Source organism: Streptomyces sp. BK208, from assembly GCF_004364245.1.
Classification (GTDB): Bacteria; Actinomycetota; Actinomycetes; order Streptomycetales; family Streptomycetaceae; genus Streptomyces.
This window is the reverse complement of record NZ_SOAV01000003.1, coordinates 285,946-343,616: the sequence shown is the minus strand read 5'-3', so window position 1 is coordinate 343,616 and position 57,671 is coordinate 285,946. Positions and strand designations below refer to the sequence as shown.

Annotated in this window: 48 protein-coding genes (2 of these 48 only partly in view); 25 read left to right on the top strand and 23 right to left on the bottom strand. The window is 72.9% G+C overall.

Annotated elements, in window-relative coordinates; all coding sequences use genetic code 11:
• Both dxs and EV562_RS09935 read left to right on the top strand, forming a co-directional pair.
• Nucleotides 1-436: the end of a 1-deoxy-D-xylulose-5-phosphate synthase gene (gene dxs / locus EV562_RS09940; RefSeq protein ID WP_133886347.1), read on the top strand. The gene continues 1,493 nt to the left of window position 1, outside the view; the window shows 436 of its 1,929 coding nt (coding positions 1,494-1,929); its start codon lies beyond the left edge, outside the window; the stop codon is at nucleotides 434-436.
• Between the two features lie 137 nt (nucleotides 437-573).
• The gene (locus tag EV562_RS09935; RefSeq protein WP_133886346.1) at nucleotides 574-2,088 is read left to right on the top strand and encodes an amino acid permease; all 1,515 of its coding nucleotides are present in this window, start codon (nucleotides 574-576) and stop codon (nucleotides 2,086-2,088) included.
• A 190-nt stretch (nucleotides 2,089-2,278) separates the two neighbouring features.
• Here the strand turns inward: EV562_RS09935 and EV562_RS09930 are convergent, their stop codons facing one another.
• Nucleotides 2,279-2,656, bottom strand: a complete 378-nt coding sequence (locus tag EV562_RS09930) for an NTP pyrophosphohydrolase (RefSeq protein ID WP_133886345.1) — start codon at nucleotides 2,654-2,656, stop codon at nucleotides 2,279-2,281.
• A 118-nt stretch (nucleotides 2,657-2,774) separates the two neighbouring features.
• Between EV562_RS09930 and EV562_RS09925 the strand changes: the two genes are divergently transcribed.
• A complete protein-coding gene (locus EV562_RS09925) occupies nucleotides 2,775-3,800 on the top strand; it encodes a hypothetical protein (RefSeq protein ID WP_133886344.1) in 1,026 nt (341 codons plus the stop codon).
• A gap of 62 nt (nucleotides 3,801-3,862) precedes the next feature.
• On the opposite strand, the gene EV562_RS09920 is transcribed toward EV562_RS09925, so the two are convergent.
• Nucleotides 3,863-4,939 (bottom strand): LCP family protein, encoded by a 1,077-nt coding sequence (locus EV562_RS09920; RefSeq protein ID WP_243860032.1) that lies wholly within the window; start codon nucleotides 4,937-4,939, stop codon nucleotides 3,863-3,865.
• Between the two features lie 366 nt (nucleotides 4,940-5,305).
• Between EV562_RS09920 and EV562_RS09915 the strand changes: the two genes are divergently transcribed.
• The 5 genes from EV562_RS09915 (at nucleotide 5,306) to EV562_RS09895 (ending at nucleotide 15,566) form a co-directional block, all read left to right on the top strand.
• Entirely contained in the window at nucleotides 5,306-6,436 is a 1,131-nt protein-coding gene (locus EV562_RS09915; protein WP_133886343.1) for a hypothetical protein, read from the top strand.
• A 390-nt stretch (nucleotides 6,437-6,826) separates the two neighbouring features.
• Nucleotides 6,827-8,527, top strand: a complete 1,701-nt coding sequence (locus tag EV562_RS09910; protein ID WP_243860015.1) for a stealth family protein — start codon at nucleotides 6,827-6,829, stop codon at nucleotides 8,525-8,527.
• Entirely contained in the window at nucleotides 8,524-11,277 is a 2,754-nt protein-coding gene (locus EV562_RS09905; RefSeq protein ID WP_133886341.1) for a glycosyltransferase, read from the top strand. Before EV562_RS09910 ends, EV562_RS09905 begins: the two co-directional genes overlap by 4 nt.
• 21 nt (nucleotides 11,278-11,298) lie before the next feature.
• Nucleotides 11,299-12,774, top strand: coding sequence for a glycosyltransferase family 2 protein (locus EV562_RS09900; protein ID WP_133886340.1), 1,476 nt, complete (start codon nucleotides 11,299-11,301; stop codon nucleotides 12,772-12,774).
• A 50-nt stretch (nucleotides 12,775-12,824) separates the two neighbouring features.
• Entirely contained in the window at nucleotides 12,825-15,566 is a 2,742-nt protein-coding gene (locus tag EV562_RS09895; protein ID WP_133886339.1) for a CDP-glycerol glycerophosphotransferase family protein, read from the top strand.
• A gap of 66 nt (nucleotides 15,567-15,632) precedes the next feature.
• Here EV562_RS09895 and EV562_RS09890 read toward each other — a convergent pair whose 3' ends face one another.
• The 5 genes from EV562_RS09890 to EV562_RS09870 form a co-directional block, all read right to left on the bottom strand.
• Nucleotides 15,633-17,762 carry a 3-hydroxyacyl-CoA dehydrogenase NAD-binding domain-containing protein gene (locus tag EV562_RS09890; RefSeq protein ID WP_133886338.1) on the bottom strand — a complete coding sequence of 710 codons (2,130 nt, stop codon included), beginning with the start codon at nucleotides 17,760-17,762 and terminating at the stop codon, nucleotides 15,633-15,635.
• Nucleotides 17,759-18,976, bottom strand: a complete 1,218-nt coding sequence (locus tag EV562_RS09885; RefSeq protein ID WP_133886337.1) for an acetyl-CoA C-acyltransferase — start codon at nucleotides 18,974-18,976, stop codon at nucleotides 17,759-17,761. The genes EV562_RS09890 and EV562_RS09885 overlap by 4 nt, the downstream gene beginning before the upstream one ends.
• A gap of 505 nt (nucleotides 18,977-19,481) precedes the next feature.
• Complete coding sequence (locus EV562_RS09880; protein WP_166661695.1) at nucleotides 19,482-20,768, bottom strand: ribonuclease D; 1,287 nt, start codon at nucleotides 20,766-20,768, stop codon at nucleotides 19,482-19,484.
• Nucleotides 20,769-21,004: 236 nt separating this feature from the next.
• Nucleotides 21,005-21,667, bottom strand: a complete 663-nt coding sequence (locus EV562_RS09875) for a response regulator transcription factor (RefSeq protein WP_003972894.1) — start codon at nucleotides 21,665-21,667, stop codon at nucleotides 21,005-21,007.
• Between the two features lie 290 nt (nucleotides 21,668-21,957).
• The gene (locus EV562_RS09870) at nucleotides 21,958-22,644 is read right to left on the bottom strand and encodes a DUF3000 domain-containing protein (RefSeq protein ID WP_133886335.1); all 687 of its coding nucleotides are present in this window, start codon (nucleotides 22,642-22,644) and stop codon (nucleotides 21,958-21,960) included.
• A gap of 195 nt (nucleotides 22,645-22,839) precedes the next feature.
• Here EV562_RS09870 and hemE point away from each other — a divergent pair, with 195 nt between their 5' ends.
• The gene (gene hemE / locus EV562_RS09865) at nucleotides 22,840-23,907 is read left to right on the top strand and encodes a uroporphyrinogen decarboxylase (protein ID WP_133886334.1); all 1,068 of its coding nucleotides are present in this window, start codon (nucleotides 22,840-22,842) and stop codon (nucleotides 23,905-23,907) included.
• A 49-nt stretch (nucleotides 23,908-23,956) separates the two neighbouring features.
• Here hemE and EV562_RS09860 read toward each other — a convergent pair whose 3' ends face one another.
• Nucleotides 23,957-25,486 carry a glycoside hydrolase family 3 N-terminal domain-containing protein gene (locus EV562_RS09860; RefSeq protein WP_133886333.1) on the bottom strand — a complete coding sequence of 510 codons (1,530 nt, stop codon included), beginning with the start codon at nucleotides 25,484-25,486 and terminating at the stop codon, nucleotides 23,957-23,959.
• A 506-nt stretch (nucleotides 25,487-25,992) separates the two neighbouring features.
• On the opposite strand from EV562_RS09860, the gene EV562_RS09855 reads away from it, so the two are divergent.
• From EV562_RS09855 to EV562_RS35060, 6 genes are all read left to right on the top strand, one after another.
• Nucleotides 25,993-27,075: a YbiU family protein gene (locus tag EV562_RS09855; RefSeq protein WP_133886332.1), complete on the top strand. Its 1,083-nt coding sequence runs from the start codon at nucleotides 25,993-25,995 to the stop codon at nucleotides 27,073-27,075.
• Nucleotides 27,057-28,382, top strand: coding sequence for a DUF6271 family protein (locus EV562_RS09850; RefSeq protein WP_133886331.1), 1,326 nt, complete (start codon nucleotides 27,057-27,059; stop codon nucleotides 28,380-28,382). Before EV562_RS09855 ends, EV562_RS09850 begins: the two co-directional genes overlap by 19 nt.
• A 68-nt stretch (nucleotides 28,383-28,450) precedes the next feature.
• Nucleotides 28,451-29,623 carry a type III PLP-dependent enzyme gene (locus EV562_RS09845; RefSeq protein ID WP_133886547.1) on the top strand — a complete coding sequence of 391 codons (1,173 nt, stop codon included), beginning with the start codon at nucleotides 28,451-28,453 and terminating at the stop codon, nucleotides 29,621-29,623.
• On the top strand, nucleotides 29,616-30,185 hold the full coding sequence (locus EV562_RS09840; RefSeq protein WP_133886330.1) for a GNAT family N-acetyltransferase: 570 nt from the start codon (nucleotides 29,616-29,618) through the stop codon (nucleotides 30,183-30,185). Before EV562_RS09845 ends, EV562_RS09840 begins: the two co-directional genes overlap by 8 nt.
• A 6-nt stretch (nucleotides 30,186-30,191) precedes the next feature.
• The gene (locus tag EV562_RS09835) at nucleotides 30,192-31,388 is read left to right on the top strand and encodes an MFS transporter (protein WP_133886329.1); all 1,197 of its coding nucleotides are present in this window, start codon (nucleotides 30,192-30,194) and stop codon (nucleotides 31,386-31,388) included.
• A 199-nt stretch (nucleotides 31,389-31,587) separates the two neighbouring features.
• Nucleotides 31,588-31,932: a hypothetical protein gene (locus EV562_RS35060; RefSeq protein ID WP_166661694.1), complete on the top strand. Its 345-nt coding sequence runs from the start codon at nucleotides 31,588-31,590 to the stop codon at nucleotides 31,930-31,932.
• 136 nt (nucleotides 31,933-32,068) lie between these two features.
• Here the strand turns inward: EV562_RS35060 and EV562_RS09825 are convergent, their stop codons facing one another.
• Together EV562_RS09825 and EV562_RS09820 are read right to left on the bottom strand one after the other, a co-directional pair.
• Nucleotides 32,069-33,466 carry an FAD-dependent oxidoreductase gene (locus EV562_RS09825; protein WP_133886328.1) on the bottom strand — a complete coding sequence of 466 codons (1,398 nt, stop codon included), beginning with the start codon at nucleotides 33,464-33,466 and terminating at the stop codon, nucleotides 32,069-32,071.
• A 27-nt stretch (nucleotides 33,467-33,493) separates the two neighbouring features.
• Entirely contained in the window at nucleotides 33,494-34,579 is a 1,086-nt protein-coding gene (locus EV562_RS09820; protein ID WP_133886327.1) for a DUF4349 domain-containing protein, read from the bottom strand.
• Nucleotides 34,580-34,775: 196 nt separating this feature from the next.
• Here EV562_RS09820 and hemG point away from each other — a divergent pair, with 196 nt between their 5' ends.
• Both hemG and hemQ read left to right on the top strand, forming a co-directional pair.
• Nucleotides 34,776-36,260, top strand: coding sequence for a protoporphyrinogen oxidase (gene hemG, locus EV562_RS09815; protein ID WP_133886326.1), 1,485 nt, complete (start codon nucleotides 34,776-34,778; stop codon nucleotides 36,258-36,260).
• A 4-nt stretch (nucleotides 36,261-36,264) separates the two neighbouring features.
• Nucleotides 36,265-36,996: a hydrogen peroxide-dependent heme synthase gene (hemQ, locus tag EV562_RS09810; RefSeq protein ID WP_133886325.1), complete on the top strand. Its 732-nt coding sequence runs from the start codon at nucleotides 36,265-36,267 to the stop codon at nucleotides 36,994-36,996.
• Here the strand turns inward: hemQ and EV562_RS09805 are convergent.
• Together EV562_RS09805 and EV562_RS09800 are read right to left on the bottom strand one after the other, a co-directional pair.
• Entirely contained in the window at nucleotides 36,993-38,597 is a 1,605-nt protein-coding gene (locus EV562_RS09805; protein WP_133886324.1) for an alpha/beta hydrolase, read from the bottom strand. The two genes, hemQ and EV562_RS09805, sit on opposite strands and share 4 nt — an antisense overlap.
• A gap of 117 nt (nucleotides 38,598-38,714) precedes the next feature.
• Complete coding sequence (locus EV562_RS09800) at nucleotides 38,715-39,512, bottom strand: TIGR04222 domain-containing membrane protein (protein ID WP_133886323.1); 798 nt, start codon at nucleotides 39,510-39,512, stop codon at nucleotides 38,715-38,717.
• Between the two features lie 176 nt (nucleotides 39,513-39,688).
• On the opposite strand from EV562_RS09800, the gene EV562_RS09795 reads away from it, so the two are divergent.
• The gene (locus EV562_RS09795; RefSeq protein WP_133886322.1) at nucleotides 39,689-40,105 is read left to right on the top strand and encodes a hypothetical protein; all 417 of its coding nucleotides are present in this window, start codon (nucleotides 39,689-39,691) and stop codon (nucleotides 40,103-40,105) included.
• 34 nt (nucleotides 40,106-40,139) lie between these two features.
• Here EV562_RS09795 and EV562_RS09790 read toward each other — a convergent pair whose 3' ends face one another.
• The 11 genes from EV562_RS09790 to zapE all read right to left on the bottom strand — a co-directional run bounded on the left by EV562_RS09790 (nucleotide 40,140) and on the right by zapE (nucleotide 51,638).
• A complete protein-coding gene (locus EV562_RS09790) occupies nucleotides 40,140-41,498 on the bottom strand; it encodes a DUF692 domain-containing protein (protein WP_133886546.1) in 1,359 nt (452 codons plus the stop codon).
• A gap of 125 nt (nucleotides 41,499-41,623) precedes the next feature.
• The gene (locus EV562_RS09785) at nucleotides 41,624-42,364 is read right to left on the bottom strand and encodes a peptidyl-tRNA hydrolase (protein WP_133886321.1); all 741 of its coding nucleotides are present in this window, start codon (nucleotides 42,362-42,364) and stop codon (nucleotides 41,624-41,626) included.
• A gap of 81 nt (nucleotides 42,365-42,445) precedes the next feature.
• Nucleotides 42,446-42,679, bottom strand: coding sequence for a hypothetical protein (locus EV562_RS09780; protein WP_133886320.1), 234 nt, complete (start codon nucleotides 42,677-42,679; stop codon nucleotides 42,446-42,448).
• Between the two features lie 18 nt (nucleotides 42,680-42,697).
• Nucleotides 42,698-43,579 (bottom strand): polysaccharide deacetylase family protein, encoded by an 882-nt coding sequence (locus EV562_RS09775; RefSeq protein ID WP_133886319.1) that lies wholly within the window; start codon nucleotides 43,577-43,579, stop codon nucleotides 42,698-42,700.
• Between the two features lie 93 nt (nucleotides 43,580-43,672).
• A complete protein-coding gene (locus tag EV562_RS09770; protein ID WP_133886318.1) occupies nucleotides 43,673-45,196 on the bottom strand; it encodes an FAD-dependent oxidoreductase in 1,524 nt (507 codons plus the stop codon).
• Nucleotides 45,197-45,262: 66 nt separating this feature from the next.
• Nucleotides 45,263-46,645, bottom strand: coding sequence for a PhoX family protein (locus EV562_RS09765; protein WP_133886317.1), 1,383 nt, complete (start codon nucleotides 46,643-46,645; stop codon nucleotides 45,263-45,265).
• A 91-nt stretch (nucleotides 46,646-46,736) separates the two neighbouring features.
• Nucleotides 46,737-47,513, bottom strand: a complete 777-nt coding sequence (locus EV562_RS09760; RefSeq protein ID WP_133886316.1) for a slipin family protein — start codon at nucleotides 47,511-47,513, stop codon at nucleotides 46,737-46,739.
• 208 nt (nucleotides 47,514-47,721) lie between these two features.
• Nucleotides 47,722-49,212, bottom strand: coding sequence for a SulP family inorganic anion transporter (locus tag EV562_RS09755; protein WP_133886315.1), 1,491 nt, complete (start codon nucleotides 49,210-49,212; stop codon nucleotides 47,722-47,724).
• A gap of 8 nt (nucleotides 49,213-49,220) precedes the next feature.
• Nucleotides 49,221-49,802, bottom strand: a complete 582-nt coding sequence (locus EV562_RS09750; protein WP_133886314.1) for a carbonic anhydrase — start codon at nucleotides 49,800-49,802, stop codon at nucleotides 49,221-49,223.
• Nucleotides 49,803-49,880: 78 nt separating this feature from the next.
• A complete protein-coding gene (locus tag EV562_RS09745; protein ID WP_243860014.1) occupies nucleotides 49,881-50,309 on the bottom strand; it encodes a hypothetical protein in 429 nt (142 codons plus the stop codon).
• A gap of 216 nt (nucleotides 50,310-50,525) precedes the next feature.
• Nucleotides 50,526-51,638: a cell division protein ZapE gene (gene zapE / locus EV562_RS09740; RefSeq protein WP_166661693.1), complete on the bottom strand. Its 1,113-nt coding sequence runs from the start codon at nucleotides 51,636-51,638 to the stop codon at nucleotides 50,526-50,528.
• Nucleotides 51,639-52,104: 466 nt separating this feature from the next.
• Here zapE and EV562_RS09735 point away from each other — a divergent pair, with 466 nt between their 5' ends.
• From EV562_RS09735 to EV562_RS09705, 7 genes are all read left to right on the top strand, one after another.
• Nucleotides 52,105-52,899, top strand: a complete 795-nt coding sequence (locus tag EV562_RS09735) for a pyrimidine reductase family protein (RefSeq protein WP_133886313.1) — start codon at nucleotides 52,105-52,107, stop codon at nucleotides 52,897-52,899.
• 217 nt (nucleotides 52,900-53,116) lie between these two features.
• Nucleotides 53,117-53,590 carry an indole-3-glycerol phosphate synthase gene (locus tag EV562_RS09730; protein WP_208298324.1) on the top strand — a complete coding sequence of 158 codons (474 nt, stop codon included), beginning with the start codon at nucleotides 53,117-53,119 and terminating at the stop codon, nucleotides 53,588-53,590.
• 87 nt (nucleotides 53,591-53,677) lie between these two features.
• Nucleotides 53,678-55,066: a UDP-N-acetylmuramate--L-alanine ligase gene (gene murC, locus EV562_RS09725; RefSeq protein WP_133886312.1), complete on the top strand. Its 1,389-nt coding sequence runs from the start codon at nucleotides 53,678-53,680 to the stop codon at nucleotides 55,064-55,066.
• Between the two features lie 23 nt (nucleotides 55,067-55,089).
• Complete coding sequence (gene msrB / locus EV562_RS09720) at nucleotides 55,090-55,497, top strand: peptide-methionine (R)-S-oxide reductase MsrB (RefSeq protein ID WP_133886311.1); 408 nt, start codon at nucleotides 55,090-55,092, stop codon at nucleotides 55,495-55,497.
• Nucleotides 55,498-55,767: 270 nt separating this feature from the next.
• The gene (locus EV562_RS09715) at nucleotides 55,768-56,925 is read left to right on the top strand and encodes an ABC transporter ATP-binding protein (RefSeq protein WP_166661692.1); all 1,158 of its coding nucleotides are present in this window, start codon (nucleotides 55,768-55,770) and stop codon (nucleotides 56,923-56,925) included.
• Nucleotides 56,922-57,623, top strand: coding sequence for an ABC transporter permease subunit (locus EV562_RS09710; protein ID WP_133886309.1), 702 nt, complete (start codon nucleotides 56,922-56,924; stop codon nucleotides 57,621-57,623). Before EV562_RS09715 ends, EV562_RS09710 begins: the two co-directional genes overlap by 4 nt.
• A protein-coding gene (locus EV562_RS09705; protein ID WP_133886308.1) for an ABC transporter permease crosses the window boundary here: on the top strand, nucleotides 57,620-57,671 show its start. It continues 614 nt past the right edge of the window; only the first 52 of its 666 coding nucleotides appear in the window; it begins with the start codon at nucleotides 57,620-57,622; its stop codon lies off the right edge, out of view. Before EV562_RS09710 ends, EV562_RS09705 begins: the two co-directional genes overlap by 4 nt.

The following is a 57,671-nucleotide window of genomic DNA, read 5'->3' as shown; positions in this document are numbered from 1 at the left end:
CGACACCCCGGACGTGCTCCTGGTCTCGGTCGGCGCCCTCGCGCCGATGTGCCTGGAGGTGGCCGACCTGCTGGACAAGCAGGGCATCTCCACCACCGTCGTCGACCCGCGCTGGGTCAAGCCCGTCGACGAGGCCATGGCCCCGCTCGCCGAGCGGCACCGCGTGGTCGTCACCGTCGAGGACAACTCCCGCGTCGGCGGGGTCGGCTCCGCCGTCGCCCAGGCCCTGCGCGACGCCGGCGTCGACGTGCCGCTGCGCGACTTCGGCATCCCGCCGCGCTTCCTCGACCACGCCTCCCGCGCCGAGGTCCTGGCCGAGATCGGGCTCACCGCACCCGACATCGCCCGCCAGGTCACCGGCCTGGTCGCCAAGCTCGACGGCCGGTACGACCGCGCCGGCGCCGGGGTGGACCAGGTGGAGGCCGCGCGCGACTGACGTACGACCGGACGGGCAGGTTCCCCCACTCGTCGGGGTGGTGAAACCTGCCCATCCGCGTGAATCCGCTCACGCCGGGGCATACGCAGTACGCCCCCCTCTCGATCATGTCGGGGACGACGCGTCGGAGGTAACCCGTGAGCAGCAGCAGCCTTTTCAGAACCAAGAAGATCGAACAGTCCATCCGTGACACGGAGGAACCGGAGCACGCGCTCAAGAAATCCCTGTCCGCGCTGGATCTGACCGTCTTCGGCGTCGGTGTCGTCATCGGCACCGGCATCTTCGTCCTGACCGGCACCGTCGCCAAGGACACCGCCGGCCCCTCCACGGCCCTGGCCTTCGTCGTCGCCGGTGTCGTCTGCGCGCTCGCCGCGCTCTGCTACGCCGAGTTCGCCTCCACGGTTCCGGTGGCGGGCTCCGCCTACACCTTCTCCTACGCCTCGCTCGGCGAACTGCCCGCCTGGATCATCGGCTGGGACCTGGTCCTGGAGTTCGCACTCGGCACGGCGGTGGTGGCCGTCGGCTGGTCGGGCTACATCCGTTCGTTCTTCGAGAACGCCGGCGTGACCTTCCCCGAGGCCCTGAGCGGCCGGGACGGGGCCGAGGGCTTCGGCTTCGACATCCTCGCCGCCGCCCTGGTCCTGGTGCTCACCGGCATCCTCGTCCTCGGCATGAAGCTGTCGGCGCGGATCACCTCGCTCGTCGTCGCCATCAAGGTGGCCGTCGTCCTCGTCGTGATCATCGCGGGCGCCTTCTTCGTCAAGGGCTCCAACTACGACCCCTTCGTCCCGAAGTCCCAGCCGGTGGAGGCGGGCGGAGGGCTGCACTCCCCCCTGGTCCAGCTGATGTTCGGGTGGGCCCCGTCCAACTTCGGCGTCATGGGCATCTTCACCGCCGCCTCGGTCGTCTTCTTCGCCTTCATCGGCTTCGACATCGTCGCCACCGCCGCCGAGGAGACCAGGAACCCGCAGCGCGACATGCCCCGCGGCATCCTCGGCTCCCTGTTCATCTGCACCGTGCTCTACGTGGCCGTTTCCATCGTGGTCACCGGCATGCAGCATTACAGCGAACTGTCCGTCGACGCCCCGCTCGCCGACGCCTTCAAGTCCACCGGGCACCCCTTCTTCGCGGGCGTGATCAGTTTCGGCGCCGCCGTCGGCCTCACCACGGTGTGCATGATCCTGCTGCTCGGCCAGACCCGGGTGTTCTTCGCGATGAGCCGCGACGGACTGCTGCCCCGCTTCTTCTCCCACGTCCACCCGAAGTTCCGCACCCCCTACCGGCCGACCATCCTGCTCGGCGTCGTCATCGCGATCGTCGCCGGCTTCACCAGCCTGAGCGAGCTGGCCGAGCTGGTGAACATCGGCACGCTCTTCGCCTTCGTCGTCGTCGCGATCAGCGTGATCATCCTGCGCAGGACCCGCCCCGACCTGCCCCGCGCCTTCCGCACGCCGCTGGTCCCGGTGCTGCCCATCGTGTCCGTGGCCGCCTCGCTGTGGCTGATGCTGAACCTGCCCGCCGAGACCTGGGTCCGGTTCGGCATCTGGATGGCGATCGGCTTCGTCGTGTACTTCCTCTACGGCCGCACCCACAGCCGCCTGGCCCGGGGCGAGGACACACCGGCCGAGCCCTCCGCCCCGAGCGGACCGTAGCCCGCCCCCCGACCCGTCGCGCCGGGGCCCCGCACGTACCGACGTGCGGGGCCCCGGCGTCGCGTTGTGTGTGCGGGGTCCCGGCGTCGCGTTCCGTGTGCGGGGTCCCGGCATCGCGTTGTGTGTGCGGGGCCCCCGCGCCGCGCGCGTACCCGCCCTGCGGGGCGTCGGCGTCGCGCGCGGCCGGCTCTCACCCGGGCCGCACCGTCCTGGGCCCCGCCACCCGGGCACCCAGCTCCGTCACCCGGCGGCGCAGCTCGCGGTCGGCCGTCACCACCAGGACGGGCCGGTCCTCCCCGGCCCGCTCGACCAGCCCGACCATGTGGTCGTCCCCGCTGCCCGGCGCGGACTCCACCCGTACGCCGGGCACGGACTCCACTCCGCGGGCCGCGCCCTCGACGACGAGCACGATCTCCACCGGCCCGTCCCGCCCCGGCACCCCGTCCGCCGCCAGCCGGTCCCGCAGTCGCTCGGCGGCTCCGCGCCGGTCCCGCCACCAGCCGTCGGGCACCGAACCGACGACGTTCGCGGCGTCGACGACCACGAGCAGCGGCGCGTTGTCTTCCATTCCGCCAGGGTCCCACGCCCGCCCGCCGTCCTCGCCGGTACGCCCACCCGCCGTCCCCGGTACGGCCAGGGCCGTACCCGATCGACACGGAGGGGGCGGCCCCGCTTAGAGTGATCCGGTGAACGGCGACTGGCTTCTCCTCGGCCGCGACGGCCGCCTCAGTGTGTACCTCCCGTCGAACGACGCAGCCCTGTGGCGGGCCGAACGCGTGCCCAGAGGCGCCTGGGAGGCGCCACGCCGCATCGGCGGCGACCGGGAAGTGCGCCCGGAGGGCCTCGCGGCCGGCCGCGGCCCCGACGGCTACACCCACCTGGTCGCCTGGCGCCGCACCGGCGCGGGCCGCTGCGACCTCGTGCACACCACGCACTTCCGGCCGCTGCTGGCGCCGCTGGACTGGCAGCCCGCCGGCCACCCCAACAAGCAGGGCGACCGCACCGGAACCCCGGCCGTCGCGGTCGACGCGCAGGGACGCGCCCACGTCTTCGTCCGCAACGGGGGCGGCGGCATGAGCATGGTGGCCCAGCAGGAGAAGGGCGGCTGGGAGCCGTGGCGGGACCTGAAGGGCCGCGGCGTCCAGGAGTCGCCCGCGGCCGTGACGGCCGACTCCGGCCTGGTCGAGCTGTACGCGCCCGTCGAGGGCGGCATCCTGCACTGGCGCCAGGACAAGCCGGGCGAGCGACCGGTACTGGGGGAGCGCCTCGACGCGGCGGTCCGACCCGGCACCCTGCGCGCCCTGGCGACCTCCGCGGAGCACACCACGGTCTTCTTCACCGACGACGACACGGGTGAACTGTGCGCCTGGCGCCCCGGCGGCAAGCCCGCGCCCCTGGTGCCCGCCGCCGGCCCCGGCCCCGTGTCCGCGGTCCGCACCGTCATAGACGGCCACGACTGCACGCTCGTCGCCCAGCGCTCGGCGGCCGGCGGCCGCGTCGCCTTCGCCGCGTACCCCTCGGAACTGGAGGAGATGGGCGCGTCCTGGACCGAGTCGGGCCCCGCCCTGCCCGCCGACGCCACCGTCTCCCTGGCCCTGGACGCCGACGGCCGCCTGGTCGCAGGGTCCCTGTCCCCGTCGAGCGGGCAACTGCTGCTGAGCCGACGCAAGGACGAGGCGGGGCTGGCGTTGGGGGCGTGGGAGGCGGTCTGAGGGGGGAGCGCCGAATCCCCTCGGGAGGAGAGAGCCCTTGGGAGGGCCGGGAGCCGGTCCGCTCAGGAAGCCTTGCCGCCCGCGGGGGACTTCTTCGCCGACTCCGGAATCTCCTGGTCGCTGCGGATCGCTTTCCACAGCGTGGACGCCTGCGGCTCCGCGGCCACCACCCGGTTCGGGTCGACCTTGTCGTACGCCACCGGCAGCATGATGGTCTCCATCGTGGACGGGTCGACACCGTTCAGGCTGCGTCCGAAGTCCGCGAGTGCGGTGAGCGAGGCGAGTTCGGAGTCGGTGGTGAGGGCCGCGGTGAGCGTGTCGGCGATCTTGTAGGTCTTGGTGGGGCTGCCCAGCAGGTCCTGATTCTTGATCTCGCTCAGCAGAGCGATCATGAACTCCTGCTGGAGGCCGATCCGCCCCAGGTCGCTGCCGTCGCCGATGCCGTGCCGGGTGCGCACGAAGGCCAGCGAGTCCGTGCCGTTCAACTTGTGCGTGCCGGCGGCCAGGTCGAGCCCGCTGGACTTGTCGTGGATGTCCTGGTCGACGGTGACGGTGACGCCGCCTATCGCGTCCACCAGGTCCTTGAACCCGGCGAAGTCGATCTCCACGTAGTGGTCCATGCGGACCCCGGACATCTTCTCCACCGTCTTGACCACGCAGGCCGGACCGACCTGCGAGTAGACCGAGTTGAACATCACACGCTCGGCGGAGGCCACCTCGGAGCCGTCCGGCTTGGTGCACGCGGGCCGGGTCACCAGGGTGTCACGCGGGATGCTGACCGCGACGGCCTCGGTACGGCCCTCGGGGATGTGCATCACCAGCGCCGTGTCCGAACGGGCCCCCGCGACCTTGCCGGTGTTGAGCTCGGCGTTGTCGCCCGCGCGCGAGTCGGAGCCGAGGATCAGGATGTTCTGCCCGGAGGTGGGAAGCTTCTCCGGCCGGTCCTTGCCGATCGCCTCGTCGATGTCGACGCCCTCGATGTTGCCGTTGAGGTCGCTGTAGAGCCAGTAGGCGGTGCCGGACGCGGCCACGACGAGAACACCCAGACCGATCAGGATGTTTCGGCCCGTGTGGCGCTTCTTCTTCTCGGCTCTGCGGCTCCCGCGCCCGCCGGGCGGGGAATGGCGGGCAGGCGGCACAGGGGTGCTCAGGTCGTGGCTCACGGCGGGGTCCTCGCAACTCGTGCCCAGAGGGCAAGGGCAGCGGCCGCTCCCGTGAGGGGCCGGGTCGGTGCTGCTCGGCTGACGCTTGGTTGGCATTGAACTATAGACACGTGATCGAGCACCCCTACGAGCGATGTGCCCGGTTGTGTGCCCCCACGCTCGCACCGAAGCGGCCGGCCTGATCGGGGCTCCACCCGTCCCGGCGGGCGTTGCCGCGGCTGTCGTACGAGGCCGATGGGCCGCCGCAGCAGCACTGGGACACCTGTTCGGGTGTGCGTATGATGTGGCGAATTCTGGAGTCATCTGTGGACACCAGGCATGGCGTAGGAAGGGGCGGCGCACATGCGCGGCAGAGGTGCGCAGGCGGTGGACCGGGGGTCCCGGTCCCGTGTCGCGGCCGAGGTGCAGCCCGCGCGCGCGTCCGTGACGGCGGCGGCCACGGGTGCCTGGCTGCTGCGCGGGCACGACGACCGCCTCAGTGTGTACGCGCTTGCCCCCGGCGGGGTCCGCCGCTGGACGGAGACCGCGGTCGGTACCGGCCGGTGGGGCGGGCCGGACTTCTTTCCCGCCGAAGGTCTGACCGATCTCGCCGTGGCCCAAGGGGCCAACCGCTACGCGCACTTCCTCGGGCGGCGGGAGAGGCGGACGGGCGGGGAGGGGCCGAAGGTCGATCTGCTCTACGCCGTGCAGTACCAGTCAGGGCGGACGCTGGGGGACTGGCGTTCACTCGGCAACCCGTACCGGGGTGCGGGTGAGGCGGTGACGCTCGGCGCGCCGACCGCCGCCATCGACGGCCAGGGCACGGTCCATGTCTTCGTCTCCGGAGGCCCCGGCGGCGTCATGCTGCGACGTGAGGCCAGGAGCGGGGCGTGGGAGGCGTGGAAGGACCTGCGCGGTGGTGCGGTCGCGGGCGGGCTGAGTGCCTCGGCGAACACCGCGGGCCTGGTCGAGCTCCTCGCGCCGGGACACCGCGCGGTCATGCGCTGGGTGCAGACGGAGCCCGGGGCCGACATGCGCCGGGCGCAGGACCTCACGCCCGCTCCCGTCCCCGGCTCAGCCGCCCTCCTGGAGACCGCGCCCGGGGTGTTCACCGCGTACTGGTCCGAGCAGAGCGGGACGGGCGTCTACGCGCAGCGTCCCGGTGAGTGGGCCTTCCCGGCGGGCGGAGCTCCGGGGGAGGGGTCTCACGCCACGCTCCGTGCCGCCGTCGACGGCTACGACTGCACGATCCTGGCCCACCGGGGGCGGACGGGGACAGCCGTGTTCGGGGTCTGCGGGACCGGCGCGGAGTCCGGTGGTCTGTGGTGGACCGACACCGGACTGACCTGCACCGGCACTCCTGCGCTGGCACTGGACGGGCACGGCCGGATCGTCATGGCGATCGTCGCGGCGGACGGCGCCGTCCTGGTGAACAGGCAGCGGCCGGAGCCCGGTCTCGCTCTGGCCGACTGGGACCGTCTTTCGAGCGATTGACGGCCCGTCCCTTACATCGGGCCGTGCCGAAAGTCCAGACACACAAATGGTTGTATCCGTTGCATGTGGTGATCGTCACGCGCCGGAAGCTGTCCGTCAGCTGTCTTGATCTGGACTTTTAAGAAACCATTATGTGAAAGTTTGATGGATTGCCGGTGTGCGGCGATCGCTGTGCAATCGGGGGTGATGGGCCCCCGTGTCTGGAAACGCATGCTTCTCACGGTTCAGGGCCCCCTCACAGCGAGGTGCGGGTGCCCTCGGACGGCGGAGCTGCCGGGTACGGATGGTGGATGCCGCGTGGGTGGCTCGGACAACCCTGAAGCCGGAGCGCTGATTTCGGCGTACCGGTCTGCGGTTCCGACCGGTGCGAGACGGCGCATCGTCCGGGGGGTGCCGACCCCGGTCCGCAAGGCGGTGAAGACCTCCCTCACCGCCGCCGACTCCATGCGCTCGGCCGCGGTGGTCTGGGCGATGGGAGGCAAGCGCAACGCCCCCCGGCACAGCCCTGCTCACAGCCGGCGAGTCGTCCGCGTCGGCCGCCGTCACATGCGTGCGCTGCTGGTCGAGGGGGCGACGGACTGGGCGGCCCGCGCCCGCAACCTCAACCTGGTGGTCTCCGTTCTGGAGTCGGCGGGCATCGACTACTTCTGCGTGCGGGGCACGAACAGCGGCCTGCCCGCCGTCGCCGTTCCCGCCGCGTCCCGCGCTCTTGCGGAGGAGATGCTCCAGCTGGCCTTCGCGCAGGCCCCGGGATACGTGGGTCCGGCCGGGGGCGACGAGGGTCGCATGGAGCCCGGTGACGAGGAGCGGTCCTGGCGCCAGCTGCGCAACCACAAGGTGCTGCGTGTCGCCTGGTACGTGTGCGACCCGACCCAGCAGATGGTCTTCGGCGCGGCCAGCGGCTGTGACATCGAGATGTGGACGGAGCGGGACGGGGAACTGCGCGCTCCGCGTCCCAACCGGGTCATCGACGCGGTGCCGGCGGGGGCCGCGCGCAAGTCGGCCCCGCAGAGTCTGTTCAGCCCCATACCTCCCGCCTACCGCACGGGGGAGGCGCGGACACTGGCCGAGTTCGCCGTACCGCTCCCCGAGGACCACCAGTTTCCCATCGACGTCGTCTACACGTGGGTGGACGACTCCGACCCGGCCTGGCGGGCGTCCCGCGACAGCGCACGACGGGGTCTCGCCGAGGACGGGCTGCACGAGCAGGCGGCGAACGACTCCCGGTTCACCAGCCGTGACGAACTGCGCTACTCACTGCGATCACTTCACCAGAACGCCCCCTGGGTGCGGAACATCTATCTGGTGACAGCGGGACAGGTGCCGTCCTGGCTGCAGCGGCGGCACGCCAACCTCCGAGTGGTGGACCACCGGGAGATATTCTCCGAGCCGGACGCGCTGCCCACATTCAATTCGCACGCCATCGAGAGCCAGCTGCACCACATCGAGGGGCTCTCGGAGTGCTTCCTCTACCTGAACGACGACGTGTTCTTCGGCCGGCCGGTCACGCCCGCGCACTTCTTCCACCCGAACGGCATCACCAAGTTCTTCACCTCGCCCGCGTTGATCCCGGGTGGTGCCGCGTCTCCGGACGACCTCCCGGTCAATGCCGCGGGCAAGAACAGCCGCTGGCTCATCGCGCAGAAATTCGGTACCGCCATTTCCCAGAAGATGAAGCACACTCCGCACGCGCTGCGCAGAAGTGTGCTGCAGGAGATCGAGGAGACGTTCGGCCAGGAGCACGCGTCCACCCAGCACTCACGCTTCCGTTCGCCCGATGACGTGCCGATCGCCTCGTCGCTGCACCACTACTTCGCATACCACTCCGCACGGGCCACGGTGGGCGAGATCCAGTACCGGTACATCGACCTCTCCGCAGATCTGGCCGAGCGGCGCCTCAATACGCTCCTGGCCAACCGGAACATGGACACCTTCTGCCTCAACGACACGGTGGAAGTGGCTGACCCGGACGCGCAAAGGATCATGCTGAATCGTTTCCTCGAAGCGTATTTCCCGGTGCCCAGTCCTTACGAGGTCGCGGACCGCCACCAGGAGGCCATCGAGCCCGCGAGCGAGTCCGTCCACACATGAACGCCTATGACGTCACGCTGGTCGTGCCGGTGTACAACGTGGAGCAGTACCTCCAGGAGTGCCTGGAGTCCATCGCTGCGCAAACGGCGTTCGAGCGCTGCGAGGTCCTGCTCGTCGACAACGGAAGCACGGACGGCTCCTACCGGATCTGCGCCGAGTTCGCCCGTCGGCACGTGAACGCCACGGTGCTGGTGCGCCGCGGCGGGGGCGCCGGGGCGGCCCGCAACCTCGGGATGGACCGGGCTACCGGCGGCCGCATCACCTTCTGCGACTCCGACGACGTACTGCCGCCCACCGCTCTGGAGCGCATGCTCGACGCGGCCGAGAGGACCGGCGCCCAGGTCGTGGTGGGCATGATGGAGACGTTCCCCAGACCGACCAACTGGGCATGGAGGGGATACTTCGGCCAAGGCGACCGGACCTTCGCCAGCGTCGCGGAGATGCCCGAGCTGGTGCACAGCGCGAGCGCCTGCAACAAACTCTTCGACATCGCGTACCTGCGCTCCCACGGCATCCGCTTCGCGGAGGGCGTCCACTTCGAGGACGCCTATGTCGGCGTCGCCGCGCTCGTCCTGGCCACCCGCCTCGCCCTGGTCGACCAGTGCGTGTACCAGTACCGCAAGCGCGCCGCGGGCAATTCGACCATGGACGCCATCTGGACGCGGCGGCAGAACTACTGGGACCACCTCCAGCTGGTGGAGTACCTGCACCGCATGCGCGCGGCCCTCCCGGACCTCTCGCGGGCCGTGCTCGATCTCTTCCTGGTGAGGAGTTACCAGGGCTTCGCGCTGCGGGCACCCGAGCTGTTCCAGGGCGCCGAACTGGAGGACATCTACTCCCGTTGCCGCGCCGTCTACCGGGACGTCGAGCCCGACCTGGTCGTCAGGGGCACCGCCGACACGCGCCACCGGGTGGCCTACCTGGCCTTCCTCACCGGCGACTTCGGCCTCTTCGCCGACCGCGCCGCCAGGGTGCACAAGGTCTCCGTGCGCGACGGCATTCCGTACCTCTTCGGCGACCTTCCCGGCCGGCTGTCCCCGTTGGCACGGGCCACGCCGTTCACCGCCCGCCTGGAACACGTACGCAAGGTGCCGGGGACCGGCACGCTGAGGCTTGCGGGACGGTTCGAGGTGGGCGGCATGCCGATGTTCCGACCGTTGGAGGGGCATCTGAGCCTGCGGGTGCGCGGCAGCCGCCTCAGCGTCCCCGCCACGCAGGTCCGCCGGCGCGACATGAAGAACACCCGGCCCGACACGGAGTGGGGCGGCTTCACCGCCGACCTGCCCCTGGACGCGCTGCGGCGGGGTGTGCACGACCTCGAGTTCGTCGTCGACGCCGAGGGCGGTCAGGCGATCACACCGTGCCTGGTCGCCGCGGGATACCTGCGCGGGGCGCGCGTCGTCGGGCACGGCGGGATCCGGGTGGTGCCGCACTGGAAAGGGAAGAACCGGGCGGTTCTGATGGTCCTCGGCCCGGCGCGCAGGCCCGGCAGGCGCACCGTGCTGGGCGGCCTCGTCGCCAAGGACGCCAAGCACGTACTCCGCCGTCGGCCGTTCTGGAAGCAGCGGCTGATCCGTCTGCTGACCCGGCCGCTGGCACCGCTGCTCCTGGGGCGGGACCTCTGGCTGATCGGCGAGCGGGGCGACACCGCGCAGGACAACGGCTGGCACCTGTTCCGGCACCTGCGCACGGTCGGGAAGCGGCGCGGGGTGTACTACGTCATCCGCTCCACAAGCCCGGACCGGACCCGCCTCGCGGGGCTCGGGCACGTCGTGGCGCACAGCTCCTGGAAGCACAAGTTGCTGATGCTGCACGCGTCGGCACTGGTCAACGCCTACGACATCGACACCTACATGCTGCCCGACGGCTGGGACCGGACCCGCTACCTCAAGCACCTGGACTGGCGCGTGGGCGCCCGCCGCGTCTTCCTGCAGCACGGCGTGACGGACAAGGACGTCAGCAAGGGCCTGCACCGCAACCGCACGGGCGTCGACCTCATCCTCGCCGTGAGCAGGGACGAGGGGCGGTTCCTGGCTGAGGAACTCGGCTACGAGGGGCAGGTGGCGGTCGCCGGTTTCCCCCGCTTCGACGCCCTTACCCCCGCCAGGGGCGGGCGCACCATCCTGTTCATGCCGACCTGGCGCGCCTACCTGACCGTCGCCTCGTACAGCCGTGACGGCAGGGACCGGGAGGCGCGACGGGCCGCGCGTGACCGGTTCCTTGCCTCCAGCTACCAGGAGTTCATGGTCCGCTTCCTGAACGACCCGGATCTCGCCGCCGCCCTGGACCGGTACGACTACACACTGGAATTCCTGCCGCACTACGAGATGCGCGCGATGGTCGGGGAGATGGTGCCGGACCGGGAGCGCATACGGGTCATCGACCAGAACGAGGTCAGTGTGCAGGAGGCCATGCGACGCTGCGACCTGTTCATCACGGACTGGTCGTCCACCGCCTTCGACGTCGCATACCTGGGGACTCCCCTGGTCTACGCGCAGTTCGACGCCGACGAATACTGGGACGGGCACTACCAGAAGGGCTACTTCGATGCCCGCCGTGACGGATTCGGGCCGGTCCGCGAGTCAGTCGAAGAGGTCGTCGCCGAAGTGGTCCGTTATCTGCGGGGAGGCTGCGCGAGGGAACCCGAGTACCAGCGCCGCGCGGAGAGATTCTTCGAGTACCGGGACCGGCAGAACAATGTGAGGGCCTCGGAAGCGATCGATCGCCTGGTTCGGGGGTCGAATCATTGATGTGGTGTTCCAGGAGGAAGTATGTCCCAAGCCAACCGTGACGTGACAGTCGTCGTGCCGTTCCGCGACGTCCAGAACTATTTCGCCGAGTTCCTGGATTCGGTGGCCGCGCAGACGGCTCTGGCACGTGCTCATGTGATCCTCGTCGACAACGGCAGCAGTGACCAGTCGGTGGCGATCGCGAGCGAGTTCGCGGCCGGGCACCCGAATGTCGACCTGGTCGCCCAGCCCGAAGGCCGGGCCGGTGACGCGCGCAACATGGGCATGGACATGGCTACCACGCCGTACATCGTCTTCTGGGACGCGGACGACATCGTGCCCGAGCGGTCCCTGGAAGTGCTCCGGAACACCATCGTCAAAACCCGGGCAACGGTCGTCGTGGGCCGGGAGAAGCACGTTCCGAAGCCGGTCAAGGCGCCATGGCACAAATACTTCGGCAAGAACGTCAAGACGGTGAGCAGTGTCGTCGACCTTCCCGACCTGATCCACTCGGCGTCCTGCTGGAACAAGATCTTCGACCTCGACCTGCTGCGCTCCCAGGGCATCCGATTCGGTGCCGGCACCGCCTTCGAGGACGCCTACGTCTCCGTGCCCGCGCTGCTGCTGTCGGAGCGCATCGCACTGGTCGACGCCCCCGTCTACGAGTACCGCAGGCGCGGTGACGGCACCTCCGTCATGGACACCATCTGGGATCTCCCCCAGAACTACGCCGACCAGCTGGTGATGCTGGAGTACCTGGCGGCCATGCGTCAGACGCTCACACCCCATGAACAGGAAACACTGGAGCGGTTCCTCGTCCGCAGCATGCAGGGATTCCTGCTGAGGGCGCCCCGCGTCTTCGGCGAAGCCGACTGCCGGCAGCTCTTCGAGCGCTGCCGCGCGCTCTACTGGGGCATCACGTCCGAGCAGTTCGCCCGCAGCACGAACGACACCCGGCACCGACTGCCCTACCTCGCGCTGCACTACGGGGACTTCGACCTCTTCTACCGTCCGGCCGCCGTCCTCGGCCCGGTCTTCGGCCGGGAAGGGGACCTCTACGTCGACTACCCGGGCACCTCCTGGGGGCTGCCGCTCACGAAGGTCACGTCCGTCCCGGCCAGCATCGAGGGCGTCTCCGCGGGAGACGGTGGTACCGCCCTGATCCACGGCCGCTTCTCGGTCAACGGGATTCCCGACGAACTGCTGGCCAAGCTGGAACTGCAGGTCTGGTTCGAGCGCAGCGGCAAGACGCTTCCGGCGGTGAACCACGGGCAGCCGCAGGACCGGCCCGACCAGGCGGGAGCCGTCTTCAGCGTCACCGTCGACCCCCGGCAGTTTCCTGCCGGCGCCTTCCCCGTACGGCTGGTGGTGTGCACCCGCGGCCGGGACGTCTCGCGCCCCTGCACCGTCTCCCCGGCCCTGGCCCAGCACCCGCCCGTCAACGGATTCCACGGCCTCGCACGGATCGCCGCCGAGGGCGGAAGCGCCCAACTGGTCGTCGAGTCCGGTCAGTACTGAGCAACGTCCGCTCCAGAAATGGGGTATTCAGCAGAAATCAGGAGTCTTTCGTGTTCGATCCCCTCTACGCCGTCGCCGTCGTCGTCCCCATCTTCAACGTGGAGAGGTATCTCCCGGAGTGCCTGGACTCGCTGGCCCGCCAGACGATCTTCGACCGGTGCCAGGTGGTGCTGGTCGACAACGGCAGCAGCGACAGCTCGGCCGCGATCGCCGCGGAGTTCGCCGCGCGGCATCCCAACGTATGGGCGTTCGTGCACGCGGAGGGGAAGGCCGGCGGGGCCAGGAACGCGGGGATGGACCTGGTCAGCGCGCGCTACATCACGTTCTGCGACTCCGACGACGTACTGCCGGACGACGCCCTGGAGAACATGTGGCGGACCGCGGTCAAGGAGCGGGTGCCGCTCACCATCGGACGGATGGAGACGTTCCCGGAGGAGACCAGCTGGCCCTGGCTGCGCTACTTCGGCAAGCAGGTCCAGGTGCATCCTGGAATCGAGAACATCCCGGAGATGATTCACGGCGGAAGCGCCTGCCACAAGCTCTTCGACCTCGAGTTCGTCCGCGCCAACAACATCCGCTTCCGCGAGGGCGTGCATTTCGAGGACGCGTTCTTCTCCGTTCCCGCCATGCTGCTCGCGGACCGCATAGCGATGGTGCCGAACACGGTCTACAAGTACCGCAAGCGCGCGGCCGAGGACTCCACGATGGACAAGCTGTGGGAGCGCACGGCCAACTACTGGGACCACCTCCTGCTGGAGGAGTACCTGATGACCTTCCGCTCCCGCCTTTCCGGGCATCGCCAGGAGGTCCTCAATCGGTTCCTGGTGCGCAGCTACCAGGGTTTCGCCCTGCGCGCGCCGCAGGTGCTGCCCGAGGACGAGCTGTTCCAGCTCTTCCAGCGCGCCCGCGCGGTCTACACGCTGGTGACGCCCGACGCGGTCATCGGCTCCACCCACGACGCCCGCCACCGAGTCCCGTTCCTCGCGATGTACATGAACTGGTACGAGCTCTTCGCCCGCCCGGACCAGGCGGTCAACGGCGTGTACGGACGGGGTGGGGACCTCTACCTCGACATAGCGGTGCCGAGCGCGCTGCTTCCGCTGACCAAGATCTCGTCCACCAGCGTGCACGTGGAACGCATCCAGGCGGACCGGGAAACCGACGGTGTCCTCGTCGCCGGCCGGTTCGTCCTCAACGGCCTCCCTATGGGCCGGCCCATGCGCAACCGGCTGCAACTGTGGGTGGAGAAGAGCGGGCAGATGGTTCCCGCGAAGCAGGTCTGGCGCAGTGACCTGCTCGCCACCCGTGACGACCTCGCCTGGGGCGGGTTCGAGGCGGTCGTGCCGGCAGGCGCCCTCAAGGACGGCGAGTTCCCGCTGAAACTGGTGTTCTGCACCACCGGCCGAGACGTCTCCCGACCGTGCATGACCACCACGGCCATGTTGCGCGGTGCCCGTCCCATGAAGGTCGCGGACCGCTGGATCCTTCCGCAGTCCAAGGGCAAGGACAATGCCGTGCTGGTCGTCCGGGAAGCGGAGGGCCAGGACGGTGACAAGGACTTCGAGGAGTTCCTCGAGGGCCTGGACCGGGACCAGAAGAAGCGCAAGGCGCCCTTCTGGCGCGCCCGCGCCATCAGACGGGCCACGCTCCGCTTCTTCCGCCACAAGGAGATCTGGCTGATCGGCGAGCGCAGGGACACCGCACAGGACAACAGCCTGCACCTGTTCACCTATCTGCGCCGGCACGAGCGCCGCCGCAAGGCCTACTACATCATCGAGAAGGGCAGCGCGGACCACGCCAAACTGAAGAGCCTCGGGAACGTGGTGGCGCACAGCTCCTGGAAGCACAAGCTGCTCATGCTGCACGCGTCGCTGCTCGTCAGTGCCTACGACATCGACTCGTACATGCTCCCCGACGGCTGGGACCGCACGAAGTACCTCAAGCACCTGAACTGGCGCGTCGGTGCCCGACGGGTCTTCCTCCAGCACGGGGTCACCGACGAGGACGGCAGCAAGGCACTGCACCGCAACCGGACAGGCGTGGACCTGGTGTTCGCGACCAGCGACCGGGAGGCCCAGTACTTCTCCGAGCACATGCACTACGGCGACCAGGCCAAGGCGCTGGGCTTTCCGCGCTTCGACGCACTGCAGCCGGACCGCGGCCGGCGGCGCGTCCTGCTGATGCCCACCTGGCGCAAGTACTTGACGATCCCCTCCTACCTCCAGCAGGACGGTGCCGACCGGGACGCGGTGGACGAGATCTTCCGCGAGTCGACCTACCGGGAGTTCATGGTGCAGCTGCTGCGCCACCCGAAACTGCTGGAGGCGCTGGAGCACTACGACTACGTGCTCGACTTCCTTCCGCACTACGAGATGCGGAACATGGTCGACGGAGTGGTACCGGACCATCCCCGGGTGCAGCGCCTGGACCAGACGAAGGTCAGCGTCCAGACGGCCCTGCGCCAGTGCGACCTGTTCATCACCGACTGGTCCTCGGTCCACTTCGACATGGCCTATCTCGGTACGCCGCTCGTCTACGCACGGTTCGACCCCGACGAGTACTGGGCCAAGCACGCCAGGAAGGGGTACTTCGAAGCCGCGTACGACGGGTTCGGGCCGGTGTGCGGCAACGTCGAGGAAGTGGTGACCGAAGTGATCCGCTATCTCGGCAACGGCTGTGTCCGCGAGCCCGAGTACGACTACCGGGCGCGTGCCTTCTTCGCCTTCGAGGACCGCGACAACTGCGCCCGTGCCACGGCCGCGATCACGGAGCTCGCCGCGCAGCAGGCGTAGCACCGGTCCACGGCACGCGAAAGGGCCCCCGCCTCGGGCGGGGGCCCTTCAGAACCGCGGGAGGAGCTACGCCGGAACCGACGCCACGCCCGGCTCCAGGAACCGCTTCCCGTTCACCCGCTCCGAGACGCCCTCGCGGTCCAGGTACGGCGTGATACCGCCCAGGTGGAAGGGCCAGCCGGCGCCGGTGATCAGGCAGAGGTCGATGTCCTGGGCCTCGGCGACGACGCCCTCGTCGAGCATCAGGCCGATCTCCTGGGCCACCGCGTCCAGGACGCGGTCGCGGACCTGCTCCTCGGACAGGACGGAGTCGCCCTGCTTGAGGAGGGCGGCGACCTCCGGGTCCAGCTCGGGCTTGCCGCTGTCGTAGACGTAGAAGCCGCGCTTGCCCGCCTCGACGACCGCCTTGAGGTTCGGGGAGACCGTGAAGCGCTCGGGGAAGGACCGGTTGAGGGTCTCCGAGACGTGCAGGCCGATGGCCGGGCCGACCAGTTCGAGGAGGACCAGGGGCGACATCGGCAGGCCGAGGGGCTCGACCGCCTTCTCCGCCACCTCGACCGGCGTGCCCTCGTCGATGACGTTCTGGATCTCGCCCATGAAGCGGGTCAGGATGCGGTTGACCACGAACGCCGGGGCGTCCTTGACCAGGACCGCGGTCTTCTTCAGCTTCTTGGCGACGCCGAACGCCGTGGCCAGCGAGGCCTCGTCGGTCTGCTCGCCGCGGACGATCTCCAGCAGCGGCAGGATCGCGACCGGGTTGAAGAAGTGGAAGCCGACGACCCGCTCGGGGTGCTTCAGCTTCGACGCCATCTCCGAGACCGAGAGGGAGGAGGTGTTCGTCGCGAGGATCGCGTGCGCCGGGGCGACGGCCTCGACCTCCGCGAAGACCTTCTGCTTGACGCCCATCTCCTCGAAGACGGCCTCGATGACGAAGTCGGCGTCCGCGAAGCCCTCGGCCTTGTCCAGGACACCGGAGACGAGGGCCTTCAGCCGGTTCGCCTTGTCCTGGTTGACCCGGCCCTTGGCGAGCAGCTTGTCGATCTCCGCGTGGACGTAGCCCACGCCCTTGTCGACGCGCTCCTGGTCGATGTCCGTGAGGACGACCGGGACCTCCAGGCGGCGCAGGAAGAGCAGCGCGAGCTGGGAGGCCATCAGGCCGGCGCCGACGACGCCCACCTTGGTGACCGGGCGGGCCAGCGACTTGTCCGGGGCACCGGCGGGGCGCTTGCCGCGCTTCTGCACCAGGTTGAAGGCGTAGATGCCGGAGCGCAGTTCGCCACCCATGATCAGGTCGGCGAGGGCCTGGTCCTCGGCGTCGAAGCCCTGCTGGAGGTCGCCGTTCTTGGCGGCGGCGATGATGTCCAGGGCGCGGTAGGCGGCCGGGGCGGCGCCGTGCACCTTGCCGTCGGCGACGAAGCGGCCCTTCGCGACGGCCTGGTCCCAGGCCTCGCCGCGGTCGATCGCCGGACGCTCGACGGCGATCTCGCCCTTGAGGACGGACGCCGTCCAGATCAGCGACTGCTCCAGGAAGTCGGCGCCCTCGAAGATCGCGTCCGCGATGCCGAGTTCGTAGACCTGCGCGCCCTTGAGCTGCTTGTTCTGGTTCAGGCTGTTCTCGATGATCACCGAGACGGCCTTCTCCGCGCCGATCAGGTTCGGCAGCAGCGTGCAGCCGCCCCAGCCGGGGACCAGGCCGAGGAAGACCTCGGGGAGGGAGAACGCCGGGAGGGCCGCCGACACCGTGCGGTAGGTGCAGTGCAGGCCGATCTCCACGCCGCCGCCCATGGCGGCGCCGTTGTAGTACGCGAAGGACGGCACGGCCAGGTTCGCCAGGCGCTTGAGGACGTCGTGGCCGCCCTTGCCGATGGCCAGCGCGTCCTCGTGCCGCTTCAGGAGCTCGACGCCCTTGAGGTCGGCGCCGACCGCGAAGATGAACGGCTTGCCGGTGACGCCGACGCCGACGATGTCGCCGTCCGCGGCCTCCTTCTCGACCTGGTCGATCGCGGCGTCGATGTTCGCCAGCGACTGCGGGCCGAGCGTGGTCGGCTTGGTGTGGTCGTGACCGTTGTCCAGGGTGATGAGCGCGAAGCGCCCGACGCCCAGGGGCAGGTCGAAGTGGCGTACGTGCGCGCTCGTGACGACCTCGCCGGGGAACAGCTCGGCCGCCCCCTTCAGCAGCTCTGCGGTGGTGCTCACTTGTCCCCCTCGAAGTGCGGGTTCTCCCAGATGACCGTCGCGCCCATGCCGAAGCCGACGCACATGGTGGTCAGGCCGTAGCGGACGTGCGGCTGCTCCTCGAACTGGCGGGCCAGCTGCGTCATCAGACGGACGCCGGAGGAGGCCAGCGGGTGGCCGAAGGCGATGGCGCCGCCGTACTGGTTGACGCGGGCGTCGTCGTCGGCGATGCCGTAGTGCTCCAGGAACGCGAGGACCTGGACGGCGAAGGCCTCGTTGATCTCGAACAGGCCGATGTCGGAGATCGACAGCCCGGCCTGGGCCAGGGCCTTCTCGGTGGCCGGGATCGGGCCGTAGCCCATGACCTCGGGCTCGACACCCGCGAAGGAGTAGGAGACCAGGCGCATCTTGACCGGGAGGCCGTTCTCGCGGGCGAAGTCCTCGCTCGCGATCAGCGACGCCGTCGCGCCGTCGTTCAGACCGGCCGCGTTGCCCGCGGTGACCCGGCCGTGCACGCGGAACGGCGTCTTGAGGCCCGCCAGGTTCTCCAGCGTGGTGCCCGGGCGCATCGGCTCGTCGGCGGTGACCAGGCCCCAGCCGGTCTCGCCCGCCTCCTCGTTGGTGCGACGCACCGAGACCGGCACCAGGTCGGCCTGGATCTGGCCGTTGGCGTACGCCTTCGCGGCCTTCTCCTGCGAGCGCACCGCGTACTCGTCGGCGCGCTGCTTGGTGATGCTCGGGTAGCGGTCGTGCAGGTTCTCCGCGGTCATGCCCATGAACAGGGCGGACTCGTCGACCAGCTTCTCGCTCACGAACCGCGGGTTCGGGTCCACGCCCTCGCCCATCGGGTGGCGGCCCATGTGCTCGACGCCGCCGGCGATGGCGACGTCGTAGGCGCCGAAGGCGACCGAGCCGGCCACCGAGGTGACGGCGGTCAGGGCGCCCGCGCACATGCGGTCGATGGAGTAACCGGGGACCGAGGTCGGCAGGCCCGCCAGGATGCCGGCGGTGCGGCCGATGGTCAGGCCCTGGTCACCGATCTGCGTGGTCGCGGCGACGGCGACCTCGTCGATCTTCTTCGGGTCGAGACCGGGGTTGCGGCGCAGCAGCTCCCGGATCGCCTTCACGACCAGGTCGTCGGCGCGGGTCTCGTGGTAGATGCCCTTCGGGCCCGCCTTGCCGAACGGGGTGCGGACGCCGTCGACGAAGACGACGTCCCTGACGGTACGAGGCACGATGGCTCTCCTCCAGGGTGCGGGATGGCACTGCTGCGGCACGCATGCACTGAGCGCGCGCTCAGTCCCATGCTACTTATGAGTAACGTAGCTGCCCAGTCCCCCCGGCCGGAGCGGCGAAGGTCACACCGCCCGTCACACCGCTGGAGCACCGCTCACCCCGCCCGACCGGCCGCCGTCGCCCCGCCCGACCGGCCGCCGTCGAGCGGGCCTGAGGGTCCTCCGTCGCGCGGGTCGACCGGTCGTCCGACGTTCCGTCCGGCCGGTCGTCCGCCATGACGCCCGGCTGTTCGTCGGCCGTTCCGCCCGGCCGCTCGCCCGCCATGCCACCCGGCTGTTCGTCCAACACCCCGGCCGGCCGCTCACACGCCGCCGAGTCGACGAGTCGGGCGTCGTCGAGTCGACCCGCGCGTCCGCCACCGGGCCGGCCGACGGCTCGCCCCCGGTCGTCCGCCCGACCGCGCCGCCCACCTCCGTGATCTGGCCGGAACCCGCCGTTCCCGTGCTACGGCGCCGTCTCGCCCAGCGCCGTCACCAGGACCGGTGCCACCTGCTCCACCTGCCAGGGCCGGGCACCGTGCCCGGCGAGGGCCGCGCTCACGGACTCGGTGTCGAGCGTCGCCGGCGGCTCCCAGCAGACCCGGCGCACCGTGTCCGGGGTGATCAGATTCTCCTGGGGCATGTTCAGCTGCTCGGCCAGCGCCGTCACCGCCGCGCGTGCCGCGGCCAGCCGGGCCGCGGCGGCCGGGTCCTTGTCGGCCCAGGCCCGCGGCGGCGGAGGGCCGGTCACCGGCTGGCCGGGCTGCGGCAGCTGCGACTCGGACAGCGCCTTGGCCCGGTCCACCGACACCTGCCACTGCTCGAGCTGCCGGCGGTTCACCCGCCCGAACCCGTGCAGCGCGGCCAGCGCGTGCGCGTTGGCCGGCAGGGCGAGCGCCGCCTCGACGATGGCCGCGTCCCCGAGCACCTTGCCGGGGGAGACGTCCCGGCGCTGCGCGATGCGGTCCCGGGTCTGCCACAGCTCGCGCACCACCGCGAGCTGGCGGCGCCGGCGCACCTTGTGCATGCCGGAGGTACGGCGCCAGGGGTCCTTGCGCGGCTCGGGCGGCGGGGCCGAGGCGATCGCGTCGAACTCCTGCCGGGCCCACTCCAGCTTGCCCTGCCGGTCCAGCTCCTTCTCCAGGGCGTCCCGCAGGTCGACCAGCAGCTCGACGTCGAGCGCGGCGTAGCGCAGCCAGGGCTCGGGCAGCGGGCGGGTGGACCAGTCGACGGCCGAGTGGCCCTTCTCCAGGACGAAGCCCAGGACGTTCTCCACCATCGCGCCGAGACCGACGCGCGGGAACCCGGCGAGCCGCCCGGCCAGCTCGGTGTCGAAGATGCGGGTGGGCACCATCCCTATTTCCCGCAGGCACGGCAGGTCCTGGGTGGCCGCGTGCAGCACCCACTCCGCGTCGGCGATCGCCGCGCCGAGGGCGGAGAGGTCGGGGCAGCCCACCGGGTCGATGAGGGCCGTCCCCGCACCGTGGCGTCGCAGCTGCACCAAGTAGGCGCGCTGGCCGTAGCGGTACCCCGAGGCGCGCTCGGCGTCGACGGCGACGGGGCCGCTGCCGGCTGCGAAGGCGGCGATCACCTCGGCGAGGGCGTCCGCGTCGGCGATCACCGGCGGAATGCCCTCCCGAGGTTCGAGCAAGGGGATCGGCGCCTGACTCGCAGAAGATCCGGCGTCGTCCGGAGGGGCGCCTCCGGTGGTTCGCAGTGAACGGTCTGCTGCGGTTTCGTGGGCGTCGGTCACCTGTCAAGGGTATCGGTGGATCGACCGCGCCCGCCGACGGAACGTTCCGTCGGCGGGCGCCGGGGGGTCGTAAACCAGTCAGGTCGGTGAAACCTCGTCGTCATGAGCGGCGACGCGGCACGGCCTTGAGGAGCAGGAGAGGGGGGAAGAGGTGAAGGAGCGGAAGGGGCTGGCCGGGGGAGGGGAAGGCCGGTGCGGCGCGGAGAGGACCGGGGCTGGCGGGCGGGTCGGGGCGGTCAGTGGATGATGCCCGTGCGCAGGGCCACCGCGACCATCCCGGCGCGGTCGCCCGTGCCGAGCTTGCGCGCGATGCGGGCCAGGTGGCTCTTGACGGTCAGGGCGGACAGGCCCATCGAGACGCCGATCGCCTTGTTCGACTGGCCCTCCGCGACCAGTCGCAGCACCTCCACCTCGCGGCCGGAGAGCTCGCGGTAGCCGCCCGGGTGGCTCGGGGCACCCGGGGGGCGGCGGTGCAGGCGGGCGGCGGCGGCGCCGATGGGAGCGGCACCCGGCCGGGTGGGGAGCCCGACGTTGGTGCGGGTACCGGTGACGACGTAGCCCTTCACGCCGCCGGCGAGGGCGTTGCGCACGGCGCCGATGTCGTCGGCCGCGGACAGGGCGAGCCCGTTGGGCCACCCCGCGGCGCGGGTCTCCGACAGCAGGGTCAGGCCCGAGCCGTCGGGGAGGTGGACGTCGGCGACGCAGATGTCGCGGGGGTTGCCGATGCGGGGACGAGCCTCCGCGACGGACGAGGCCTCGATGACGTCGCGCACACCGAGCGCCCACAGGTGGCGGGTGACGGTGGAACGGACGCGCGGGTCGGCCACGACCACCATGGCGGTCGGCTTGTTCGGGCGGTAGGCGACCAGGCTTGCAGGCTGCTCGAGGAGAACGGACACCAGGCCTCCTGGGGTGCGGGGACGGAGCCGGCTCATGGGGGTGAAGCCGGGACGAACCGTGCTTTCAAGGTCACAGTCGTCTTCGGCACCGAACGCGTCCGCCTTTAGAGAATGATCACGATCTGGTGAGTAACAATCCGAGCAATTCGGACACGCTGTCGATCATTCGAAGATCGAACGGTTTCACACTTTGTCGATACGAGCCCGAAAGTGGCCGTGTCGACAAAGTGACGGAACCCGTTCCGGGCGTGCGGACCCGCTGTCCGGAACGGTGAACGACGCCTGGGGCGTCAGCGCGACTGCGGACCGCGCCGCTGCGGCAGCGTCACGATGGACGCGTCGCCCGGCGCCGCCGGCGGCAGGCCCGCGACCTGGGCCAGCAGATCGCACCACGAGGACAGGTGCGCCGCGGTGTCCGGGACGCCGCCCAGGCCCTCGCGCGGCGTCCAGGACGCCCGGATCTCGATCTGCGAGGCGGCCGGACGCGCCGAGAGCCCCCCGAAGTAGTGGGAACTCGCACGCGTGACCGTGCCGCTGGGCTCGCCGTACGACAGCCCGCGCGCCTGGAGCGCCCCGGTCAGCCAGGACCAGCACACGTCGGGCAGCAGCGGGTCCGCCGCCATCTCCGGTTCCAGTTCGGCCCGTACCAGCGTCACCAGGCGGAAGGTGCCGTGCCAGGCGTCGTGCCCGGCCGGGTCGTGCAGCAGCACCAGCCGACCGTCCGCCAGGTCCTCGTCGCCGTCGACGACCGCGGCCTCCAGCGCGTACGCGTGCGGGGCGAGCCGCTGCGGTGCGCGGGTCGCCTCCACCTCGATCTGCGGCCGCAGCCGCGCGACGCGCAGCGCCTCCACGGCGGCCGTGAAGGCGGGTGGAGCCGTGCTCCCGTCGCCCCCCTTGTGCCGGGCCTCTTCCTCGGTCCCCTTCGCGTCGTCCATTCCGCCAGCGCCGTCCGACAGTCGTCCCTGAGCCGCAGCCATGCGGGGAACATTAAGCGGAACGGCGGCCCGGCGCAGGGAGGGACACCCGCGTGCGGGCGCGATGTCCGGATCACACGGCCTCGTGGGGGCGCGCGGGAGCCGCCCCGCCCGTGCTCCGCGAACCGACCGGGCCGCGTTCGCGGGCCGCCCACCCGTGGTCCGGCGCCCTCCGGGGGGCATGCGAGACTTGCCGGTGTGAGTGCCAACCAGAGCCCCGCGGGCCAGCAGCCGACCGCCACGTACGACTCCGCGTTCCTCAAGGCGTGCAGGCGTGAGCCGGTGCCGCACACCCCCGTGTGGTTCATGCGGCAGGCCGGGCGCTCACTGCCGGAGTACCTGAAGGCGCGCGAGGGCATTCCGATGCTCGAGTCCTGCACGCGGCCGGAACTGGTCGCCGAGATCACCCTCCAGCCGGTGCGCCGGCACGGCGTGGACGCGGCGATCTACTTCAGCGACATCGTGGTCCCCCTCAAGGCCATCGGCATCGACCTCGACATCAAGCCCGGCGTCGGCCCGGTCGTCGCGAACCCGATCCGCACCCGCGCGGACCTGGCGCAGCTGCGGGACCTCACCCCCGAGGACGTCACCTACGTCACCGAGGCCTTCGGCCTGCTCACCCGCGAACTCGGCGCCACCCCGCTGATCGGTTTCGCGGGGGCGCCGTTCACCCTCGCGAGCTACCTCGTGGAGGGCGGCCCGTCCCGCAACCACGAGCACACCAAGGCCCTCATGTACGGCGACCCGCAGCTGTGGGCCGACCTCCTGGACCGGCTCGCGGACATCACGGCGGCCTTCCTCGAGGTGCAGATCGAGGCGGGCGCGAGCGCCGTCCAGCTCTTCGACTCCTGGGTCGGCGCGCTGTCCCCGGCCGACTACCGCCGCTCGGTGCTGCCCGCCTCCCGCAAGGTCTTCGAGGCCGTCGCCGGGTACGGCGTGCCGCGCGTCCACTTCGGCGTCGGCACCGGCGAGCTGCTCGGCCTCCTCGGCGAGGCCGGCGCGGACGTCGTCGGCGTCGACTGGCGCGTCCCGCTGGACGAGGCGGCCCGTCGCGTCGGCCCCGGCAAGGCGCTCCAGGGCAACCTGGACCCGGCCGTCCTCTTCGCCGGCCGGGAAGCGGTCGAGGCCAAGACCCGCGAGGTCCTGGACGCGGCGGCCGGCCTGGAGGGCCACGTCTTCAACCTCGGTCACGGCGTCCTGCCGACCACCGACCCCGACGCCCTGACCCGCCTCGTGGAGTACGTCCACACGCAGACCGAGCGCTGACCCGGGCGCCTCGCGCGAGGCCGCGGCCCACCCCGGTGGGCCGCTCGGCTCACCCGGCCCGGCCTGCCGACGCGTCCGTGAGGACCTCCGCCGCGGCCACCCCCGAGGCCGCGCTCGCGCCGTGGGTGAAGATCTGCGCGGCCGCCGCGGTGACGGTGCCCGGCAGGCCCATCTCCACGACGATCGCGTCCGGGCGGGCGGCGGTCAGACCGGTCACGGCGCGGCTCATCCACGCGTGCCGGGCCGCGTCGCGGGCGACGATCACCAGCGGGCGTCCCGCCGCCGGTTCCAGGGCGCAGCGGTCCAGCGCCACCGCCCCGTCCTCCAGCTCCTGCCCGCGCACCCGTACGGAGGTCGTGCCCGGCAGGCGCTCGCGCAGCGGACCGGCCACGCCCCAGGGCGTCTGACTGCCGACGGCCATGTTGGTCACCGGGACCAGCTCCACCACGTGCGGCGCGGCGGTCAGCGGCAGGGCGGCCCGCGCGGCGCCGGTGAGCCGCACGGCCCGGCGCGCGGCGACGTGCCCGATGCCGTCCCCGGCCGCCTCCCCGGCGGCCCCCGCCGCCCGCAGCCCGGCCGACCAGCGGGCGAACTCCCGTACCCGGTCCGCCGCCCCGGCCAGTCGCTCCGGCGGCAACCGCCCGCCCCTCACCGCGGCGACCAGCGCCTCGGCCAGCCGCGCGACGGTGGCCTCGTCGGCGCTCTCGCCGCCCACGCAGACGGCGTCCACGCCGGCGGCGACGGCCTTCACCGTGGCGCCGTCGATGCCGTACCGGCGGGTGACGGCGCCCATCTCGATGGCGTCGCTGACGACGAGGCCGTCGAAGCCCAACTCCTCGCGGAGCAGGCCCTGGAGGACGGGCCGGCTCAGTGTGGCCGGCAGGTCGGGGTCGTAGGCGGGCACCAGCAGGTGACCGCTCATGACCGCGCGCACGCCGGCCGCGACGGCGGCCCGGAACGGGGGCAGCGCCTGGGCGGCGATCTCGTCCCGCCCGGCCGGGTACGCCGGCAGGTCGTGGTGGGAGTCGACGGCGACGTCCCCGTGGCCGGGGAAGTGCTTGGCGCAGGCGGCGACGCCGGACGACTGGAGGCCGCGGATCCAGGCGGCGGTGTGCCGGGAGACCACGTCGGGGTCCGAGCCGAAGGAACGCACGCCGATGATCGGGTTGTCCGGGTTGGAGTTGACGTCCGCGCTCGGGGCGTAGTCGAGGCTGACCCCGGCGGCGCGCAGCTGCCGGCCCAGGTCGGCGGCGACGGCCTCGGTCAGCTCCGTGTCGTCGACGGTGCCGAGCGCGAAGTTGCCCGGCCGGGAGGAGCCGGTCGCGGACTCGATGCGGGTGACGTCGCCCGCCTCCTCGTCGATCGCGACGATCAGGTCGGGATTCTCGGCGCGGAGCCTGGCGGTCAGGCGGGCGACCTGCTCGGGGGAGACGATGTTGCGGGAGAAGAGCACGACGGAGGCCAGTCCGTCGCCGATGTCGCGCAGGATCCAGTCGGGAGCCTCGGTGCCCACGAAACCCGGCTGCAGGACGGAGAGCGCGAGCCGGCGCAACTCGCCGCCGGGCATGTTGGAGGGCATCGGCAGCGCCTTTCGGGTCGTTTCTTGGTACGGACCAAGGAGGGCGCGTTCAGGTTAACCAGACGTGTCAAGGGTGCCTGTCGCCTAACTCGGAAGTAACAACTCACCTCGTCGGGAGGGGTGTTGACACCCTCCCCTGGTCTAGTCCATTGTGAGGCGCATGTTCGGCGAGGGGCCCCTGTGACTCCAGTTTCCGCGCCGGGCACCAGCCGCGGCCGGACTGCGCAGACCGCCGTCGCGGCGACGACTTCCGTACGACGACTTCCGTGACGACCACCCCGGACGAGACGACCACTCCGGACGGGGGCGCGGACCGGGGCGACCCCTGAGCGGGGCCCTCCCCGAGCGGGACCACCCCGTCCGTCCGAGCCGCCCCCGTCGCCCGCTTCCGCCCCGTGCCGGCGGGCGGGCCCGCTGCCACCACCGACCTCATGTGCGACGGCCGACCACCGTCGCGCACACCGCCGTTGCCCGCACGGGGCGACGGCGAGGATCTGGAGCACCACATGGCGACGCCCGATTCCCACCTCCACCGAGCCCCGTCGGACCTGCCCTACTTCAGCGCGGACGCCGACACCTACCTGGCCCGCACCCAGCTGCGCGACCTCCACAAGACACGTCCGCTGCGGGTGCTGTCCGAGGAGGACTTCGCCCACTGGCAGACGTACGGCTACGTCGTCGTGAAGGAGGCGATACCCGCCGACTCCGCACGCCGACTGCTGGACTTCGCCTGGGAGTTCCAGGGACTCGACCCCGAACGCCCCGACACCTGGTACCAGGAGCGCGAGTACCGCTCCGATCTCGACCGCGAGCTGCACATCTACGGCTTCGTCGAGGCGTACCACCACCAGCTCATCTGGGACAGCCGCCAGACGCAGCGCGTGTACGACGCCTTCGTCGACGTCTGGGACTGCGAGGAGCTGTGGGTCACCCTGGACCGGCTCAACCTCAACCCGCCCAACGTGGGCAATCGCGACCGCGCCCTGATCGACAAGCCCGACCGCGGCTTCGACATCGAGCTGCACTGGGACGTCGACACCTCCCAGGGCGTCCTGCCGCAGCGTGTGCAGGGCATCATCGCCCTCAACGACACCAAGCCCGACCACGGCGGCTTCCAGTGCTGTCCCGAGCTGTTCCGCCGCTTCGACCGCTGGAAGGCCCTCCAGCCAGACGACCGCGACCCGATCCGGCCCGCGATCGACCGCGCGGACATGCCCGTCGTACGGCCCGACCTTGAGGCCGGTGACCTGCTCATCTGGAACGGGCTGCTGGCCCACGGCGTCGCGCCCAACGTCTCCGGCGAGGGCGTGCGCGCGGTCCAGTACCTGTCGATGATGCCCGCGCTGGAGACCCACCGCGCCCTGCGCGACTCCCGCGTCGACTCCTGGCGCACCCTCGCCACCCCCGACTGGAACGCCACCCTGCTCGGCGACGCCCACCGGCACGAGTCCGAGCGCTACGGACCCGCCGAACTGACCGACCTGGGCGCCAGGCTGCTGGGCCTGCGGTCCTGGCACGCCGACACCGACACCGACGGCGGCGACGCCGACGAGGCCACCGGGGACGCCGCATGCGCAGCATCTGCCTGACCCTTCCCACCGACCGGCCCTGCCCGGACACCGTCACGGCCCTCGGCGCGGAAGCCGCCTACGCCGCCGACCACTTCGACATCGATGTCCACCTCGTGGTCCTCGACTCCTGCCCGCCCCAGGACCGGGCCACCCACGCCGACGCGCTGCGGCGCCTGCCGGTCCACCCCCGGATCACGGCACACCACCTCGACGAGACCGCCCAGCGCGCCTTCCTGACCCGGGTGGCGCAGAACTCCGGCAGCGCCAAGCCCGAGCTGCTGCTCGACCTCATGCTCCCCGACGGACTGTCCTACGGCGCCTGCACCAACCGCGCCTTCCTGATCGCGGCCGCGCTCGGCTGCGACTCCGTCCACCGTCGGGACTCCGACAGCCGCTACCAGCGCGTGGCCGGCCGTACGGTCTTCCCCGTCCACCACGAGCTGCTGTCCCTCGGCCGGCCCGCCGCCGACGCCGTGCCCCACGTCACCGAGTCGGCCCTGCCCGAGCCGCTCCTCGCACGGCGGGTCGCCATGGTGGGCGGTTCCTTCGTGGGTGAACTGTCCGTGGACATCGCCCGGATACGGGACGCCGACCCCGGTGTCTACCAGGACGTCGTCTCCCTGTGGGCGCCCGAGCACTGGCCGGCCGAACGGAAACGGGAGCTGGTCGAGGAGTCCTTCACGGGTGCGGGCACCACCGCCTTCGCACGGGACCACGCACTGCTCACGGTGGTCGACCCGATGCGCGTCGACATGTGCAACATCGCCTTCCACGGCGCCACGGTGAGCGAACGCGTCCCGCTGCCGCCCGCCCGGGACACCATCGGCAGCGACTACTTCCTCATCCACCTCGTGCACGACGCCCGGCTGCCGGGTGTGCTGCACAACCGGCACATCGTCAACTACTACACCGGCGAACGCAGAACGGGACCCGGCTTCCTCGCCTACCAGACCCGCTTCGCCAAGTTCCTGCTCTCGATGCTCTACTTCCACCACGTCTACGACCGCATGGCGGAGGCGGGCGACGACCTGCTGGACGAGCACGGCCGGGCCCGCCCCGCCGCCGTCGCCGCCCTGGCCCGGGAGAGCACCGGTCTCGACACCGCGGAGAACGTCCGCCGGCTCGACGCCCTCGACGCCGCCTACCGCCAGCTCGGCGGCGAGTACGCCGACGTCGCCGACCACCTGGCCGGCCGCCGCGAGCGCCTCCTCGACGAGGCACGCGGCGACATGACGGACTTCGCGCTGCTCACCGAGGCCTGGGAGGGGATGGTCGCCGCGGCCAAGGCCACCGCCCTCGCCCCGGCCGCGGGACGGCCCCGGTGAGCGCGGTGGGCACGGCGAACACGGCGAACACGGCGAACACGGCGACGGGCGCGGGCCTCAGCGCGCCCCTGGCCGCCGCGCTCGCCGGCGCCACCGAGGACCGGCTGGTGTACGACCTGGCCGGCATCGAACGGAGCCACGACACGCTGCGCGGCGAACTGCCCGGCGTACAGGTGCGGTTCGCGATGAAGGCCTGTCCGCTCGACGAGGTCCTCGCCGCGCTGGCGCGCCGGGGCGCCGGTGCCGACGCGGCGAGTCCCGGCGAGGTCGAGCAGGCGCTGCGGGCCGGGGTGCCGGCCGGACGCGTGCACTACGGCAACACCGTCAAGTCCGACCGCGACATCGCCGAGGCGTACCGGCTCGGCGTCCGCACCTTCGCCACCGACAGCGTCCAGGACGTGGCCGCCCTCGCCGTCCACGCCCCCGGCGCCCGGGTGTTCTGCCGGGTGGCGACGGGCGGGGCGGGGGCGGTGTGGGGCCTGAGCCACAAGTTCGGCTGCCCGCCCGGCGACGCCGTCCGGGTGCTGGCGGCGGCCCGGGAGGCGGGACTGGTGCCTGCGGGCCTGTCCGTGCACGTCGGCTCCCAGCAGATGACGGGCGAGGCCTGGCACACCGCCGTCGAGGACCTGGGCGAGGTCCTGCGCGCCCTCGGCCGGCGCGGCATCCGCGTCGACCACGTCAACCTCGGCGGCGGCCTGCCCGCGCTCGGCTACCGCGACCGGCGCGGCAACCCCCTCGACCCACCGCTGGACAAGATCTTCGCGGTGATCCGGGAGGGCATGGACGAACTGCGCCTGATCCACGGCGGTCCCCTGGAGTTCGTCGTCGAACCGGGCCGGTACCTCGTCGCCGACCACGGCGCGATCCGCGCCCACGTCACCCGCCTCACCGAACGCCGGACGGCCGACGGCCAACGGCGGCACTGGCTGTACCTGAGCTGCGGCAAGTTCAACGGGCTGTACGAGATGGACGCCCTTCAGTACCGGCTGGTCTTCCCCGGTCACCCGGGCGGCCCGTACGTCCCGGCCGTCGTCGCCGGTCCCACCTGCGACAGCGACGACGCCTACGCCCACGACGAGGGTCTGGTCCCGGTGCCCGAGGCGCTGGCCTCGGGCGACCCGGTCTGGGTGCTGTCCTGCGGCGCCTACGCGACCAGCTACACCACCCTGGGCTTCAACGGCTTCGCCCCGCTCCCGTACGCCTGGGCGCACGGCCCCGAGGGGACCGGCGCCGATGACTGACGCCGTACGCGTGCGTCCCCTCGCCGACGGGGACTGGGACGCGGTCGTGGAGCTGGAGCGGGACGCCTACGGCGGCCTCGGCCTGTCGGAGGGCCGGGCCGCGCTGCAGTCCAGGGCCGCGGTGTCGCCGGACACCTGCTTCGTCGTGGACGTCGGGGCGCGCACCGCCGGGTACGTCCTCGCGCTGCCCTACCCGCCGCGCCGCTACCCGGACCTGGCGGGCACGGAGGAGGCGACGGCCGGGCACCCGCCGGGCAACCTCCACCTCCACGACATCGTCGTCGCCCCGGGCCTGCGCCGCAGAGGGCTCGCCCGGCATCTCCTGCACCACCTCACCGCCACCGCCCGGGCCCGCGGCGACGAGCGGATCTCCCTGGTGGCCGTGGGCGGTACCGAGCGGTTCTGGTCGGCCCGCGGCTTCGTGGCCGAGCCGGGGGTGGTGCCGGTCGGCGAGTACGGCGGCGGCGCCGTCTACATGTCCGGGCCGGTGCCCGCCGCCCGCCAGACCCCCGCCCCCACCGTCCTCTCCCCGTCCGCCCCCACCCTGCGCGAAGTGAGCTGATTGCGCGTGTCCCGTCTCCACGACCCCTTCCTGCGCGGCCAGGTGGCGATCGCCGCGCTGTTCCTGTCCCTCGGCTTCCAGTACGCCACCTGGGCCGCGCGGATCCCGGCCGTCAAGGCCGACCTGGACCTGAGCGCGGCCGAGGTGGGGGTGCTCCTGATGGCCGCGGGGGTCGGCGCGGCGGTGTCCTTCCCGGCGGTGGCCTGGCTGATGCGCCGGATGGGCTCGCGCCGGCTGGCACTCCTGTCCCAACTGGGCCTGGCGCTGCTGCTGCTCGCCCTCGCGGTGGCCCCGAACTACCCGGTGGCCCTGCTGGTGATGTGCGTCGACGGTGTCCTCGTGGGCTGCCTGAACGTGGCGATGAACGCGCAGGGCGCGGCGCTGGAGGCGCGGCACGCGCGCAACACGATGGCGCGGCTGCACGCCGTCTTCAGCGCCGGCTCCCTGCTCGCGGCCCTGCTCGCCTCCGGCATGACCGCCGCCACCGGATCGGTCGCGGCACACTTCGGCGTCGCCGTCGTCCTGCTCGCCGCGCTCGGCGCGACGGCCCGCACCGGACTGCTCGACGACGACGCCCCGGCCGCCGCACCCGCCCCCGCAGGCCCGAAGCCGGCCCGCCGCCGCTGGACCGTCCCCGCCCGGCCGACCCTGTGGATGTGCTGCGCCATGGTGTTCGGCACGGTCGCCGAGGGTGCCATGAACGACTGGTCCGCCCTCTACCTGAAGGACGTCGCCGAGGCGGCGGCCGAACTCGCCCCGCTCGGCATCGCCGTGGTGTCCGGGATGATGGTCGTCGCCCGTCTCTTCGCCGACGGCTGGCGCAGCCGCTGGGGCGACGGGCGGGTCGTCCTGCTGGGCAGTGCCGTGGCCGGTACCGGTCTCGCCGTCGCCCTGGTCAGCGGCGGCATCGCACCGGCGCTGGCCGGCTTCGCCTGCATGGGCCTGGGCATCGCCGCCGTGACCCCCTGCGTCTACGCCGCCGCCGCCCGGCAGGGCTCGGACGCGCTGACGTTGGTCGCGGCCATGGGCACCACGGGGCTGCTGGCCGGGCCGCCGCTCATCGGCTTCATCGCCGGGGCGAGCGACCTGGCGTGGGGCATGGGAGCGGTGGCCGCCTCGGCGGGGGCCGTCGCACTGTGCAGCACCCGCATCCGCTGGACCGCCCCGGCCCCCGTCACGCAGGGCGAGGCGACCCCCGCCTGACCTCACCGCACCCCGTCGCCCCGCGCCACCCCCGGCCCGGCCCCAGCCGTGCTCCGCGTTCCGCGCTCCGGCCGGACGGTCCGCCGCCGACCGGACCGGCGGCGGACCGTTGAACGCCCCCGCCCGCACGTACGTATGCCCTCTCAACCGCCCGCGGCCCGGGGAAGGCGGAGCGCGGGGACGACGTGAGGAACAGGCGATGAACGAACGGGTCACACCGGCTCCGGCGATGCACGCCCTGCCCGACGGCGAGGCCGAGGTCGCCCTCGTGCTGCGGCTGCCCTGGGAGGACGTCGCCCGGCTCGGTCAGGAGGCCGGGCGGCTGGCCGCGCAGACGCAGCGGCCGGTCACCCTGGACGAGGCGGTCAGCCACCGGCTGCGCTCCACCCGGCCCGCGACGCACGCGAGGCCCGCCGGCGAGCAGCCGCCCGCGGTGGCCGCTCCGGGGCCGATGACCGCCCCGGGCTCGGTGTCCTCCTTGCCGTCCCGGCCCCCGGCCGAGCAGGCACGGCAGGCCATCGACCGCATCAACGGGACGGCGTAGGGCCGGGCGCCCCCGGCGCCGCAGGCTCCGGCGTCCCCGCGCGGTGCCGTGGGTTCCGGCGTCCCCGCTGGGCGTCGTGGTTCCGATGCCCCGCGCGGTGCCGTGGGCTCCGGCGTCCCGCTCGGCGGCGTAGCGCTCAGCCCTGCCGCTCGACCGCCCGGGTCGCCTTGCGGGCGGCCACCAGCACCGGATCCCACACCGGCGAGAAGGGCGGCGCGTAGCCCAGGTCCAGGGCGGTCATCTGCTCGACCGTCATCCCGGCCGTGAGGGCCACCGCGGCGATGTCGACCCGCTTGCCCGCGCCCTCACGGCCCACGATCTGCACCCCGAGCAGCCGCCCGGTGCGCCGCTCGGCCAGCATCTTCACCGTCATGGGGGAGGAGTTCGGGTAGTAGCCCGCGCGGCTGGTGGACTCGATGGTCGCCGTCACGAACCGCAGCCCCGCGCGCAGCGCGTCCTTCTCCCGCAGACCGGTCCGCGCGATCTCCAGGTCGCACACCTTGCTGACCGCCGTACCGACCACGCCGGGGAAGGTCGCGTAACCGCCGCCCGCGTTGGTGCCGATGACCTGCCCGTGCTTGTTGGCGTGCGTGCCCAGCGGAATGTGCCGGTGCTGTCCGGAGACCAGGTCGAGCACCTCCACGCAGTCGCCGCCCGCCCAGATGTTCTCGTGGCCGCGCACCCGCATCGCCAGGTCGGTCAGCAGCCCGCCGTGGGCGCCGAGCGGCAGCCCCGCGGCCTCGGCGAGCCGCGTCTCGGGCCGTACCCCGATGCCGAGCACCACCACGTCCGCCGGGAACTCCGCGTCCCGCGTCGCCACCGCCCGGACCCGGCCGTCGTCACCGGTCAGCACCTCGGTGACCTCCGCGCCGTTCACCATGGTGATGCCGAGGCCCTCCATCGCCTCGCGCACCATGCGGCCCATGTCCGGGTCGAGCGTCGACATCGGCTCCCGGCCGCGGTTGACGACCGTCACCTCGTAGCCGCGTTTGATCAGCGCCTCGGCCATCTCCACGCCGATGTACCCGGCGCCGACGACGACCGCGCGACGGCCACGTGAGCGCGCCAGCGTGTCGAGCAGCGCCTGCCCGTCGTCCAGCGTCTGCACCCCGTGCACGCCGGGCGCGTCGACACCCGGCAGCTCCGGCCGGATCGGCCGCGCCCCGGTCCCGATCACGAGCTTGTCGTACGACGTCCAGGACTCCGTCCCGGAATCGACGTCACGCGCGCGTACCCGGCCGCCGGCCACGTCGATCTCCGTGACCTCGGTGCGCATCCTCAGGTCGATGTCGCGGGCGCGGTGCTCCTCGGGCGTGCGGGCGACGAGCCGGTCCCGCTCGTCCACGTCGCCGCCGACCCAGTACGGGATGCCGCACGCCGAGAAGGAGCTGAAGTGACCGCGTTCGAAGGCCACGATCTCCAGCTCGTCCGGCCCCTTCAGCCGGCGCGCCTGCGACGCCGCGGACATCCCCGCGGCGTCGCCACCCACGACGACCAGTCGTTCCCTCGTACCACCCGCAACGCTCATGCTCATGCGAACACGCTACGCGGGCGGGGCATTTCAGTCCTCTCCGCCGGCCTCCCCGCCGCGCACCGCCTCCCCGCCGCGCACCGCCTCCCCACCGCGCGCCGCATCCCCGCGCGGCGACGCCGGAGCCGTCGCCGCGCGGCCCAGCCGGGGGCGCAGGACCCGCAGCCACAGCAGCACCAGCAGCGCCCCCGCCGCGGCGAACGGCAGCACCGCGCCGAACACCACCGCCACCCAGCGCAGCATCGTCACGAAGGCGTCCCAGCCGCCCGCCAGCGCGTCGACGAACCCCGGGTCCTCGTCCTCGTCCTTCTTCTCCGCGGGCTTCACCGGCGTCTCCGACAGGGACAGGGTGATGGTGGCCAGGCTGGTGCGGTCCTTCAGGGCCGCCTGCCGGGCCAGCAACGCCTCCAGCTCCGCCTGACGGGTGCTCAGCTCGCCCTCCAGCGTCACCACGTCGCTCAGCTTCGTCGCCCGGTCCATCAGCTCGCGGACCCGGGCCACGCTGGCGCGCTGCGACCTCACCCGGCTGTCCACGTCCACCACCTGGTCGGTGACGTCCTCGGCGGTCGCGTTGCGCTGCAGCAGCTTCCCGGCGCCCTCCAGGTCGTCCAGCACCTCCTCGTACCGCTCCACCGGCACGCGGAGCTTCACCTGGGTCCGCTCGTGGCCCTCCGTGTCGCGGGTGGTGGTCTCGTCGCCGACGTAGCCGCCGGCGTTCTCGGTCGCGGTGCGGGCCGCGTCGAGCGCCTTGGGCGTGTCCTTGACCTGGACACTCAGCGAGACGGTGCGGATGATGTGGGCCGGGGCGAGCTTCGGCGGCGCGCTCGCCCCCGCGTCCCCGGCACCGCCCTTCCCGCCCTCACCGGCGGCGCCGGTCCGGTCGTCGGCCTGCGAGCCCTCCGCCCGCGAGCCCTCCTGCGGCGCGGCCGCCTTGTCGCCGCCGCCCGCGTCGGACGCGGAACCGGAGTCCGACGCGCTGCAGCCGGTGAGGGCGAGCGCCGCGACCAGCAGGAGCCCGGCCAGGGCGCGGGCTCGGGGAGCGGGCCCGCGGGCCGCCGCTCGCCGTGCGGTGGCCGGCCGGGCCGCGGATCGTGCGGCCGTTCGTCGTGCCTGCATCGTGGGTCCCCCCGCTTGTCGTGTCGACTGATGTCTCTACGACGCGCGAAGGGGCGCGCACGACGGCGCGGAACGGTTCCGAAGAGATCACGGTCCGGACTCACGGGCCGGCGGGCGGGTGCGGGACCCGCGGCCCGGACGCCGGGTCCACCCCGGCACCGGGGGCGGCGCCGGTGCCGTCTGAGACGCTGGGGACATGTGCGCAAGTGAGACCCCAGCGGGTGGGCTTCCCCAGGACGCGGGACCCGGACACGTCGTCGTCGTCGGAGCCGGCATCGCCGGACTGGCCGCCGCCCACCGCCTCCTGGAGGGCGGCGCCCGGGTGACCGTCCTGGAGGCGTCCGGCCGCGTCGGCGGCAAGCTGCTGCCCGGCGAGATCGCCGGCGTCCGCGTCGACCTCGGCGCCGAGTCGATGCTGGCCCGCCGCCCCGAGGCCGTCGGCCTGGCCCGCGCCGCGGGACTCGCCGACCGCCTCCAGCCGCCGTCCACCGCGACGGCCTCCCTGTGGACCCGCGGCGCCCTGCGCCCCATGCCCAAGGGCCACGTCATGGGCGTCCCCGGCACCGCCGCCGCCCTGTCCGGCGTGCTCTCCGCGGAGGGCCTCGCCCGCATCGAGCGCGACGCCGAACTGCCCCGCACCGAGGTCGGCGACGACGTGGCCGTGGGGGAGTACGTCGCCGCGCGCCTCGGCCGCGAGGTGGTCGACCGCCTCGTGGAGCCGCTGCTGGGCGGCGTCTACGCGGGCGACGCCTACCGCATCTCCCTGCGCTCGGCCGTGCCGCAGCTCTTCGAGGCAGCCCGCACCCACACCTCCCTGACCGAGGCGGTGCGCGCCCTCCAGGGCCGTACGGCCACCTCACCGCCGAGCGGCCCGGTGTTCATGGGCATCGCGGGCGGCATCGGCACCCTCCCGTCCGCCGTCGCCGAGTCGGTCCGCGCACGGGGCGGCGAGATCGTCACCGACGCGCCCGTCACGGAGCTGCGTCGCACCGCCGCCGACGGCTGGCGGATCGTCGCCGGGGACCGGGTGCTGCACGCCGACGCGGTCGTCGTCGCCGTCCCCGCCCGCCCCGCCGCCGAGCTGCTGCGCGCCGAGGCGCCCGCGGCCGCGGCCGAGCTGTCCGCGGTCGAGTACGCCTCGATGGCCCTGATCACCCTCGCCTACCGCCGCTCGGAGGCCGCCGCGCTCCCCGAGGGCAGCGGCTTCCTGGTGCCGCCGGTCGACGGGCGCACCATCAAGGCGTCCACCTTCGCCTCCCGCAAGTGGGGCTGGATCGCCGAGGAGGACCCGGACCTGGTCGTCCTGCGCACCTCGGTGGGCCGGTACGGGGACACGGAGATCCTCGGCCGCGACGACGAGGGTCTGGTCGCCGTCTCCCGGCACGACCTGGCCGAGGCCACCGGCCTGACCGCCGCGCCGGTCGCCACCCGCGTCACCCGCTGGCAGGACGGCCTGCCGCAGTACCCCGTCGGCCACCACGCGCGCGTGGCCCGCGTCCGCGCGCACGTCGCGAAGCTGCCCGGTCTCGCGGTGTGCGGCGCGGCGTACGACGGCGTCGGCATCCCGGCGAGCATCGCGAGCGCGTACGCGGCCGCCGACCAGATCCGCGGCGACCTGCGCGGTGTGGAGCAGCTCACGGCCCACCCGGTGCAGAGCCTGCACGGCGGAGCGGGAGAATAGGGCCATGAGTGACGACGCCTCCACCCCCGCGGCCGAGCGCATCCCGAACAAGGGCAAGCTGGCCAAGGACCTCAACGAGGTCATCCGCTACACCCTCTGGTCCGTCTTCAAGCTCAAGGACACGCTCCCCGAGGACCGCGCCGGGTACGCCGACGAGGTCCAGGAGCTGTTCGACCAGCTCGCCGCGAAGGACGTGACGATCCGCGGCACCTACGACCTCTCCGGTCTGCGCGCCGACGCCGACCTGATGATCTGGTGGCACGCGGAGACCGCCGACCAGCTGCAGGAGGCGTACAACCTCTTCCGCCGCACGAAGCTCGGCCGGGCGCTGGAGCCGGTCTGGTCGAACATGGCGCTGCACCGCCCCGCCGAGTTCAACCGGGCGCACATCCCGGCCTTCCTGGCCGACGAGACGCCGCGCGACTACATCAGCGTCTACCCGTTCGTGCGCTCCTACGACTGGTACCTGCTGCCCGACGAGGACCGCCGCCGCATGCTCGCCGACCACGGCAAGATGGCCCGCGGTTTCCCGGACGTGCGCGCCAACACGGTCGCCTCCTTCTCGCTGGGCGACTACGAGTGGATCCTCGCCTTCGAGGCCGACGAACTGCACCGCATCGTCGACCTCATGCGCCACCTGCGCGGCTCCGAGGCCCGCCGCCACGTCCGCGAGGAGATCCCGTTCTACACCGGGCGCCGCAAGGACATCGGCGAGCTGGTCGCCGGACTGGCCTAGTCAGACTCCGGTGCCGTGGCCTTCCCCGGCTCCGGTTCCGGGCGCGGGGCGCACGACGCGTCCCGCGCCGGGAGGCGTCCCTCCAGCAGGTACGCCTCCAGGTGGCCGTTGACGCAGGCGTTCGGCCCGCCCGCGATGCCGTGCGTGCCCGCGTCCCGCTCGGTCACCAGCACCGAGCCCGCCAGCCGCCGCCGCAGCTCCAGCGCGCCCTCGTACGGGGTCGCCGCGTCCCGTTCGGCGGCCAGGACCAGCGTCGGCGGCAGCTCGCCCGGCACGGTGCGCACGTCGAGGGGGCGCTGCCGGGGCGCCCGCCAGTAGGCGCACGGCAGGTTCGTCCACACGTTGTCCCAGGTCTCGAACGGCGCCCGGCGGGCCAGCCGGGTGTTGTCCCGGTCCCAGACCTCGAAGTCGGTCGGCCAGGGCGCGTCGTTGCACTCGACGGCGGTGTACACGGCGTTGGCGTTCTCCGCCCCCACCGCGCCCTCCGCGGTCCGCGTCCCCGCCTGGTCGACCAGCGGCTGCGGATCCCCCTTCAGGTACGCCGACAGCGCCTCGGCGCGGTGCGGCCAGTAGTCGTCGTAGTACCCGGCCTTCAGGAACGCCCCCTGAAGCTGCGCGGGCCCGACCGTGCCGCCCGCCGGCCGCACCGCCAGCCGCGCGCTCGCCTCCTCGTAGCTGTCCTGCACCTTCCTCGGCGTGTCACCGAGCCCGTACACGGCGTCGTGCTCGGCGATCCACTCCTTGAAGTCGTCCCAGCGGTCCTCGAACGCCTCCGACTGGTCGAGGTTGTTGCGGTACCAGACCTGCTCCGGGTCCGGGTTCACCACCGCGTCGAACACCATCCGCCGTACGTGCGAGGGGAACAGCTCCGCGTACAGCGCGCCGAGGTAGGTGCCGTACGACCCGCCCATGAAGGTGAGCCGCCGCTCGCCCAGTGCCGCGCGGACGACCTCCAGGTCCCGGGCGTTGTTGAGCGAGTGGTAGTGCCGCAGCGCGTCCCCGCCGCGCTCCGCGCAGCCCCGCGCGTACGCCTCGGCCTCGGCGGCGCGCCGCTTCTTGTACGCGTCCGAGGGCCGCGTCGGGGCCGGCCGGGGGCCCTTGAAGAAGTCTCCGGGGTCCTGGCAGGACAGCGGCGCGGACGGCGCGACCCCGCGCGGGGCGTACCCGACGAGGTGGTAGGCGGCGGCGAGGCGCTTCCACTCGGGGACCATGCCGGCCAGGGGGAAGTACAGCCCGGAGGCGCCGGGGCCGCCCGGGTTGTAGAGGAGTGCGCCCTGGCCCCGGACCTCGCGCCCGGCGTCGGCGGGGTCCTGGTGGGTGGCCCGCACCCGGCTGACGGTCAGCTCGATGCGCTTCCCGTCGGGGTGGGCGTAGTCGAGGGGCACCGAGACCGTGCCGCAGCGCATGGCGCCCGGCAGTTCCTCCGCCTTCGGGCACCTGCCGAAGTCGATCCCGGCCGCCGCCGCGCGCCGGGCGGCCACGGCGGTGCCCTGCGCCTCGGCGGAACCCGGTCCCGCCGCGGGCACTGCCGGGGCCGGGGCGGTGGTGAGGGCGGTGAGCAGCAAGGACCCGGCGGCCGAGTAGAGGGCGGCAGCTCGCATCGCGTATCCCTTCGGTGGCACGGGGAGTGACACAAGGGATGGTTGGTTCACCGGACGGCAGGGGCAAGCACCGCCCGCGGGTGTCGCCGCCGCGTGCGCCCGTACGCCCCCGGCGCGTCAGGCCCGGCGCTCCCCGTGCTCCCCGGTGTACGTCTCGCGGTGCGCGAAGGCCGCCCGCAGGTCCGGTTCGCCGATCGCGTGGACACCCCGCACGGCGACCGAGGTGAGGAAGGACCGGTCGTCGGCCGAGCCGTCGGCCTGCCGCACGAGGGCGCCGATCAGCCGCTGCCCGGCGGGGGAGGCCCAGCGCGCGTACGGGTGGATCTCCATGCGCGTGATGGCGAGGCACCCCAGGGTCAGGGCGAGCGGCAGCGCGAACCACAGGGCGATGAGCAGACGCGGCTCGGTGGCGGGCAGCGGCATCGCCAGGGAGACCAGACCGAGCCCGCACACGGTCAGCGCGGCGATCCGCACCCGCCGCACCCCGGCCGCGACACCGTCCGCCCCGCCGTCCGGTACGGCGAGGCCCGCGCCCACCAGCCGGTCGGCCAGGCCACGGACGGCGTCGGCGGCGGCCGCGGCCGCCCGCACCGGCGCTATCCGCGACTGCCCCCCGGGCCCTATCGCCCCGATGACCGACCGCTCCATCTCGTCCCGGCCGCACGGGTCCACGACGGTCGCCCAGCCGGTGTGCGCGAGCAGCAGCCGGCGCTGGCGCGCCATCGAGACGAGCGTCAGGTCGGCCACCCGCCGCGGGCCACCGGACAGGAACGCCGCCTCGTACAGCGTCAGCGCGTGCTCACCGGCGGCGGCGCGCGGCTGGACGGCCGCCGCGCGTACGGCGGCCAGGCACAGCCGCAGGCAGGCGAGGCCGGCGACGGCCCAGGCCGCCAGGAGGAAAAGAACCCAGAACATGCCGTACTTCTATGCCAAGGGCCTTCGCCGGCGCCATAGCGTTTTCGTCCGAATCTCGCGAGGGGGCGGCCGGCGCACACCGAGCAGAGTTGAACCCGTTCAAATTTCATGGCACCGTGAGCGCCTGCCGCTCCGCCGCACCGGCCGAGCGGGTGTGACGTGGGCAAGGGGGAGCCATGCGTGCGGAACGAGGGCGAGTCGCCGCGGTGGGGTGGCGCGGGGTGGTCCCGGTGGGTGCGGTCGTGGTGTTGATGCTGACCACGGGGTGCGTGTGGCAGCAGCGGACACTGGCTCGGGCCGACATCGTGGGCACCTGGACCGGAGGCGATGCCGGGACCCTGCGCTTCGAGGACGACGGCACCGTGGTCGCCACCGACCTCGCCGAGTACGACTTCGACGGTGACAAGGTGTCGGGATGCAGCGGCACCGGCGAGTGGAGCGTGCATCCCGACGACGGGGCGGCGAAGCGGGTGAGCATCGACGTCTGCGAAGGCAACCCGTGGGAATTCGGCGGCTCGAAGGACCATCCGCGGATGCGGCGCAGCGTGGGCGATCCCGACCGCGGGAACTTCCAGACCCTCGGCCGCGAGTAGCGGAAGCGTCCGGCGCGTCCGGGCCTTCCCCGGTTCAGCGGCGCAGGAGAACGCGCCTGGTCGCACGGGCCAGCCGGACCCCGGGGCGGGCCGACCGGGGCACCGGCCCCGACCGCTCCAGCCACCACTCCCGCAACGCCCGCCGTACGGCCGGGTCCTGGTCCTCCGCCGTCCGCAGCACGTGCGCGGCGAAGTCGAGGGCGTCCCGCCGGTAGCCGCCGGTCATCGGACACCCCTGCGCGTACCCGAGGAAGGCCGGACGGTACCCCGCGCCCAGGATCGCCGGCAGCTCGGGCGCGACCTTCCCGACCACGTCGGCCCGCTTCCCGGCGAGCGCCCGCGCCTGCACGCCCAGCCGCACCCGGTCGAACCCCTCGGGCACCGGCGTCCCGGCGACCAACGCGGACAGCAGCGCGGCCTGCGCGAGCCCGAGCCGCTGCCGTACGGCGTCGTCGACGCCCGGAGCGACGCCCGGACCGACGCCCGGAGCGGCGTGCGGAGCGGCGTGCGACCCGGCTCCCGAGGCGCGCGGCGTCACCGTCACCCCGGTGGCCGCCGCACGCGTCGCCCGTCCCTTCGCGACGGCGGCGCCGATCGCGGCCACCTCGCTCCGCAGCTCGTCGCCTTCGGGGAAGTTCTCGTCCCGCTCCAGCAGGACGCCGGGCGGTGCGACGCGGGAGGCGAGGTCGGTGAGGATGTCGAGGACCGGCTGCGCGACGGGGTGCGCGTGGCTGTCGTGCCAGACGCCGTCCCGCTCGAAGCCGCCCGCGACATGGACGTAGGCGATGGCCTCCAGGGGCAGTTCGCCGAGCGCCTCGGCCGGGTCCTCACCCCGGTTGACGTGATTGGTGTGCAGGTTCGCCACGTCGATCAGCAGCCGCACGCCGGTCCGGTCGGCCAGCTCGTACAGGAACTGCCCCTCCGTCAGCTCCTCGTCCGGCCACGAGATCAGCGCGGCGATGTTCTCCACGGCGAGCGGCACGGGCAGCGCGTCCTGCGCGATGCGCACGTTCTCGCACAGCACGTCGAGGGCGTCGCGCGTACGCGGCACGGGCAGCAGGTGTCCCGCCTCCAGCTGCGGGGAGGCGGTGAGCGCCCCGCCCGCCCGCACGAACGCGATGTGCTCGGTCACCAGCGGCGACCCCAGGATCTCGGCCCGCTCGGCCAGCGCCGTCAGCCGTCCCGCGTCCGGCCGGTCCCCGCCGCCGAGGCCGAGCGAGACGCCGTGCGGTACGACGGTCACCCCGCGCTCACGCAGCCGCAGCAGCGAGTCGGGCAGGTGCCCGGGACACAGGTTCTCGGACACGGCCTCGACCCAGTCGATGCCGGGCATCCGCTCCACGACGTCCGCGATCTCCGGCCGCCATCCGATGCCGGTGCCCAGCCGTGCCATGGGCTCCATGGTCGCCCCCCTCCTGAGAACTTGCCGGGGGTATCGCCCAGCCGGCCCGGGCCGAACCCCGGGCAGGGCATGTTCAGAGCAAAACCTGAGGTTCGGGCGGCACCGGCCGCCCGGACCTACCGGCCGTCCCGCAGCGCCGGATGGTCCGCCACCACCGTGCACGAGCCCGGCGCGATCTCCGTGAACCCGGCGTCGCGCACCACCGGCAGGCCGGCGGTGGTGAGGCCCTCCCAGCGGGACGGGTCCGCGGTGCGCACCGACAGCGGGAAACCCGCGTCGCGCCACGCCGTCCGCTCGCCGTCGGACAGTTCCCACCAGGCGAGCTGCGCGCCGTGACCGGCCTGGGCCATCGCCTTGCCCGCCGACATGTCCAGCTCGGGGTTCATCCAGAGCACCGGCGCGGTGGGGTCGGCCTCGGCGGGCGGCTCCGGGTCGTCGAGGTCGGTGCCGGAGACCTGGAGACGGGCCAGGTCCTTGGGCCAGCCGTCCAGCGGGACCGGCGGGAAGACCCGCACCTCGGCCGCCTTGCCGGTGATCGTGACGCCGGGCAGCGCCTCCGCCCGCCGCCACTCCGCGCCGCGGGCCCGCCGCACGACCTTGCGGATGCGGGCGTCCTGCCAGTCCCGCATCGCCCGCGCCCACTCCCCGTCGCCGGTGGACCGCTCGTCGCCGAGCATCACCAGCACCGCCCGGGCCGCGGTCTCCAGCGCGTCGGTACGGGCCGGCGGGGCCGCCCGCTCGATGCGCACGACGAGCGGCAGCACGAACTGCGGCGCCAGGTCGCGCTCACCGGGCTCGGGACGGAAGGGGCTGTCGGGAACGGAGGCGGGGACGGGTGCCGTCGGGTCGTTGCTCACGCCCCCAGTCTGCCAACCCGGCCGCACGCGGGAGCACGGCCCCGCACGACGCGGGCCAGGCGCGCGCCGATCGGCCCGGAATCAGCCCGAACAGGCCGTGCGCTGCGCCTCCTGCCACTCGCAGACCGGGCAGAGCGTGATGCCCTTGTACGACTCCGGGTACTCCGTCGGCTCGCGGCACAGCACGCAGTCCGCGTACGGCGGGCCGTCGGCCTTCGGCGGCCGGGCCGCCGCGTCGATCAGGGAGTAGCCGCCGGGTTCGCAGCCGGAGCCGGAGCCGGAACCGTCCGGGCCGTGGTCGTGGTCGCCGCTCATGTCTCCAGCGTAGGCCCGTCAGCGGCGGCCGTTCGCGGCGCCGACCAGGTCCGAGACCTTCACGAAGCGGTAGCCCCGGCGGCGCAGCTCGGGCACCACCGCCTGGACCACCTGCTCGGTCACCGGGGCGGCGCTGCGCGTGCAGTGCATGACGACCACCGAACCCGGCCGCACCCCGTCGAGCACCTGCCGGGTCACCGCGCCGGCGTCCGTGGCGAAGGCGTCCCCGCTGACGACGTCCCACTGCACGGCGGTGACCCCGGTGGCCGCCAGCTCCTCGAGGGCCGCCCGGTCGTAGCAGCCGCCGGGGAAGCGGAAGTACGGCATCGGGTTCGCCACCCCGGCCTTCGCGAACGCGGTGTACGCCCGTTCCAGGTCCGACCGCATCCGGTCCCCGGGCACCGTCGGCAGGCCGTAGCAGTCGTCGGTGTAGGCGTAGTGGCTGTAGGAGTGGTTGGCGATCTCGAACCGCGGGTCCCGGCCGATGTCGCGGGCCTCGTCCGGGTACTCCTCGGCCCACCGGCCGGTCATGAACACCGTGGCCGGCACCTTGAGCCTGCGCAGCGTCGCGATCAACGGCGGGTTGTCGAAGTGTTCACCCGCCGCGGCCCGGGGCCCCTGGTCGGCGGTCATGTCGGCGTCGAAGGTGAGGGCGACCAGCTTGCCGCCCCGCCCTCGGTCCTCCCCGCCGTCCGTCCGCGGGCCGTGTTCGAAGACGGGGGTCAGGCCCGCGGGGCCGGGAGCCAGAGTGGGCGCCCGGGGCGGGGAGGCGGACGGTGCCGGGGCCGAGGGGGCCGAGGGGGCCGGGCGGGGGGCCGTCCCGGAGCCGGTGGTGCCGCAGGCGGCGAGGGCGGCGCCCAGGGCACAGAGCACGGTGGCACGTCGTACGAGAGTGATCACCGTACGAACGTAGGAGTGAGATGTTCGGCTTGTATGACTATGTGTGCTCGACGTGCCGACCCGCTCACCCGACCGGACGAGGGGCCGGTGCCGTCAGATGTCCCGCTGCTCCAGCGGCTTCGTCGCCGGACCCTCCAGCACCTTCCCGTCCGTGCCGAAGCGGGAGCCGTGGCAGGGGCACTCCCAGGCGCGCTCGGCCGCGTTGAAGTCGACGAGGCAGCCCAGGTGGGTGCAGCGCGCCGAGACGGCGTGCAGGGCGCCCTCCTCGTCCCGGTAGACGGCGAGCCGGTCGCCGCCCGCCCGGACCACCGCGCCCTCGCCCGGCGGCAGTGAGTCCACCGGCGGTGCGGGCCGCAGCCGGTCGCCGACGAAGTGCCGCGCCACCTCGGCCTGCGTCTTGAGCAGCGCCGGCGCCTCGCGCACCGCCGTGCGCAGCCGGCGCGGGTCGTACAGCCCGCTCCACGCGCACTCCTCGCCGGTGATCTGCGCGGTCAGCAGCCGGCCCGCCATCATGCCGCCGCTCAGTCCCCAGCCGCCGAAGCCGGTGGCGACGTAGGTGTGGTGCGCGCCCGGGTGCAGCGGGCCGGCCATCGGCACGGTGTCGGTGGGGTCGATGTCCTGCGTGGCCCAGGCGTGGGTGCGCTCGGTGCCGGGGAAGTGCTCGTCCGCCCAGGCGGCCAGGCGCTCGAAGCGCTCGCGGGTGTCGCCCGTGCCCGGGGTGAAGTGCTCCCCGGTGACGATCAGCAGCCGGCGTCCCGCGTCGTCCAGGGGTGCCGTGCGCACCGAGCGGGTGTTCTCCTCCGGCGTGATGTACATGCCGTCGACGTCCCGGCCGGCCTCGACGGTCCCGGCGACGACCAGCTCACGGCGCGGGGAGAGACGGGCGAAGAGCAGCGCCCGGTCGAAGATCGGGTAGTGGGTGGCGACCACCACGTCCCGGGCGGTGACCGTCGCCCCCGCCTCGGTCCTCACCCGGCACGGCTCACCCTCGTCCAGACCCTGGACGGTGGTGTCCTCGAAGATCAGCCCGCCGTGCGCCTCCAGGTCGGCGGCGAGGGCCAGCAGGTACTTGACGGGGTGGAACTGGGCCTGCCCGGTCACCTTCACGGCGCCCGCCACCGGGAACGGCAGCCCGGTCTCCGTCACGAACGACGCCGGAAGCCCCGCCTCCTTCGCGGCGGCCGCCTCCGCCCGCACCTCGGCGACGCGGCCCGGGTCGCGGACGTACGTGTACGCGTCGCGCGTCTCCCAGTCGCAGTCGATGTCCAGCTCGGCGACGATCCCTGCGGCGCGCTCGATCGCCTCCGACTGCGAGCGGGCGTACAGCCGGGCGCCCTCGGGTCCGCGGGTGCGGCGCAGCTTGTCGTAGACCAGGGTGTGCTGCGCGGTGAGCTTGGCGCTGGTGTACCCGGTGACGCCCGCCGCGACCCGCCCGGCCTCCAGGACGGCCACGCTCCGCCCGGCCCGCACCAGTTCCCAGGCCGTGCTGAGCCCCGCGACGCCCGCCCCGATCACGGCGACATCGACGTCGAGATCCTCCGCGAGCGCGGGGCGGGGCGCACCGCCCGCTGCTGTCTGAAGCCAGTACGAGCCGTTGACCTGCACGTTCTGAGTCATGCGGGCCGAGTACCCCGGGGTCGCGGATTCAGTGGCCGCACGCTGCGCCCCGCCGGCGCCCCGCCGCTACCTGCGCCAGAGGCCGGTGACCGCGAAGGTGGTGCCGGGCGTGTAGCAGTTGACGTACATGGTGTCGCCGTCGGGGGAGAAGGTGACCCCGGCGAACTCACCCCACTCGGGCTCCTCCTCCGTCCCGATGTTCTGCGCGCCGCGGGCCATCGCGTACACCTCGCCGCGCCGGGTGAGGCCGAAGACGTGCTGGGCGCCGTTGCCGTCCTCGCAGACCATGAGGCCGCCGCTGGGGGCCAGGCAGATGTTGTCCGGGGACTCGCCGGGCAGCTGCACGTCGGTGTCCGGACCGAAGACGATCACCAGGGTGAGCCGGCGCCGCTCGGGGTCGTAGCGCCAGATCTGGCCGTAGTGGTCGGCGGCCGAGCCCTCGTCGCTGTGGGCGAAGGACGACACGAAGTACACGCTCCGCCCGCCCCAGTAGCAGCCCTCCAGCTTCTGCGCGTGGGTGATGCCGCCCCGGCCGAAGTCCTGGAAGCGGATCGGCGTCCCGTCGGCCAGCGGGTCGGGTACGTCCACCCACTCGATGCGGTCGAAGGTGGCGCCCGTCTCCTGGATCGAGGACAGGTCGGGCACGCCGGGCACGCGCATCGCCTGGAGCCTGCCGCCCGCCCGCAGCGAGCCCGTGCCGCCCAGCGGTTTCTCGGGCAGGAACCGGTAGAAGAGGCCGAAGGGCCGCTCGAACGCGTCCTCCGTCTCGTAGACGACGCCGCGCCGCGGGTCCACGGCGATCGCCTCGTGCTGGAAGCGGCCCATCGCCGTCAGCGGCACCGCGCCGGTGCGGTGCGGGTCGGCCGGGTCGACCTCGAAGATGAAGCCGTGGTCCTTGGTGTAACCGTTGGTGCCGGCCCGGTCCTCGGTCTCCTCGCAGGTCAGCCACGTGTTCCAGGGCGTGTGCCCGCCCGCGCAGTTGACCGCCGTACCGGCGATCGCGACCCGCTCGGACAGGACGTGGTTGCGGGAGTCCAGCTCCAGCGCCGTACAGCCGCCCTTGCCCTCCGGGTCGTACGTCAGGCCCTTGACGGTCGGGACGGGGACGCGGCCGTCGGCGCGGTTCTCGTGGTTGCGGACGAGGCGGGTGTGGCCGTGCCGGCCAGGGAAGGCCGACATGCCGTCGTGGTTGGACGGCACCGGGCCCTCCCCGGAGCGCAGCCGGTCGCCCTCGCGGGACAGCACCCGGTAGCGGAACCCCTCGGGCAGGTCGAGCAGGCCGTCGGGGTCGGGGACGAGGGGGCCGTAGCCGGTGTGGCCCATGGACTGGGCGGCGGCGGTCCCGGCGAAGAGCTCGGAGAGGGCGCCGGTGAAGGCGATGCCCGCACCCAGGGCTCCGGTACGGGCGAGCACCTGGCGTCGGGTCGCCGAGTTGCTGGACATGGACATGGGGGGAAACCTTCCTGCTGGCGGACAGGACTGTGACCCCGCTGTGTCTATCACCTGCCAGGAGCCCCGGGAACCACGCGTGTAGCTCGTGTCACCGCTCGGCCGGGTGCTCCTGCGCCCTTTCCAGGAACCGCAGCAGCTCCACCGGGAAGGGCAGGACGAGGGTGGAGTTCTTCTCGGCGGACACCGCCACGACCGTCTGGAGCAACCGCAGTTGCAGGGCCGCCGGCGTCTCGGACATCTCCCGGGCCGCTTCCGCGAGCACCTTCGACGCCTGCAGTTCGGCATCGGCGTTGATGACCCGGGCCCGCCGCTCCCGGTCGGCCTCGGCCTGCCGGGCCATCGACCGCTTCATGGTGTCCGGCAGGGAGACGTCCTTGATCTCGACCCGGTCGATCTGCACGCCCCAGCCGACCGCCGGGCTGTCGATCATCAGCTCCAGCCCCTGGTTCAGCTTCTCCCGGTCGGACAGCAGGTCGTCCAGGTCGCTCTTGCCGATGATCGACCGGAGCGAGGTCTGCGCCATCTGCGATACGGCGAACCGGTAGTCCTCGACGCGGACCAGCGCGTGGGCGGCGTCGACGACCTTGAAGTACACGACGGCGTCCACCCGCACGGTGACGTTGTCGCGGGTGATGCCCTCCTGGGCCGGCACGGGCATCGTGACGATCTGCAGGTTGACCTTGTGCAGGCGGTCCACGAACGGCACGATCATCGTGAACCCGGGACCGCGCGCCTCTCCGGCGAGCCGTCCGAGGCGGAAGACGACCCCGCGTTCGTACTGCCTGATGACCCGCGCGGCCGCGGCGACGTACAGGACGCCCGCGCTGCCGACGGCGGCGGCCGCGGTGAGAAGCTCCTGGACCATGGCGAGTCGACCTCCTCGCTCGGAGGACCCTTTTCCACCCTTTCTGCCACGATAGGCCCGATTCCCGGTGGAAGGCCATGCCCGGTCCGACCGCTTCGGCCGGTGGTCGGCCGGCCGGCGACCGCTCCGCTCGAAGGCGGCGCCCCGGCCCTGGCCGGCGGCGCCCCGGCCCGGGGCGGGCTGCCACGGACCGGGGCGCCGATGCCGGCTACGCCACCGCCTTCTCCGGTGCGGTGACCTTCACCGGTTCCGTGCCCGCTGCGCTGTGCCGCTCGGCCCAGTTCTCCAGGGCCGTGCGGCAGGCGTGGTCCAGGTGGTGCAGGCCGGACAGGTCCAGCTCGACGGGGCGGTCCTGCGGCAGTGCCTCCAGGCTCTCCAGCATCTTCGGGAGGCGCAGGAAGGTCGCGTTGCCGGTCAGGTGGGCCTGGACGGGCCCCGCGCCCTTGTCGACGATCTCCATCCGGAGGTGCGAGGCCTCCCAGGCGGTCTTCACCACGGACAGCGCCAGCCCGATCAGCACGCCCTCGAACATGTTGACCGCGACGATCGAGACGGCCGTGACCACCAGGATCAGCGCCTCGCCCCGGTGCCCGCGCCACAGCGACACGAGCCCGCGGAACGGGATCAGCTTCCAGCCCGCGTGGACCAGGATCCCGGCCAGCGCGGGCAGCGGGATCAGGGCCAGCGCCGAGGGCAGCAGCGCGGCGAACAGCAGCAGCCACACACCGTGCAGCACCCGGGACGCCTTGGTCCTGGCGCCGGCGCCGACGTTCGCGGAGCTGCGCACGATGACCGCGGTCATCGGCAGCGCGCCGAGCACACCGCACACGGTGTTGCCCGCACCCTGCGCCATCAGCTCCTTGTCGTACTCGGTACGCGGCCCGTCGTGCAGCCGGTCCACCGCCGCGGCGCTGAACAGGCTCTCGGCCGAGGCGATCAGGGTGAAGGCGACGATCGTGCCGAGGAAGCCCACGTTCGCCAGCTCACCGAAGGCGCCGGCCCCGGGCGGCTGCACGGAGTCCAGCAGGCCGCTGACCTCGACCGTGGCGACCGACAGGCCCAGCGCCGCCGTGACCGCCGTGGCCAGCACCACCGCGGCCAGTGCGCCGGGCAGCGTCCGCGCCCGCTTCGGCAGCCGCTTCCACAGCACCATCACGGCGACGGTGCCCGCGCCGAGGGCGAGCGAGGTGAGCGCCTGCGTGCTGCCGAACGCGTCGGCGGCGGCGCCCGGCAGGCCGGTGAGCTTGTCGATGCCGGAGGCGGGCGCCTGGAGGCCGGCGGCCGCGTAGAGCTGCCCGGCGATCAGCACCAGGCCGATGCCGGCCAGCATGCCCTCGACGACCGACAGGGAGATCGCCCGGAACCAGCGCCCCAGCTTCAGGGCGCCCATCACCAGCTGGACGAGCCCGGCGGCGAGCACGATCACGCCGAGCGCCGGCAGTCCGTACTGGTCGACCGCGCCGAAGACCAGCACGGTCAGCCCGGCGGCAGGGCCGGAGACCTGGAGGCTGCTGCCCGGCAGGAGCCCGGTGACCAGGCCGCCCACGATGCCGGTGACCAGGCCGAGTTCGGCCGGGACGCCGGAGGCGACGGCCACGCCCACGCACAGCGGCAGCGCGACGAGGAACACGACGAGGGAGGCGGTGAGGTCCTGCCGCCAGTGCGGGAACCTCCGGTTCTGCTCGGCTATCAGGGACATGCCGGCGCTCACAGGGTCTCGAACGCGTCGGTGTCCGCACGGTGGTGCCGCACGAGACCGGTGTGGACCTCGTAGTACCAGCCGTGCATCCGCAGCCGGCCGTCCGCCAGCCGCTGGGCGACGCACGGGTAGGCGCTCAGGCGCAGCAACTGCGCCAGTACGTGCTGCTGCACCGCCCCGGCGACCGTCGGGTCGGCGGGATCGCAGGGCCCCGGCTCGCCGGCCGCGAGCGCCAGCCAGTCGCGCACGGCGGGCACGGCGGTCAGGTCGTCGCCGCGCACCAGGGCGCCGACGGCACCGCAGTGCGAGTGCCCGCAGACCACGATGTCGCCGACGCCGAGGACCTGGACGGCGTACTCGATGGTGGCGGCTTCGCCGGAGGGGCGCTCGGCGTCGTGGGGCGGGACGATGCTGCCCGCGGTGCGCAGCTCGAAGAGCTGCCCGGGCCGGGCGCCGGTGATCAGGGCCGGTACGACCCGGGAGTCGGAGCAGGTGATGAACAGGACTTCGGGCGACTGGCCTTCGGCGTGCCCGGCGAACTCCTCAGGGCGCTGTCCGAACGTACGGGCGTTGTCGATGAGGGGCTGCATGATGGGGATTCCTCCTGGCGCGCGGTGGGGTGCGCGTCGGACGGGTGGGACAGAGGTGGGGGATGTGCCGGGCGTCCCTCAGCAGCGGAAGACCTGAAGTGCCGCGGGGGAGCGGTCCGTCGCGGGTCTGGACCCCTGGCGGGCGGCCTCGCCGAGCGCGAGGGACGTGCCGGCGGCCGGGGAGTGCCGGTCCGTCAGGGGGCGCTCGGGCGGCCCGGGCTGGGGAACGGCGGCGGTCCGGTGCCGGTCGCGGACGCGCGCGGGCCCGTGGGGGTGGACGGACCGGCCGGGATCGTGGCACCCGGCTCGCTCTTCGTGCGCCGCGAGGCCGCCGGAGGGGACGCCTGCGGGCTGAGTGTTGGCCAAGGCATCACGGCTCGTGTGCGCGAATGCGAAGGATGCCGAGGGAGCGAAGAACTGGAGGGCCATCAGGGCGGCGACGAGGAACGGGAGGACCGTCCGTACCGTGGCGCGCAGGAACATGTGGCCCCCCTCCAGGCATTTCACGCCTCAACTGTCTGCCGGTGCACGGTCGGTGCATCGCCAGGACCGGACCAACACCGGGTCAATGGAAGGTCAACGAGCGGTCAAGAAACACGTTAACCCCGCAAAGAGCTTTGCAGGGTTAACGTAGCGTTACACGCTGAAGAGAGCCTGAAAAAAGCGGTTGGGATGGCGTGAACGGACCGCCCCCGAGCGCGTCGACGCGTGCGGTGGGCCGGCTCAGGCGTCGGCGACGAGGCGCGCCGCGTCCCGGGCCAGCGCGGTGAGGCGGGAGATCGCCCGGAAGTACTTCTTGCGGTACCCGCCCTTCAGCATCTCCTCGCTGAAGAGCCGGTCGAAGGGCAGCCCGGAGGCCAGGACCGGCACCTCACGGTCGTAGAGCCGGTCCGCGAGCACCACGAGCCGCAGCGCCGTCGACTGGTCCGGCACCGGGCGCACCCCGGTGAGGCACACGGCGGCGAGACCGTCGGTCAGGGCGCCGTAGCGGCTCGGGTGGACGCGGGCGAGGTGGTCGAGGAGGGCGGGGAAGTCGTCCAGGGACGCCCGCTCGGTGGCCTGTGCGGCACGGGTCACCTGCTCGTCGGAGTACGGCGCCGGGGCCTCGGGCAGCCCGCGGTGGCGGTAGTCCTCGCCGTCGATGCGCAGGGCGCGGAAGTGGGCGGACAGGCCCTGGATCTCGCGCAGGAAGTCGGCCGCCGCGAAGCGCCCCTCGCCGAGCTTGCCGGGGAGTGTGTTGGAGGTGGCGGCGAGCGCCACGCCCGCCTCCACGAGCCGGGCGAGCAGGCTGGAGACGAGGACGGTGTCGCCCGGGTCGTCGAGCTCGAACTCGTCGATGCACAGGAGACGGTGCCCGGAGAGGGTCTGCACGGTCTGCTGGAAGCCGAGGGCGCCGACGAGGTTGGTCAGCTCCACGAAGGTGCCGAACGCCTTGCGGGAGGGCTCGGCGGGGGTGGCGTGCCACAGCGAGGCGAGCAGGTGGGTCTTGCCGACGCCGTAACCGCCGTCGAGGTACACGCCGCGGGGACCGGCCGGGGCCTTCGGGGCCTTGCCGCGGCCCAGCCCGAAGAAGCCGCGCCTGCCGCCACTCGCGCCGGGAGCCTCGCCGAGTCCGCTCGCGAAGCCCTCCAGGACCCGTACGGCCTCGCTCTGACTGGGCTGGTTCGGATCCGGGATGTACGTGCCGAAGCGGACCGAGTCGAAACGCGGCGGGGGCACCATCTCGGCGACCAGACGGTCCGCGGGGACGTGGGGCTCACGGCCGCACAGGGAGAGCGGGCCCGGAGCGGTCCCGGATATCGGGGCGGGGCCGGAGGCGGGGGAGGAGGACGACACGGTGCTCAATGGTAAAGCCTGCACGGGGCCCGGCCGCCGTGCGGGGCCCGGCCGCCGTGCGGGCCCGGGCGGTGCGGGGGTCGGCCGCGGGGGTGCGGGTCCGGTGGGGTGTCCGGCGCGTTCCGGGTGCCCTGGGCGCGGGGCGCCGCGGGGCGTCCGGCGTGCGGGACGAGGGAGCCGCGTGCGCTGGGCGGAGGCTCCGGCGTGTTCCAGGGGCCTTGGCGCCCTGGGGCGCGGGCCACGCCGCAGGGCCCGGCCCGCGCGGCGGGGCGCCGGCTGCGGGGGTGCGGGAGACGCGGTGCGGCGCTCGGCCTGCGTGGCGGGGCGCCCGGCGTGCGGGGGCGGGTGCCGGTGGGATGTCCGGCCCCGTCCGGCGCGATCCAGGGGGCCCGGGCGCGCGGGCGCCGCCGTACGGTGTCCGGCCTGCGGGGTCGGGGGACGGGGTCCGCGTGGAACACTGCACCCCATGCGACGCCTGTTCCCCGTGCCCCCTGTGACCGATCCGACAGCCGGACCGGACCCCGACCGGACCGACCGGGAGTGGAGCCTGGCCGAGCTGGCCGCCGCCTACGCCTACCCGGAGCCGGACGGGCGGCGGGAGCCGTGGCTGCGGGCCAACATGGTCTCCACCCTGGACGGCGCCGCCCAGCACGACGGCCGTTCCCAGCCCATCTCCAGCGCGGCCGACATGCGGGTCTTCGGCACCCTGCGCGCGCTGGCCGACGTGGTGATCGCCGGCGCCGAGACCGTACGGCAGGAGGGGTACCGCCCCGCACGCGTCCGGCCGGACTTCGCCGAGGCGCGGCGGGCGGCCGGCCAGTCACCCGTACCGGTGATCGCGGTGGTCACGGCCGGTCTGGAGCTGGACTTCTCGCTGCCGCTGTTCACCTCCCCCGTCGTCCCCACCCTGATCCTGACCGGAGCAGCCGCGGCCCCCGACCGGATCGCGGCCGCCGAGAAGGCCGGGGCCAGGGTGGTGATCGCGGGGGACGGCGTCGGCGTGGACCCGGCCCGTGCCCTCACCGCGCTCGCCGGGCTGGGACACACCCGGCTGCTGACCGAGGGCGGCCCGCGGCTGCTGGGGCAGTTCGTCGCGGCCGGCGTGCTCGACGAGCTGTGCCTGACCGTCTCCCCGATGCTGACCGCGGGCGACGCGCAGCGGATCGCGGGCGGTCCCGCGGTCGGGGTCCCGCGGCGGTTCGCGCTGGCGTCCCTGCTGGAGGAGGAAGGTTTCCTCTTCAGCCGTTACCGGCGTGACTAGAGCGATCCCGGGCAGGCGGGGGCGGCGGCGACCGGCCACGGGCCCGGTCGGTGCCGCCCATCCGGTGATCGACGGAACCTTCCGTTCCGTTTAGTCCGCGCCGGGCACACTGAATCCGGCAGTACCCGTGCGATCACGGGGCAGGATGGTTTCCGCAGGGTCCGGCACGGCCTACGGAGGGTGGGCCCACAGACCCTCGAAGGAGAAGGGGCGCCTGGTGTTCACAAGCGTTTTGATGATCGAGAAGGCCCTGACGTCCGCCGACGTGGAGTTCGTCACCACCTTGCACGGGGACGAGCAGGTCGCCTTCCACGTGCTGCTCCAGCCGCGCGGCGATCAGGCGGACCGCCTGCTGCGGGCCATCGACGACGTCGCGCTCGGCGAGCTCGACGACGCCGTACGGGAGGGCGAGACCCCCGAGGGGCAGGAGGCCCGGAGCATGGGGGAGCGGGCCCTGGAGGTGTCCCTCACCGCCCTGCGCGCGTCCGGCGCCCGGGCCGAGGGGCGCCTGATCGAGGACCACCCGCTGGACGAGCTGAAGGACCTGGCCATGGAGACCGGGGCCGACGAGGTGATCGTCCTCACCGACCCGCACTACGTGGAGGAGTTCTTCCACCGCGACTGGGCCTCCCGGGCCCGCCACAAGGTCGGTGTGCCGGTCCTGAAACTCTTCTCCCACAGCAAGGCATAGGCTGGTCCCGCGCCCCCGTCCAGGGGGCGCGCCCGTCAGTCAGACCACCTCACGCACCACCCGTCGCACCTCTGGGGAGAACAGCGCATGGCACCCGGCCTTCCTACCGCCATGGACCGACCGCACTTCATCGGCATCGGCGGCGCCGGGATGTCGGGCATCGCCAAGATCCTCGCCCAGCGCGGCGCCCGGGTGGCGGGCAGCGACGCCAAGGAGTCCGAGACCGCCGGGGCGCTGCGCGCGCTGGGTGCCACCGTGCACGTCGGGCACGCGGCCGGGCACCTCGCCGACGACGCGAGCTGCGTGGTCGTCTCCTCGGCCATCCGCGAGGACAACCCGGAGCTGGCCCGCGCCGCCGAGCTGGGCATCCCGGTCGTGCACCGCTCCGACGCCCTCGCCGCCCTGATGAACGGCCTGCGCCCGATCGCCGTGGCCGGCACCCACGGCAAGACCACCACCACCTCGATGCTGGCGGTCTCCCTGTCCGAGCTGGGCCTCGACCCCTCGTACGCGATCGGCGGCGACCTGGACGCGCCCGGCTCCAACGCCCTGCACGGCACCGGGGAGATCTTCGTCGCCGAGGCGGACGAAAGCGACCGCAGCTTCCACAAGTACGCCCCCGAGGTCGCCATCGTCCTCAACGTCGAGCTCGACCACCACGCCAACTACGCGTCGATGGACGAGATCTACGAGTCCTTCGAGACCTTCGCCGACCGGATCGTCCCCGGCGGCACCCTGGTGATCGCGGCCGACCACGAGGGCGCCCGGGAGCTGACCCGGCGGCTGGCCGGCAAGGTGCGCACGGTGACGTACGGGGAGTCCGAGGACGCCGACGTGCGCGTCCTGTCCGTCGTCCCGCAGGGCCTGAAGAGCGAGGTCACCGTCGTCATGGACGGGACCGAGCTGACCTTCGCCGTCTCCGTCCCCGGCCGCCACTACGCGCACAACGCGGTGGCCGCCCTCGCCGCGGGCGCCGCCCTCGGCGTCCCCGCCGCCGAGCTGGCCCCCGCGCTGGCCGCGTACACCGGCGTCAAGCGGCGGCTCCAGCTCAAGGGCGAGGCGGCCGGCGTCCAGGTCGTCGACTCCTACGCGCACCACCCCACCGAGATGACGGCCGACCTGGAGGCCATGCGCGCCGCCGTCGGCGACGCCCGCATCCTGGTCCTCTTCCAGCCGCACCTCTTCTCCCGCACCCAGGAGCTGGGCAAGGAGATGGGCCAGGCCCTGGCCCTCGCGGACGCCTCCGTCGTCCTCGACATCTACCCGGCCCGCGAGGACCCGATCCCGGGTGTCACCAGCGAGCTGATCATCGAGGCCGCCCGGGCCGCGGGCGCGGACGTCACCCCGGTCCACGACAAGGACGCGGCGCCCGCGCTGGTCGCGGGAATGGCGAAGGCCGGTGATCTCGTTCTCACCATGGGCGCGGGCGACGTCACCGACCTCGGACCGCGCATCCTGGACGAGCTGTCGAAGTAGTCGAAGTAAGGGGCTGAGGACTCATGTCGTACGACGTCGAGAAGCCGGACGAGCAGTGGCGGGCGGAGCTGGCCCCGGCCGAGTACGCCGTGCTGCGCGAGGCCGCCACCGAGCCGGCCTTCACCGGTGAGTACACCGACACCAGGACCGAGGGCGTCTACTCCTGCCGGGCCTGCGGTGCGGACCTGTTCACCTCCACGACCAAGTTCGCCTCGCACTGCGGCTGGCCGTCCTTCTACGACCCGAAGGACACCGACGCGGTCGAGCTGATCGAGGACCGCTCCCACGGGATGGTGCGCACGGAGGTGCGCTGCGCCCGGTGCGGGTCGCACCTCGGGCACGTCTTCGAGGGCGAGGGCTATCCGACCCCGACCGACCAGCGGTACTGCATCAACAGCATCTCGCTGCGGCTGACGCCCGCCGAGGGCTGAGTCACCGGCGGGAGCCGGGGGCGGCACGGAGCACACCGCCGCCCCCGGCTCCCGCCGTGCCGCCGTGCCGCCGTGCCGCCGTCCGGCGGCAGTCGCGTACGGATCGCGGGAGCCGTCCGCCTTCCCGGTGTGAACGCGCGGACAGGGGGAAGGAGTCGCCCCTGAGCAGCGGGGGCCCGCGGATCAGCCGTCTACACTCGACCGGCGACGGCCCCACCGACCGCGGCCGGAGCGGGCAGCTTCTGCCAGACCCGAAGGGTATTCGGCGTTTTGATACGGATGGACTCAGTCACCAAGCGGTACCCGGACGGCACCGTGGCGGTCGACCGGCTGTCGCTGGAGATACCCGACCGCGCGATCACGGTCCTCGTCGGACCCTCCGGCTGCGGCAAGACGACGACCCTGCGGATGATCAACAGGATGGTCGAACCCACCGAGGGAACGATCCTCCTCGACGGCCAGGACCTCCAGCAGCAGCCGGTCACCACGCTGCGCCGGTCGATGGGGTACGTCATCCAGAACGCCGGACTCTTCCAGCACCGGACGATCCTCGACAACATCGCCACCGTGCCCCGCATGATCGGCTGGGGCAAGCAGAAGTCCCGCGAACGGGCCGCGGAGCTGATGGAACGGGTGGGGCTCGACGCCTCCCTCGGCAAGCGGTACCCGTACCAGCTCTCCGGTGGCCAGCAGCAGCGCGTCGGCGTGGCCAGGGCACTCGCCGCCGATCCGCCCGTGCTGCTCATGGACGAGCCCTTCTCCGCCGTCGACCCCGTGGTCCGCAAGGGGCTGCAGGACGAACTCCTGCGCATCCAGGACGAACTGGGCAAGACCATCGTCTTCGTCACGCACGACATCGACGAGGCCATCAAACTGGGCACCATGGTCGCGGTGATGCGCACCGGCGGCCGGCTCGCCCAGTTCGCCCCGCCCGCCGAGCTGCTGTCCGACCCCGCGGACGACTTCGTCGAGGACTTCCTCGGCGCCGACCGCGGCATCCGGCGGCTCTCCTTCTTCTCCTCAGCCGCCCTGGAGCTGACCACCGGCCCGGTCGTGCCCGCCGACGCCACCGCCGAGCAGCTCGCCGCCGCCGGCGACGCCGCCCACCTGCTGGTGACCGACGCGGACGGCCGTCCGCTGGGGTGGGCCGAGCCGGGCGACCTGACGGCCGGGGACCTCGCGGCCGGACGGCTGCTGTCCCACGGGCGGCCGTTCGTGCCCGGCACCGACTCGCTGCGGGCCGCCCTCGACTGCGCCGTGCTCTCGCCCACCGGCTGGGCCGTGGCCGTGGACACCGACGGACGGGTGACCGGCGTGGTCTCCCAGCAGACCATCGGCGAGGCGATCCGCACCGCCCACGGCGCCGAGATCCCCGGCACGGCCGCACCGGCCGCGGAGCCCGTCGACGTCACGAAGGTCGCCCCGTGAACGGCTTCTTCGACATCCCGAGCGACCTCGACAACACCTGGCTCGGCCTGATCGGGCTGCACCTGCGCGAGGCGCTGCTGCCGGTCCTGGCGGGCCTGCTCGCCGCGCTGCCCCTCGCCCAGCTCTGCGTGCGCTTCCGCTGGCTGTACCCGCCCGTGCTCGGCGTGACGACCGTGTTCTACGCCATCCCCTCGCTGGCCGTCTTCGTCGTCCTCATCGACTACACCGGCCAGACCGAGCTGACCGTGATGATCCCGCTGGCCGTGTACAGCCTGGTGGTACTCGTCCCGGCGATCGTCGACGGCGTGCGGTCGGTGCCCGAGGAGACGCTGGCCGCGTCCACCGCCATGGGCTTCGGGCCGCTGCGCCGCTATCTGCAGGTGCAGTTGCCGATCGCGGTGCCCGCCATCCTGGCCGGTCTGCGGGTGGCCGTCGCGTCCAGCATCTCCCTGGTCAGCGTCGGCGCCCTCATCGGCAACCAGGGCGCCCTCGGCAACCTCCTCGCGGACGCCCAGAAGTACGGCCGGCCCGAGCTGGCGGTGAACTCCGTCCTCACCACCGCCGTCCTGGCCATCCTGTGCGACGCGGTCCTCGTCCTGGCCCGGAACCTGCTGACCCCGTGGATGCCGCGGGGCAGGCGGCAACGCCCGAAGGAGGCCGCCGCGCGGCCCGAGCCCCAGGAGGCGTCCGCCCGGTGAACGTCCTGAACTTCGTCAACGCCTTCTTCAGCGACAGCGCCCACTGGC

Coding starts and splice junctions, on each gene's coding strand:
- EV562_RS09930 (WP_133886345.1), bottom strand. CDS start 2,656: ATGGAAGACAACGCGCCGCTGCTCGTGGTCGTCGACGCCGCGAACGTC.
- EV562_RS09915 (WP_133886343.1), top strand. CDS start 5,306: ATGCGCGGCAGAGGTGCGCAGGCGGTGGACCGGGGGTCCCGGTCCCGT.
- EV562_RS09905 (WP_133886341.1), top strand. CDS start 8,524: ATGAACGCCTATGACGTCACGCTGGTCGTGCCGGTGTACAACGTGGAG.
- EV562_RS09900 (WP_133886340.1), top strand. CDS start 11,299: ATGTCCCAAGCCAACCGTGACGTGACAGTCGTCGTGCCGTTCCGCGAC.
- EV562_RS09870 (WP_133886335.1), bottom strand. CDS start 22,644: ATGGCTGCGGCTCAGGGACGACTGTCGGACGGCGCTGGCGGAATGGAC.
- EV562_RS09860 (WP_133886333.1), bottom strand. CDS start 25,486: ATGCCCTCCAACATGCCCGGCGGCGAGTTGCGCCGGCTCGCGCTCTCC.
- EV562_RS09855 (WP_133886332.1), top strand. CDS start 25,993: ATGGCGACGCCCGATTCCCACCTCCACCGAGCCCCGTCGGACCTGCCC.
- EV562_RS09850 (WP_133886331.1), top strand. CDS start 27,057: ATGCGCAGCATCTGCCTGACCCTTCCCACCGACCGGCCCTGCCCGGAC.
- EV562_RS09840 (WP_133886330.1), top strand. CDS start 29,616: ATGACTGACGCCGTACGCGTGCGTCCCCTCGCCGACGGGGACTGGGAC.
- EV562_RS35060 (WP_166661694.1), top strand. CDS start 31,588: ATGAACGAACGGGTCACACCGGCTCCGGCGATGCACGCCCTGCCCGAC.
- EV562_RS09825 (WP_133886328.1), bottom strand. CDS start 33,466: ATGAGCATGAGCGTTGCGGGTGGTACGAGGGAACGACTGGTCGTCGTG.
- EV562_RS09820 (WP_133886327.1), bottom strand. CDS start 34,579: ATGCAGGCACGACGAACGGCCGCACGATCCGCGGCCCGGCCGGCCACC.
- hemG (WP_133886326.1), top strand. CDS start 34,776: ATGTGCGCAAGTGAGACCCCAGCGGGTGGGCTTCCCCAGGACGCGGGA.
- hemQ (WP_133886325.1), top strand. CDS start 36,265: ATGAGTGACGACGCCTCCACCCCCGCGGCCGAGCGCATCCCGAACAAG.
- EV562_RS09805 (WP_133886324.1), bottom strand. CDS start 38,597: ATGCGAGCTGCCGCCCTCTACTCGGCCGCCGGGTCCTTGCTGCTCACC.
- EV562_RS09800 (WP_133886323.1), bottom strand. CDS start 39,512: ATGTTCTGGGTTCTTTTCCTCCTGGCGGCCTGGGCCGTCGCCGGCCTC.
- EV562_RS09795 (WP_133886322.1), top strand. CDS start 39,689: ATGCGTGCGGAACGAGGGCGAGTCGCCGCGGTGGGGTGGCGCGGGGTG.
- EV562_RS09790 (WP_133886546.1), bottom strand. CDS start 41,498: ATGGCACGGCTGGGCACCGGCATCGGATGGCGGCCGGAGATCGCGGAC.
- EV562_RS09780 (WP_133886320.1), bottom strand. CDS start 42,679: ATGAGCGGCGACCACGACCACGGCCCGGACGGTTCCGGCTCCGGCTCC.
- EV562_RS09770 (WP_133886318.1), bottom strand. CDS start 45,196: ATGACTCAGAACGTGCAGGTCAACGGCTCGTACTGGCTTCAGACAGCA.
- EV562_RS09765 (WP_133886317.1), bottom strand. CDS start 46,645: ATGTCCATGTCCAGCAACTCGGCGACCCGACGCCAGGTGCTCGCCCGT.
- EV562_RS09760 (WP_133886316.1), bottom strand. CDS start 47,513: ATGGTCCAGGAGCTTCTCACCGCGGCCGCCGCCGTCGGCAGCGCGGGC.
- EV562_RS09755 (WP_133886315.1), bottom strand. CDS start 49,212: ATGTCCCTGATAGCCGAGCAGAACCGGAGGTTCCCGCACTGGCGGCAG.
- EV562_RS09750 (WP_133886314.1), bottom strand. CDS start 49,802: ATGCAGCCCCTCATCGACAACGCCCGTACGTTCGGACAGCGCCCTGAG.
- EV562_RS09735 (WP_133886313.1), top strand. CDS start 52,105: ATGCGACGCCTGTTCCCCGTGCCCCCTGTGACCGATCCGACAGCCGGA.
- murC (WP_133886312.1), top strand. CDS start 53,678: ATGGCACCCGGCCTTCCTACCGCCATGGACCGACCGCACTTCATCGGC.
- msrB (WP_133886311.1), top strand. CDS start 55,090: ATGTCGTACGACGTCGAGAAGCCGGACGAGCAGTGGCGGGCGGAGCTG.